This is a genomic window from Pseudomonas sp. GW823-FHT01D03, assembly GCF_058798255.1.
In genome coordinates, this window is the sequence record NZ_JBXAKK010000001.1 from 5637826 (window position 1) to 5694665 (window position 56840).

Here is a 56840-nt window from a genome sequence, read left to right on the forward strand (position 1 = left end):
TTCCTGCCGGACTGGCAGGGCCGACGCCTGAACAAGGTGCTGGCCAACACCCTGACCTGCAACAGCATCTACCTGCGCCAGATCATGCAGCAATACGCCGCCGGCAAGAGCGACGACCTCGCCTATCGCCTGGCCCGACGCAACGCGCACAACGCTGATGCGGCGCTGTCGACCACCTTGGCCAACATGCTGATGGAGCCGGGGCATTTCCGGAAGGAAGCGGATGTCGGGTTCCGCTTCCTGGTGCTGTCGCACACCTTGTTGAGTTATCTGTCAGGGCTTGGCGCACACAGGGAAACCCAATTGCCGGCCGATGTGCGTGAGCATTTGATTGAAGGTGCCGGGGTGAAGCTGGCGACGAGTATCGACGAAATCGCCCAGGGCCTGGCGAACAAGCAGCCGGTGGCGATTCAGAGTGACGAAGAGGAAGCGCTGGCCAATGAGCTGGAGCAGATGCCGGACGAAATCGATGAAGGACAGCGACTGGTGCAGACGCAACTGGCGCTGATCTGCCGGCAGTTGGGGCCGTTGCGCACGTTGGCGGCGCACCTGATCAAGGACACCCGCGAGGTCAGCGGCGGCTGATCAGACGCCATCGCGAGCAGGCTCACTCCTACAAGGGAACGCATTTCAAACTGTAGGAGTGAGCCTGCTCGCGATAGGGCCATCAGCCACTTAACAAATTCCGGATCAGCTTCTACATCCCATGCTGGCGCAGCAACTTGTCATAACTCCCGTCCGCTTTCATCGCCGCAATCGCCTTATCGAACCCGGCCACAATCTGCTCATGCTGCGGATTCTTCAGACTCACCAGAATATGCAGGCTGTTCTCGCTCAACGGCTTGGGCAGAAACTCCACGGAGTTGCGCACTTTCGATGATTCGCGGGCCAGGTAATAGCGCGCGACGTATTCATCTTCCAGGGTCAGCTTGACCCGGTCCGCCGCCAGCATGCGCACGGCCATGGCGAAGTTATGCACAGGGACTTTCTCCAGTGCGGTATCGGCATCGAAGGCCTGCGAGTAGGCATAACCGCGCACCACCGCCACCGGGTAGGTGTGCAGTTGTTCCAGGCTGCCGTACTCCAGCGGCGTGTCCTTGCGCTTGAGAAAGCGGATGCGGTTGAGCAGGTATTCGCCAGAGAACTGGCCGATTTTTTTCCGCTCGTCGTTGTACCAGGCGTTGACCAGTACGTCGTAACGCCCTTCGCCAACGCCCAGCAGCGCCCGCGCCCAAGGTACCTGTTCATAGTCGCTGGCGTAACCGGCCCGCGCCAGCGCGGTGCTGACGATGTCGGTGGCCAGGCCACCGTTGACCAGCGTGTCGTCGGTAAAGGGCGGCCAGATATCAAACACCAGTCGCAACTTCTGCGCTGAGGCGGTTTGGGCCAGCAAGAGCAGTCCGATCAACGCAAAGGCTCGATGCAGTCGCGGCATGCTTGAAAATCCTTAGCGGGCGGGCTGCCCGGCGTGTTTTCAGTCAAAACCCCAAGGCCCCATACCGGCGAAACCCAGGCCCTAACAGTAGCTCATTGAAGCCAGCGCACAGCGCTTTCCAGCAGATTACACAAAGCCGAGACGGTCGCGAGAAAGGAATGATGGCATTTTGACCTTTGTCACAGACTGTTCCGCCATACAGACATCCAGCGCCTGTGCCCTTAGTATCGGGCGACGGAGTTCAAGGAGTCGGAAGATGACAATCGAGTGGATCTGCAAGCATCACAGCGATCTGGACAAAGAAGAGTTGTACGCGCTGCTGAAACTGCGCTCGGACGTATTTGTGGTCGAACAGAAATGCGCCTACCCGGACCTCGATGGCCAGGATCTGGTTGGCGATACTCATCACTTGATGGGCTGGGAAGACGATCAGTTGATCGCTTATCTGCGCCTGCTCGACCCCCAGTCCCAGGGCGGTGACGTGGTGATCGGCCGCGTGATCATTGCGCCGCAGGGCCGTGGTAAAGGGCTGGGGCATGTGATGATGGAACACGCGCTGAAACAGGCCGGGAAGCACTGGCCGCAGGTACCGATCTATCTGTCGGCGCAGGCGCATTTGCAGGGGTACTACGGCAGGTACGGGTTTGTGGTGGCGGGTGAGGAGTATCTGGAGGATGACATTCCGCATATAGGCATGCGTCGTCCTTGAGGGCCCCTTCGCGAGCAAGCCCGCTCCCACATTTGATTGCATTCCATCTGAAAGAACTCGATCGACTGTGGGAGCGGGCTTGCTCGCGAAGGCGTCAGCTCAGGCACTGCAAAACTCAGGGATACTCCAGCACAGCCTTGATCTGCCGCAGATTACGCTCGATCCACCCGCGATCAATCGCCCCCCACTCGCGAATCCGATAGCGCCCGGCATGATTGCGCGCGCCCTCTTCCTGCTCGAATTCACAGACGATATCCAGATCCGCCAGCGCGGCGATCGTGTCCTGCGCCGTGCGCCGGGGCATGCCGGTCACTTCGGTCAGCGCCGGAACGCTTGGGGCCAGGCCACTGTCGATCAGGTAGGCCACGTACAGGCGCCGGTAAAAGCTGCTTTTGGTCTTGCTTACGTCCATCTAAACACTCCCAACGTTAAAAGATCGCAGCCTGCGGCAGCTCCTACATGAGATCGCAGCCCAACTGTAGGAGCTGCCGCAGGCTGCGATCTTTTGATCTTCATTGCATATCGCGCCACGTCAGGTACACCCGCAGATCGAACTCGATCTGGTGATACCCCGGCAGCATGTGTTCACACAATTTATAGAAGGCCTTGTTGTGATCCGACTCCTTGAAGTGCGCCAGTTCATGCACGACGATCATTTTCAGGAACTCGGGCGCCGCCTCCTTGAACAGCGAGGCGATGCGAATCTCTTTCTTGGCCTTGAGCTTGCCGCCCTGCACCCTTGACACCGTGGTGTGCAGGCCCAGCGCGCGGTGCGTCAGGTCGAGGCGGTTGTCGAACAGCACCTTGTCGATGGCCGGTGCGTTGCGCAGGTATTCCTGCTTCAGGTCCAGCGCGTAGCTGTACAGCGCCTTGTCGCTCTGCACATCGTGACGCCCCGGATAGCGTTGGCTCAGGTAGTCACCCAGACGCTGTTCGGCGATCAGTTGGCGCACCTGATCCTGCAATTGCGCGGGATAGGCCTGGAGGTATTTCAACGCAGTCATGGACACGGCAACACGGTTCGAAAAGAGCGCCAGTGTAGCGAATTCAAACCGGCAGCGCGCTCCAGTCAAAGGGCTCGGCGAAGCTCGCGGCAGCTTCGGAGGTCAGCGGGTGCGCCACCAGGAAACCCTGCACATATTCGCAGCCATGCGCTTGCAGCCATTGATACTGCTCGATGGTTTCCACGCCTTCGGCGATCACCAGCAAACCGTACTGTTTACACAGATTGATCACGTTGCTGACCAGCGCCGCGTCGCGCGTCGAATCCGGCAGGCGCGCAATCAGGTGTCGATCAAGCTTGAGCGTGTCCAGCTCCAGATCACGCAGATGCGCCAGCGAACACGGCCCCGAACCAAAATCATCCAAAGCCACCCGCACCCCGAGATTACGCAGCAGGCGCAACTGTTTGCGGGTCTCGTCGGGGTTGTGCATCAGCGCGTCTTCGGTGACTTCGACCTCCAGTTGCCGTGGCTGCAGCGCGTGCCGCTCCAGCACCTGGCGCAACTCGGTGACCAGATTCGGCAGACCGAACTGGGTGTTGCTCAAACTCACGCCGAGCACCAGATCCTCGGCAAACAACGTTTCCCAGGCTTTGCGCTGGCCGGCGCCGCGATGATAGATCCAGCTGCCGAGCCGGCTGATCAACCGTGCCTCTTCCAGCAACGGCAGGAACAGCCCCGGCGGTACATCGCCGACGCTCGGATGCTGCCAGCGCAACAACGCCTCGAAACCGCGGATCTGCCCGCTGTCGATCGCCACCTGCGGCTGATACACCAGATTGAAATCACGGTTCTCGATGGCGTTGCGCACGCTCTCTTCGAGCATCAGCCGCGAGCGCGCGCGGCCGTTCATTTCGTGATCATAAAAGCGATATTGCTGACGCCCGGCGCGCTTGGCTTCATACATGGCAATGTCGGAGGCGCGCAGCAAGCCATCGAGGTTCGAGCCGCAGTCCGGGTAGGTGGCGATGCCGATGCTCGCGCCGAGGGCAATATCCAATCCCTCGATCTGCTGACAGACCGATACCCGTTCGATGAGTTTCTCGGCAATCTTCGCCGCCTGCTCGGGGAACTCCAGATCAAGCAATGCCGTGAACTCGTCACCGCCCATGCGCGCGAGAATATCGAACGGCCTTAAGCACGCCTTCAACTGCTCGGAGACCCAGCGCAGCACCCGGTCGCCGGCATCATGCCCAAGGGAATCATTGACACGTTTGAAACCATCGAGATCCAGATACAGCAGCACCCAACTGCTGTCGCTGCGTTCACCACGCAGCAGCAGGTTTTCCACCGTCTGATAGAAACCTCGGCGATTGAGCAGACCGGTCAACGGATCGGTGACCGCTTGAAATTCCAGCTGCTGATGCAGGTGACGCACCACCGACATGTCCAGCACCGTCACCACCATCGCGTGTTGCTCGGCGGGCAACGGCGCGCAGGACAACGCTACCGGCACCTGTTGCCCCGGTGCCGTGCGCAACAACGCATCGTGCAGACGCAAGGTCTCACCGCGTTTATAGCCGGCCAACAACTCGGAATCGGCCCACAGCGGGATGTGCGGTTTCTGCAGGTAATCGAGAAACTCCTTGCCCGCCAGCTCCTTCACCGGCGCATTCAGCAGCCGCGAAATCGCCGGGTTGGCGAAGCGGATCAAACCGTCCTCGCCGAGCACCAGAATGCCTTCCGCCGCGTTATCCAGCACCGAGGCATTGAAGGCCCGCGCGACCTCCAGATCATGACTCAGACGCTGCAAGGCGCGGCGGTTGCGCTGGTGTTCGAGCAATGCCTGGACTTTCGGCTTGAGGATCTGCGGATCGAATGGCTTGAACAGGTAATCCACCGCGCCACTGGCATAGCCCTTGATCACGGCGTCCTGCGACTGTTCGTTGGCGGTGAGGAAAATGATTGGCGTGAGGCGTGTGCGCTGACTGCCGCGCATCAGCCGCGCGACTTCAAAACCGTCCATGCCTGGCATCTGCACATCCAGCAGCACCAGATCGACGTCGTGTTCAAGCAGCAGATTGAGCGCCTCGAAGCCGGAGGCAGCGGTCATGACGTGCCAATCCTGACGCTGCAGCAACGCGCGCATGCTGATCAGGTTTTCAGGGTAATCATCAACGATCAAAAGGACAGAGCTGCCTTCACCTGGCTGGGGTTGCGCGCATTCCATGCTGCTTCTCTTGTCGGGACATCTCTTGTCGGACTATCGGCCGGTTTCCTGGGAAAACCGTACAGTTACTGAGCCATCACTCTAGTCCCGGATCTGTGAAAGCAGAAGCTGTCACGCCGCCATCATTTAGCCAAAGCTGCGATAAACCGACTAACGGTCACCCCTGCAGCCCCCGAAAACCGGCACAGATGGCATTTCGACAGGATGTTGACGCCAATCATCTGCCAAACGGGCGTTAACAAAAAACTCCTCTACGCTTATAACTGCCGCCCGAAAAGGCGCGGGCTAGAGCTTCTGGCACTCGCGTTCAGGATGAATTGAGTGGAAAACCGACATGATCGATCTCGCAACCTGGAACCTCAGCGTTCCCGTCGGCAGTCCGCCGTACACCGTCGAAACCTCCAAACTGGTGAATGGCTTCAAAGATCAGTACTTCCATTCCGACACCGGCACGCTGTTTTTCTGGTCACCGGTGACCGGGTCAAAAACCGAAAACGCCATCTACCCGCGCACCGAACTGCGCGAAACCTTCAGCAACGGCACCCTGCGCAACTGGTATTACCCGGACGCCGACAACACCTTGCGCGCAACCCTCGCGGTGAACAAGGTGCCCAGCTCGGGCAAGATCGTGATCGGCCAGATCCACGCGTATGAAAGCCAGAAGCCGATGGTGAAACTCGAATACCAGTACAAGACCAAGACCGAAACCGGCAACCTCGTCATCAAAGTGCGCATGCACCCCGATGACGACGAAAGCCGCGTCATCACCCTCGCCACCGGCATCAAACTCGACCGCGAATTCAACTACCTGATCCACCTCAGCCCCGGCGGTGCACTTGGCGTGAGCGCAGCGGGTTATCAGTGGGATTCACAAATCAGCGCGACGTGGCGCAACAAGCCGCTGTACTTCAAGGCTGGGGTGTATGTGCAGGACAACACCGGGTATACCAGTGAGGGTGGGCAGGTGACGTTTACCAAGCTGGATATTGATCACGATAAATAACACTCACATGCACCAACAGGTGATGCAAAACCCGACAAGCCGGCAGACTCCATGAGCCTGCCGGTGCGCGTTGAGTCAGTACCAACTAAGGTTCCTTCTTGTACTCAAATTTGCCCTCTGCCGAAAAGACATTCTCTTCAGAGATATCAAAGGTTCCCTCCGGATATTCGCCACTTCTTGACAATTTGAACTTACCGCTAGCGTACCGATCACCTCTTATGTCATCAATCTCCAAATGCGCGCTGACGGGTGCATCTTCTCCACCTAGCTCATAATCCTTGTCGACATCAAGGCCTGCCTTAAAGGACAATGACAAATAATACTTGTGACCTTCAAACTCTCGGTACTTTGGAAGAAGTTGAAAGGATTTTTCTTCCTTATATAAAAATCCATAATCTTTAAATTCCTTCGGATGCTCACCATACTCTTCATGCTTGTAGGTGATTTCCATAGAACCAAATAAGGAGTCGTCAACGCCAGCGTCACCTTTTATTTCTTTTTCGTTTTTCATTTCTATCTTTCCGAGGGACAAGTGAAACCCGATAGTAGGCGGCTCCATATTTCCGCACACCTGTAATATCTGACAGGTACTTATATCCCTTTGAAATAACAAATCTGCCTTTAACAAAGAAATTACTGGACAACCCGGACGTGCGACATACCAATCACTCACCCATAAGAAACCCGCCTCTCGGCGGGTTTCTTATATGGACAGCTATTGCCCAATCCATCACGATGTAAAAAAGAAGTCACATGTCTGTGGATTCTAAAGCCAGGGGCTTACTCTGGTTGCTTAGGGCGTGTGAAAGGAGCTGGCCCCTTGGAGTTTTTGAGGTCTTCCGTTTTTGGCTCAACTGGCTGGGTAGCCGGGGCCGAGCCTTTGGATTTAACGTCCTTTGTAGTCATTGCTGTGTACTCCATTACGAGGTGGAGTCTTATCTTGTGAGTATCGCTTGAGGCTGCCTACTGTCAGATCTGACAGTCATTGAGATCTATTGGGAATAAGCAAAACTCATTTAGATCAACTTATCATGCACTCCTCATGAACAGTGTCGCTACGCGAAAAAATCACACCCAAAAAAAACCCGCCTCTCGGCGGGTTTTTTATCAGCGCAGCTTAACGTTCAGGCTTAGTTAACCTTGGCGTTCAACTCACCTTTCAGATAACGCTGGAACATCGCTTCCAACGAGATCGGCTTGATCTTCGAAGCATTACCGGCAGTACCGAACGCTTCATAACGAGCGATACACACATCACGCATCGCCGTCACAGTGGCACCGAAGAATTTACGTGGATCGAATTCGCTCGGGTTGGTGGCCATCAGGCGACGCATTGCGCCGGTGGATGCCAGGCGCAGGTCGGTGTCGATGTTGACCTTGCGTACGCCGTATTTGATGCCTTCGACGATTTCTTCAACCGGTACGCCGTAGGTTTCTTTGATGTCGCCGCCGTACTGGTTAATGATCGCCAGCCACTCTTGTGGAACCGACGAGGAACCGTGCATCACCAGGTGGGTGTTCGGGATGCGCTTGTGGATTTCCTTGATGCGGTCGATCGCCAGCACGTCGCCGGTAGGTGGCTTGGTGAACTTGTAGGCGCCGTGGCTGGTGCCGATGGCGATGGCCAAGGCATCGACCTGGGTCTTCTTGACGAAGTCAGCGGCTTCTTCCGGGTCGGTCAGCATCTGGCTGTGATCCAGAACGCCTTCAGCGCCGATGCCGTCTTCTTCACCGGCCATACCGGTTTCCAGCGAACCCAGGCAGCCCAGCTCGCCTTCAACCGAAACGCCGCAGGCGTGAGCCATGGCAACAGTTTGTTGGGTAACGCGGACATTGTATTCGTAGTCGGTCGGAGTCTTACCGTCTTCGCCCAGGGAACCGTCCATCATTACCGAGCTGAAGCCCAGTTGAATGGAGCGCTGGCAGACGTCAGGGCTGGTGCCGTGGTCCTGGTGCATGCACACCGGGATGTGCGGGAATTCTTCGATCGCGGCCAGGATCAGATGACGCAGGAACGGCGCGCCAGCGTATTTGCGAGCGCCGGCCGAAGCCTGGACGATCACCGGGGAGTCAGTCTTGTCAGCGGCTTCCATGATGGCGCGCATCTGCTCAAGGTTGTTGACGTTGAAGGCTGGAACGCCGTAGCCGAACTCGGCTGCGTGGTCCAGCATCTGGCGCATGCTGATAAGTGCCATTGTGTGTGTCTCTCCCGGTTGAGGGTCGTTAATCGTGCCAGCCTGCCGGAGCGGCGGCGGCTATTCAAGTGATTGCAGATCGGGGGTCGAAGCCCGGTCTGGTGATTCGGTGTTACCAAAATCTTGTGAACAACAGAGAACCCCTGTGGGAGCGGGCTTGCTCGCGAATGCGGTTTAACATTCACCATTACGCAAGCTGATCCACCGCTTTCGCGAGCAAGCCCGCTCCCACCTTGGGATCTGTGTGAATCAATTCAATCGTGTTACTGCGCCTTGCAGCCGCGGCCGATCAGGTCATTGGTGGCGACCCAATACACCAGGCCTTCGTCACCCTTGACGTGAAACGCCAGCATGCCGTCGCTGTACAGCACGCCCGAGGCGCCCGGCTCTTCTTTCAGCCGATAGACCTGATCACCGCCGCCCAGTCGAACATCGACTTCCTTCTGGCCGGCATCGGCGTAGCGCCACAGCACTTTGGCCTGGCTGTCGCAAGTCCAGGTGGCCCAACTGTCCGCAGGTGCGGACGACTGAAACAGGTTCAACTGCGCGCAACCGCCCAACAATGCCAACGCCGTAATGGCGATCAAGCCTTTCATCCGTGTTCCTCGACTGACAACCAACGCCGCCAGCCCTGAGTTAAAGAGTCAGACCGGTCAAGGACAACCATGTTCCTTGGCCGGGGTTTGCGTCTCGTATTTGTCCAGACCGTCCGGCCCCGAGCGCTTGTTCAGCACCGGGTTGGTTTCGGCCTGCCAGTCGGCCTGGTAGCAGCCTTTGCGCGCCGCATCCGGCGCAGGCGTTGCCTCGGCCTTCGGGTTACTCCCGCAGGCCGCCAGCGTACCAGTCAGCAACAACAGCGCTAACGACTTGACCATCTGAACACTCCTTTGCCTGGCCAAACGGGCGGCCTCAGGCCTTGGCCCGGCTTTCCAGGACTTCAACGGCCGGCAGCACCTTGCCTTCGACGAATTCGAGGAACGCGCCACCACCGGTGGAAATGTAGGAGATTTGCTCGGCCACGCCATATTTATCGATGGCCGCCAGGGTGTCGCCACCACCGGCAATGGAGAACGCGGCGCTGTCGGCGATGGCCTGGGCCAGCACTTTGGTGCCGTTGCCGAACTGGTCGAATTCGAACACGCCGACCGGGCCGTTCCACAGGATGGTTTTCGACGACTTCAGCAGTTCGGCGAAGTTGGCCGCAGTTTGCGGGCCGATATCCAGGATCATGTCGTCAGCGGCAACGTCAGCGATCAGCTTGACGGTGGCTTCAGCGCTTTCAGCAAATTCCTTGGCAACCACCACGTCCACTGGCAGCGGCACGCTGACCTTGGCGGCGATGGCGCGCGCGGTGTCCAGCAGGTCCGGCTCGTACAGCGACTTGCCGACCGGGTGACCGGCGGCAGCCAGGAAGGTGTTGGCAATACCGCCGCCGACGATCAGTTGATCGCAGATCTGGCTCAGGCTGTTGAGGACGTCGAGTTTGGTCGAGACCTTGGAGCCGGCAACAATCGCAGCCATTGGCTTGGCCGGTGCGCCCAGCGCCTTGCCCAGTGCATCCAGTTCAGCGGCCAGCAACGGGCCAGCAGCCGCGACTTTGGCAAACTTGGCCACGCCGTGGGTCGAACCTTCGGCACGATGCGCGGTGCCGAAAGCGTCCATCACGAACACGTCGCACAGGGCGGCGTATTGCTGGGCCAGTTCGTCGGCGTTCTTTTTTTCGCCCTTGTTGAAGCGCACGTTTTCGAACAGCACGATGTCGCCGGCCTTGACGTCAACACCGCCCAGGTAATCGGCCACCAGGGGCACTTCGCGGCCCAGGGCCTTGCTCAGGTAGTCGGCGACTGGCTTGAGGCTGTTCTCGGCGGAGAACTCGCCTTCGGTCGGACGGCCCAGGTGTGAGCACACCATCACCGCCGCACCTTTTTCCAGGGCCAGCTTGATGGTCGGCAGCGAAGCCAGGATACGCGCATCGCTGGTGACAACACCGTCCTTGACTGGGACGTTGAGGTCTTCGCGGATCAATACGCGCTTACCTTGCAGATCGAGGTCGGACATCTTCAACACGGTCATGGGTCGCACTTCCTGAGTAGCTGTTCTTAGAGAGCAGGTTTTTTTGAAATCGCTGTTTGCAGATAGTGGTCTGCAACGTCCAGCATTCGGTTGGCAAAACCCCATTCGTTGTCGAACCAGGCCAGAATGTTCACCAGTCTGGGGCCGGAAACACGGGTCTGACTGGCATCGACGATGGCCGAATGTGGGTCATGGTTGAAATCACAGCTTGCGTGCGGCAACTCGGTGTAGGCCAGCAGGCCTTTGAGCGGGCCGTTGGTGGCGGCCTCGCGCAGGATCCGGTTGACCTCGTTGGCATCGGTCGCGGTGGCGGTCTGCATCGTGATGTCGAGGCAGGACACGTTGACCGTCGGCACGCGTACGGCTTTGGCCTGAATTCGCCCGGCAAGTTCCGGCAGCAGGCGCTCGATGCCACGCGCCAGACCAGTGGACACCGGGATCACCGACTGGAACGCCGAACGAGTGCGGCGCAGGTCTTCGTGGTGATAGGCGTCGATCACCGGCTGATCGTTCATCGCCGAGTGAATCGTGGTGATCGACACGTAATCCAGGCCGATCGCCTTGTCCAGCAGACGCAACAGCGGCACGCCGCAGTTGGTGGTACAGGACGCGTTGGACACCAGCAGCTCATCGCCAGTCAGGCAATCCTGATTGACGCCGTAGACAATGGTGGCGTCGACATCCGCCTCGCTGGCCATCGGTTGCGAGAACAGCACGCGAGGCGCGCCGGCGTTGAGGAAACGCTGGCCGTCTTCGCGGGTGTGGTAAGCGCCGGAGCATTCAAGCACCAGGTCGACGCCCAGCGCCGCCCAGTCAATACCTTCGGGGGTGGCACTGCGCAGAACCTTCACGCAGTCGCCATTAATATGCAGACAATCGCCGTCTACTCGCACTTCGCCGGGAAAGCGGCCGTGGGTGGAGTCGAAGCGTGTCAGGTATTCGATGCTGGCCATGTCCGCCAGATCGTTGATCGCGACAATTTCAAACCCGACCTTCTCGCCTCGCTCGAACAACGCACGCAAGACGCAACGACCAATCCGGCCGTAGCCGTTGAGTGCAACTTTGTAGGGACGCGGTTGAGGCATGGGGTTCTCGATTACCGTTTGATTCCGTTATTGCAGTGGTGTCTGAACCACCGATTTCGCGAGCAAGCCCGCTCCCACATTGGATCAGGGTTGTGAACACTGCTTGTGTCACACAACAAATCCCCCTGTGGGAGCGGGCTTGCTCGCGAAGGCGTCAGTCCAGACGACGCAACTTCTGGATCAGTCTTCCAGCAGCTCTTCAGCCTGACCCAGGATGTTTTCCAGGGTGAAGCCGAATTCTTCGAACAGCGCCGAAGCCGGAGCCGATTCGCCGTAGGTGGTCATGCCGATCACACGGCCTTCCAGACCGACGTACTTGAACCAGAAGTCGGCGTGAGCCGCTTCGATCGCGATACGTGCGCTGACCTGCAACGGCAGAACCGATTGCTTGTAGCCGGCGTCCTGAGCGTCGAACACGCTGGTGCACGGCATGGAAACCACGCGCACCTTGCGGCCCTGCCCGGTCAGTTTGTCGAAGGCCTGAACGGCCAGACCGACTTCCGAACCGGTCGCAATCAGGATCAGCTCAGGCTCGCCTGCGCAGTCCTTCAATACGTAGCCACCGCGGCTGATGTCGGCGATCTGGCCGGCATCGCGCTCCTGGTGCTGCAGGTTCTGGCGCGAGAAGATCAGCGCCGAAGGGCCGTCTTTACGCTCCAGCGCATTTTTCCAGGCCACCGCCGATTCAACGGCATCGGCTGGACGCCAGGTGTCGAGGTTCGGCGTGGTACGCAGGCTGGTCAGTTGCTCGATCGGCTGGTGCGTCGGGCCGTCTTCGCCCAGACCGATGGAGTCGTGGGTGTAGACGTGGATCACACGCTTCTTCATCAGCGCCGACATGCGTACCGCGTTGCGCGCATATTCCATGAACATCAGGAAGGTCGCGCCGTAAGGCACCAGGCCGCCGTGCAGGGTCACGCCGTTCATGATTGCGGTCATGCCGAACTCGCGCACGCCGTAGTACATGTAGTTGCCGCTGGCATCTTCAGCGCTGACGCCTTTGCAACCTTTCCACAGGGTCAGGTTGGAACCGGCCAGGTCAGCCGAACCGCCGAGCAGTTCCGGCAGCAGCGGGCCGAACGCGTTCAAGGTGTTCTGGCTGGCCTTACGGCTGGCGATGGTTTCGCCTTTGGCCGCCACTTCAGCGATGTAGGCCGAGGCTTTTTCCGCGAAGTCAGCCGGCAGTTCGCCGCTCAGACGACGTATCAGCTCGTTGGCTTCGGTCGGGAACGCGGCGGAGTAAGCAGCGAAACGCTGATCCCACTCGGCTTCGGCAGCGCGACCTTTTTCCTTCGCATCCCACTCGGCATAGATGTCGGCCGGGATCTCGAACGGGCCGTGGTTCCAGTTCAGCGCCTGACGGGTCAGAGCGATTTCCGCGTCACCCAGTGGAGCGCCGTGGCAATCTTCCTTGCCCTGCTTGTTCGGCGAACCGAAACCGATGGTGGTCTTGCAGCAGATCAGGGTCGGCAGCGGGCTCTTGCGCGCGGTTTCGATGGCGGTCTTGATCTCTTCCGGATCGTGACCGTCGACGTTGCGGATCACCTGCCAGTTGTAGGATTCGAAACGCTTCGGGGTGTCATCGGTGAACCAGCCTTCGACTTCGCCGTCGATGGAGATGCCGTTGTCATCGTAGAAGGCGATCAGCTTGCCCAGGCCCAGAGTACCGGCCAGGGAAGCGACTTCGTGGGAAATGCCTTCCATCATGCAGCCATCACCGAGGAACACGTAGGTGTGGTGATCAACGATGTCGTGGCCAGGACGGTTGAACTGCGCGCCCAGGACTTTTTCTGCCAGGGCGAAGCCGACGGCGTTGGCCAGACCCTGACCCAGCGGGCCGGTGGTGGTTTCAACGCCCGGGGTGTAGCCGAATTCCGGGTGACCCGGGGTGCGGCTGTGCAGTTGACGGAACTGCTTGAGGTCGTCGATCGACAGGTCGTAACCGGTCAGGTGCAGCAGCGAGTAGATCAACATCGAGCCGTGGCCGTTGGACAGCACGAAGCGGTCACGGTCGGCGAACGACGGGTTGCTCGGGTTGTGCTTGAGGTAGTCGCGCCAAAGTACTTCGGCGATATCTGCCATACCCATAGGGGCACCGGGATGGCCGCTGTTGGCTTTTTGCACGGCATCCATGCTGAGGGCACGAATGGCGTTGGCACGCTCACGACGGCTAGGCATCGCTGATCTCCTGGGTGTGAATAGATTGAAACGGAAAAAAGGAGGGCATTTTCCCTCACCGGAGCGCCTCGGGGCAATGACAGATAGTCATCCGAAGGCGTTTTTCCCGCGCTGGACGGCGGTTTCGTCTGGTGAAACCTTTCCGCTGTTCGTTTGTAGAGTTAACCAGTCAGTGAGAAGTGCCATCTATCGAGCAATATCAAAACTTTTTGATATTGCCCTTGCGGCGATTTCCCACCGTCACTAGACTGCTGCCCCATGAACTTACGCGTGCCTTCCATTCGCCATGACGATTGCGACGAGCTGGCGGCCCTGTGCAAGGCCGGTGGCGATCCGCTACGCCTGAATGTATTGCGCGCGCTGGCCAACGATTCGTTCGGCGTACTGGAACTGGCGCAGATTTTTGGTATTGGCCAGTCCGGCATGAGCCACCACCTCAAGGTGCTGGCCCAGGCCGATCTGGTAGCAACGCGCCGTGAAGGCAACGCGATTTTCTATCGTCGCGCCCTGCCTCACACCGAATTGCTGGGCGGCAAGTTGCACGCCGCATTGTTAGAAGAAGTCGACAATCTGGCGCTGCCGGACGACGTGCAGGCGCGCATCACTCAAGTCCACGGACAACGTGAAGCGGCCAGCCAGGACTTTTTCGCCAGGGTCGCGGAGAAATTCCGCGCCCAGCAAGACTTGATCGCAGGCCTGCCGCAATACCGCGACAGCGTGCTGGCCCTGCTCGACAAACTGAACTTCAATGGTGCTGCCACGGCCATTGAAGTCGGCCCCGGTGATGGTGCTTTCCTGCCGGAACTGGCCCGCCGCTTCGGCACCGTAACCGCGCTGGACAACAGCCCGGCGATGCTCGAACTGGCGCGTCAGGTATGTGAACGTGAACGGCTGGCTAACGTCAGCCTGCAATTGGCCGATGCATTGAATGGCACCAGCCTTCAGGCCGATTGCGTGGTACTGAACATGGTGCTGCACCATTTCGCCGCGCCGGCCGAAGCGCTCAAGCACATGGCCGGCCTGCTGCAACCGGGCGGTAGTCTGCTCGTGACAGAGTTATGTAGCCACAACCAGAGTTGGGCCAGGGAGGCCTGCGGTGATCTGTGGTTGGGGTTTGAACAGGACGATTTGGCCCGTTGGGCCACCGCTGCGGGACTCGCTCCCGGGGAAAGCCTCTATGTAGGCTTACGTAATGGTTTCCAGATCCAGGTTCGCCACTTTCAGCGACCGGCTGGCGACACTCACCATCGGTAAATTCAGGAAAACATCGAGATGAGCGAATACTCCCTCTTCACCTCCGAGTCCGTGTCTGAAGGACATCCGGACAAAATCGCCGACCAGATTTCCGATGCGGTGCTGGACGCCATTATTGCCCAGGACAAACACGCACGTGTGGCCGTGGAAACTCTGGTCAAGACCGGCGTTGCCATCGTTGCCGGTGAAGTGACCACCAGCGCCTGGGTCGACCTGGAGCAGATCGTTCGTGACGTGATCTGCGACATCGGCTACACCAGCTCCGAAGTCGGCTTCGACGGCGCTACCTGCGGCGTGATGAACATCATCGGCAAGCAATCCCCAGACATCAACCAGGGTGTTGACCGCGCCAAGCCTGAAGATCAGGGTGCTGGCGACCAGGGCCTGATGTTCGGCTACGCCAGCAACGAAACCGACGTGCTGATGCCAGCGCCGATCACCTTCTCGCACCAACTGGTGCAGCGTCAGGCCGAAGCCCGTAAATCGGGTCTTCTGCCTTGGCTGCGTCCGGACGCCAAGTCGCAAGTGACTTGCCGTTACGAAGGCGGCAAGGTTGTCGGTATCGACGCCGTTGTACTGTCGACCCAGCACAACCCTGAAGTGTCTTACAAAGACCTGCGCGAAGGCGTGATGGAGCTGATCGTCAAGCACGTGCTGCCTGCCGAACTGCTGAGCAAAGACACCCAGTTCCACATCAACCCGACCGGCCAGTTCATCATTGGCGGCCCGGTAGGTGACTGCGGCCTGACCGGTCGCAAGATCATCGTCGACAGCTACGGCGGCATGGCCCGTCACGGCGGCGGCGCGTTCTCCGGCAAAGATCCATCGAAGGTTGACCGTTCGGCTGCCTACGCAGGCCGTTACGTTGCCAAGAATATCGTCGCTGCCGGCCTGGCCGAGCGTTGCGAGATCCAGGTGTCCTACGCCATCGGCGTGGCTCAGCCGACTTCGATCTCGCTGAACACCTTCGGTACCGGCAAGATCAGCGATGACAAGATCATCAAGCTGGTGCGTGAAGTGTTCGACCTGCGTCCATACGCAATCACCACCATGCTCGATCTGCTGCACCCGATGTACCAGGAAACTGCAGCCTACGGCCACTTCGGTCGTGCTCCGCAGACCAAGACTGTTGGCGAAGACACCTTCACCACCTTCACCTGGGAAAAAACCGACCGCGCCGACGCTCTGCGTTCCGCTGCTGGTCTGTAAGCCTTCCCCGGCTGCAAAAAGCCCCGCACGGTTCGCGCCGTGCGGGGCTTTTTCATGCCTGAAATACCCTTCCAATATCAATAAAGAACCCTGTGGGAGCGGGCTTGCCCGCGAAGAGGCCGGCCCATGCGCCCCCTGTATGGGCACGGAAACACGATGCAAAACACCCACCCGGTGCCTCTCTGAATCCTCGCCTAGCCTTAAAGCATTCCCCCTGAGCAAGGACGCTCAAAATGCTTGCCACGCTGCGCCTGTTTTCAATTCTTTTGCTGAGTTTCACCCCTCTGATCGCCTATGCAGCCTGCCCCGACTGGTCAACCGACAAGGCGCAAATTGAAGTCTCGGCCCTGCAACAGCAAATCGACCAATGGGACGACGCCTACCACCGCGAAGGTCGCTCGCTGATTGCTGACGAACTCTACGATCAATCGCGCCTGCGGCTCACCGAATGGCGCCAGTGCTTCCAGCAGCCCGCAGCGCCCGAGCCCTTGCGCAGCGCGTCTGGCTCCATCGCGCATCCGATCGCCCACACCGGTCTGGACAAGCTTCACCAAGCGGCTGCCGTTCAAGCATGGTTAAAGGATCGTCAGGATGTCTGGGTGCAACCCAAGGTAGATGGCGTGGCGGTCACGCTGATTTACCGTCGCGGCCTGTTGCAGCAAGCGATCAGTCGCGGCGACGGTATCAGCGGCCAGGACTGGACGGCATCGGCGCAAAGGATCGCCGCCATTCCGCAACAATTGACCCAACCGCGGGACCTGTTGGTGCAGGGCGAACTCTACTGGCGCATGAATCAACATGTGCAGGCCAGCGCCGGCAGCGCCAACGCCCGCGGCACCGTTGCCGGACTGATGAGCCGTAAATCCTTGAGCACAGAACAGGCGTCCGGGATCGGCCTGTTTGCCTGGGACTGGCCGCAGGGGCCGGCGAATCTGCCCGAAAGAACAGCGGCACTGGCGACATTGGGTTTCGCCACGACGGCGCCATTCAGTCAGGCCATCGCCAACCTTGAAGAGGCGCAGCAGTGGCGTGAGCACTGGTATCGATCACCCCTGCCCTTCGCCACTGACGGCATTGTCCTGCGCCAGAGCCAGCGCCCACCGGCTGAGCGTTGGCAGGCGAGCGCGCCCTACTGGGCCGTGGCCTGGAAATACCCGTTTGCCCGGGCGCTGGCCGAGGTGCGCAAAGTGAACTTCAAAGTCGGTCGCAGCGGACGCATCACGCCGGTATTGGAGTTGTCGCCGGTGAGGCTCGATGACCGCGAGATCAAACGGGTCAGCGCCGGCTCCCTCAAGCGCTGGCAGACGCTGGATATCCGCCCCGGTGATCACGTGGCAATCAGCCTGGCCGGGCTGACCATTCCACGACTCGACAGTGTGGTGTTGCGCACCACCGAACGGGCCACCCTCGAGATTCCCGACACGCGCGATTTCCACGCCTTGAGCTGCTGGCAACCGACACCCGGTTGTGAGAGCCAGTTTCTCGCGCGCCTGACCTGGCTCAGTGGCAAGCAAGGGCTGGCGCTGCAGAATGTCGGACGCGGTACCTGGGAGAAACTTCTAGAAACAGGCCGCCTGAACAACCTGCTGGATTGGTTGACCCTCGACGAGCCAGAGCTTGCTAACATTGCCGGCTTCGGCGAGCGCAGCAGCGCACGACTGATCAACAGTTTTCACAGCGCCCGCCAACGGCCGTTCACGCAGTGGCTCAAAGCATTGGGTTTACCGCCAACCGGTCAGGCACAACTGGCCGACTCGTGGCAGGCGCTGGCACAACGCGACACCGAACAATGGCAGGCAGAAGCCGGAATCGGCCCGGGCCGCGCGGCGCAATTGAGCGCATTCTTCCGCGACCCGCAGGTGCTGGCCTTGAGTGACACATTACACGCCGCCGGAATCGACGGTTTCTGATCACGCAGTCCCCCGGCAGCCGGGAACCCAAGGGCCGTCAGACGCTCAAACAGCGCAGTGCCCCCGACCCGACTGCCTTTGCACATGGAGCTTTTATGAAATTTCTTGCACCGCTCGCCTTGCTGACTCTCTGTGGCGTCCTGGCCGCGCCTGCCATGGCCGACGAAGATGCACCGGGCCTGACCGGTTGCGCTGCGAAGAAGCAGGGCATCATCAATCAGCTCGAACAGGCAAAATCCCGCGGCAACACCGATCAGCAGGCCGGTCTGCAAACCGCTCTGGATGAAGTGACCAAGAACTGCACCGATGCCGGTCTGAAGAAAGAACGCGAAAACAAGGTGCTGGAAGCCAAGCACGAAGTCAGCAAGCGCCAGGCTGATCTCGACAAGGCGATGAAGAAAGGTGATCCGGAGAAGATCGACAAGCGCAAGAACAAGCTCGCCGAGTCGCGCAAAGAGCTGCAGGATGCGCTGGACCAGATCGACAAGTAACCAGTGTTGAATGAGATGTCCTGTAGCGAGGGAGCTTGCTCCCGCTGGGCCGCGAAGCGGCCCCAACTCCATTCAATCGCGCTGTACCAGACTCAACTTGGTTGAATGGGTTTACGACGGCTGCGCCGCCGAGCGGGAGCAAGCTCCCTCGCCACAGTCGTCCGGCAGTCTCCGACAATCAATGATCCCGAAACTCTTTATGGCAAGCGCTGCAGGCATCTTCAACTTTCTGCACCGCAGGCCCCAGGTTGCTGGCCTTGTACGGCTGAACCTTGCTGGCGATCACCAGTTCACCGGTGGCCGCCTCAAGGTTGCGGGCCATTCCCTGAAAGCGGGCCTGACGCAGCCAGACATCGTCTTTGGCGCTGGTGTGATCTTCTTCACGCACCTGCGGGAAATGCTTCCACGGTTCATGGGACAACGCATCGAGTTTGACCGCGCCTTCGGCGAATTTCGGCCCGTCGAACGGAATGCGTCCGCGCAACATGCCGCCCAGGTCTTCGCCGGTCTTGAGCATCTGCTTGAAGATCGCCTTGCGTTGCCCCAGCGGAGAATTCGGATCGACGCCGCCACAGGCGGACAAGGCCAGACAGGCCAGCAATACAACAGAAATGCCTTTAAGAGTCATAGTGGCTTCAGGTCACGGAATTCGGCGGCCAGTATCCTCGCGTCGCCGACAAACACCAATAGCCCTATTAAAAATACGGGTTGCCCGAGCGCATGGAGCACTTGGGCAACCGGCACAGGAATCACTCCATGAACAGCCGTTTCAAGGCTTGGCGTCACCCCCTGATCGCAACCCTGCCGTTGCTGGCAATCCTTGCCGGCTGCACGGGCGGCGACACGGCCAAACCGAAAACCCACGCCTTGGCCACTTATTCCAGCGCCACCTGGGAAGCCCTGCCGGCGGTGTCCGACAGCGACCTGGTCGCCGGTTTCGGCTCATGGCGCAGCGCCTGCACCCGACTCAAGGCTGATCCGGTCTGGGGCGGCACCTGCGCGGCAGCCGCCAATGTGCCGCAGAGCGCCAACGAGATTCGCGCATTCCTCAAGCAGAACCTCGATGTGTTCGGTCTGCGGGCCGAGAACGATAACCCCAACGGTTTGATCACCGGTTACTACGAACCGGTCTACCCCGGCAGCCTGACACCCACCGAGGTGGCGAACGTGCCGGTGTACGGCGTGCCGGAAGACATGATCATCGTCTCGCTGGACAGCATTTACCCGGAACTGAAGGGCAAGCGCCTGCGTGGCCGTCTCGAAGGCCGGGTACTGAAGCCTTACGACGACGCGGCGACCATCGAATCCAAAGGCGTCAAAGCGCCGGTGGTGGCGTACCTGACCGATCCGATGAACCTGCAGTTTTTGCAGATTCAGGGTTCCGGGCGGATTCAGACACCGGACGGCAAACAACTGCGCATCGCCTACGCCGACCAGAACGGCCACCCGTACCGGCCGATCGGTCGCTGGCTGGTCGAGCAAGGCGAGCTGAAGAAAGAAGACGTGACCATGAGCGCGATCAGCAACTGGGCAAAGGCTAACCCGTCGCGCATCCCGGAACTGCTGGGCAGCAACCCGAGCTACGTGTTCTTCACCCGCAACCCGGACAGCAACGAAGGCCCACGCGGTTCGCTGAACGTGCCGCTGACTGCGGGTTACAGCGCAGCGGTGGATCGCAAGGTGATTCCGTTGGGCAGCCTGCTGTGGCTGTCAACCACGCGCCCGGATGGCACCGCTTTGGTTCGCCCGGTCGCGGCGCAGGACACCGGTGGCGCGATTGCCGGTGAGGTACGTGCGGATCTGTTCTGGGGTACCGGCGACGCCGCCGGGCAACTGGCTGGCGACATGAAGCAGCAGGGGCAGATCTGGATGCTCTGGCCTAAAGGCGCGGCGTTGCCGCAAGTGCCCCAAGTCGCCGATACGCTGAAGGACAAACCTTAAGCGCCTCGGCGTGTGAGCTATCGCCCTTCGCGAGCAAGCCCGCTCCCACAGGGTTCTTTGGTGTACACAGGATTTGTGCTCGCCATTGATACCTGTGGGAGCGGGCTTGCCCGCGAAGAGGCCGGCAGCAACACCCCAGATTCAGACCGACACAAAGAAGAACGCAGCAATCAGCCCCATCCCGACAAACCACACCAGCGACCGCAGAACCGCCCAGTCCGCCAGGTAGCAGATGATGTACAGCAGGCGGCTGGTGATAAACAGCACCGCCAGCACATTCACCGTCACCAGTTCCGCAGTGCCCACCAGATGCGCAACAATCACTGCGGCAGCAAATGCCGGCATCACCTCGAAGCTGTTCAGCTGCGCCGCATGCGCCCGTCGGGCGACGCCGCCCACGCTATCGAGAAAATCCCGAGGATCATGATTGTCACTGAGCCTGAAACCGCCCGAGACCTTGGCCACGATCGTGCACACATACGGCAGGAAAATCGCGATCAATACACACCACAGAGCCACCGTCATAACGCCGTCCTTTTTTCGAGTGTTGGAAATTGCGAGCGGTCAGAACTTCATCACCAGCATGCCGATCAGCACCAGCCCACAGGCTAAGAGCCGCGGCCTGCCGAAAGGTTCTTTCAGGTAGCGCATGCCGAACAGCACCACCAGAATAACGCTGATCTCACGCAAAGCGGCCGCTTCGGCAATCGAGCCCAATTGCATCGCCCACAGCACCAGAGCGTAGCTGAACAACACGCAGAACCCGACCGCCAGACCCAGCTTCCACTGCTCGCGCCAGAACACCAGAAATGCCGGGCGTTTGGCGACCCATGCCAGCAACGGAAACGGCCAGGCGCTGAGCAACGTGACCCAGACCAGGTAATCCAGTGGATGCGACCAGCGCCGCAAGGCCTGACCATCGATGTAGGTATAACAACCGATGCACAAGCCGATCAGCGCCACCACCGGCAGCATCGACCACGGCAGATGCTTGCCGCCACCGCCCTGCCAGAGCAGGCAGGCCATGCCCAACGGAATCAGCATGATCCCGAAAATCTGCTGCGCAGTGAGCACTTCGCCGGCGAAGATCAGGGTCAGCGCCAGCACCACCAGCGGCGACAAGCCCCGCATCAACGGATAGACCAACCCGAGGTCGCCGACCCGATAGGCTTGAATCAGCAGATAGCGATACAGCAATTCGAACGCCGCGGAAGCCAGAATCCACGGCCAGATGTCCAGCGGCGGCAGACTGATGAAGGGCAACGCCAGCGCCACGAACAGCAGCGCCACCGTGTCCATGCACGCCACCACCAGCAGCCGTTCGGCACTGAACTTGATCAGGGTATTCCACGTCGCATGCAACAGCGCCGCCATTAACACCAGAACTGTCGCCGCCACGTCCCACTCCTTGATTTTTTTGTTGACCCTACACCAATGTCTGCGGCTGACCAACCGAGGGGGCATGATTGTGTCCCCACCCCGAAACAGCCCATCCAACCTTTGCACCGAAGAATCGGGGCGCTGTCTTTCCACCCCCATCCAATGGAGCCCGGATGCTAGAACTTGTCGCCGCTTTTATCTGCCTCACCACCCTCCTCACCTTCGTCAATTACCGCTTCATCGGCCTGCCGCCGACCATCGGCGTGATGGTCACCGCGTTGATGTTTTCCCTGTTGCTGCAAGGCCTGAGCGTGCTCGGCTATCCCGGCCTGGAAGAACGCGTGCAACAACTGATCGGCCAGATCGACTTCGGCGATCTGCTGATGAACTGGATGCTGTCGTTCCTGCTGTTCGCCGGCGCCCTGCACGTCAACCTCAACGACCTGCGCAGCTACCGCTGGCCGATCGGCCTGCTGGCAACGTTCGGTGTGCTGATTGCCACCGCGGTGATCGGCAGCCTCGCCTATTACATTTTTGCCCTGTTCGGCTGGCACGTGAGCTTCCTCTACTGCCTGCTGTTCGGCGCGCTGATTTCGCCAACCGACCCGATCGCAGTGCTCGGCGTACTGCGTACCGCTAATGCCTCCAAACCACTGAAAACCACCATCGTCGGCGAGTCGCTGTTCAACGACGGCACTGCGGTGGTGGTGTTTACCGTGTTGCTGGGCATCGCCCAACTGGGCGAGACGCCGACCATCAGCGCCACGGCCATGCTGTTCGTGCACGAAGCCCTTGGCGGCGTGCTGTTTGGCGGACTGATCGGTTATGGGGTGTACCGGATGATCAAAAGCGTCCAGCAGCATCAGATCACGGTGATGCTGACCCTGGCGCTAGTGATCGGCGGCTCGGCGATGGCCACCGAGCTGCACGTTTCCGCACCGATTGCGATGGTGGTGGCCGGTCTGATCATCGGCAACCTGGGGCGCAACCTGGCGATGAACGACATGACCCGCAAGTACCTCGACGGCTTCTGGGAGCTGCTCGATGACATGCTCAATGCGCTGCTGTTCGCACTGATCGGCATGGAGCTGTTGCTGCTGCCGTTCAACTGGGCGCACGTGGCGGCGGCCAGTTTGCTGGCGCTGGCGATCCTGCTGTCGCGCCTGCTCACCGTGGCCCCGGCCATTGTCCTGCTGCGGCGCTGGCGCACAGTGCCGCGCGGCACCATTCGCATCCTGACCTGGGGCGGTTTGCGCGGCGGCGTCTCGGTGGCACTAGCGCTGGCCCTGCCGCTGGGCCCGGAGCGCGATCTGCTGCTGAGCATCACCTACATCGTGGTGCTGTCGTCGATCCTGTTGCAGGGCCTGACCATCGGCAAACTGGTCAAGCACGCCACCCGTGACGAGCCGACGACCGTGGCTGAACCCGCACACTGATGTATTACCGCAGCGCCGTCGCGAACCTCCTCACGACGCACCGCACAGCAAATCAAGCAGATGCCGCATCGCCAATGGGCGGTGCGGCGTCGAGCCATGCATCACCACCAACTCGCGCGCATGACGCTGCCCGTCCTCGACCGGTAACACGTACATCCCTTCCAGCATCATCCCGGCCCACTGCGGCACCAGCGATACCCCCATCCCCTGCGCGACCAGCATGACGATCGTTTCCAGCGCATCCAGTTCGCACAGCACGTTGGGTTCGATGGCCTGCTCATCGAGGTAGCGCTGAGCAATCTGCCCACCCCACGAGCGTGCGTCGTAACGAATGAACGGATGAACGCGCAACAGCGTTTCCAGCGACTGCCCGGCGTACGCCGCAGGAGCCACCAGAATCAGCGGCTCGACCTTGAGCACGACCAGGGCCAATGCCTTGGGCGGCTGGAACGGTGGCCTGACCAGAATCGCCGCGTCCAACTCCCCTGCAAGCACCTTCTCGTAAAGACTTTTCGAGTCACCCGGGGTGATCTTCAGCTTCAAATCAGGTGCTGTAAGCGCCAATCGTTCGATCAAGGTGGGTAACACGCCGGTCAGCGCTGTGGAAATTGCACCGATTGTCAGTTCACCGGCCACCCCATCGGGATGCAGATCGCTCTGTAGATCCTGTGCCAATTCGATGATCGCCCTGATCTTCGGCAGAATCAGCAGGCACTGGTCCGAGGGTCTGGCTGCGTGCGCGGTACGCAGCAGTAACGTGCAACCCAGCAATCTCTCGAGCGCCTGAACGCGCTGACTGATAGCTGCCGCAGTGCGACTCTCGCGCCGTGCCGCTGCCGCAATCGAACCGGTCTCGACCACGGCCACCAGGCTTTTCAGAAACCGTACATCCATAAGTTTTCCTTTCGCTCAGAACAAGGCGAAGTCGTTATGCCCCGCCGCACGGTCTGTTTACCCTGAGCGCTCCTTCACTTGGGGACATCATATGAACAGACCTTTTCACGCTGCATACCATGTTTACGACCTGCAACAGGCGCGGACTTTTTATCGAGATGTGTTGGGCTGCACCGAAGGCCGCAGTACCGAGACATGGGTCGACTTCGACTTTTTCGGCAATCAGCTCTCGCTTCATGTGGGCACGCCCTTCACCACTACCCGTACCGGCCAGGTTGGCGATCACAAAGTATTGATGCCGCACATTGGCGTCGTCCTGCCGCTGGAGGAGTGGCTGGAGCTGGCTGATCGTTTGAGCCGCCTCGGCACAACGTTTGAAATCCCTCCGGTGATCCGCTTCGCCGGCGAACCCGGCGAACAGCGCACGATGTTCTTTCTCGATCCCAGCGGCAATCCGATCGAGGTCAAGGGTTTCAAGGACTTCGACGGTCTCTTCGCACACTGAGCTTCACCCCAACAAACACAACAACAAAAGGGGCACATCATGACTACCAGGAAACCCACCAGTCTGGTCACCCGCATTATGATCGGGCTGGCAGCCGGAATAATCGTCGGCATCCTTCTCAACCAGTTTCCCGAACACAAGATCTGGTTCATCGACAATCTGCTGCAACCGGCAGGGGACCTGTTCATCAGGCTGATGAAAATGATCGTCGTACCGTTGGTCTTTGCGTGCATGGTCGTCGGCATCGCCGGGGCAGGCAGCACCAAGGCGCTGGGTCGGGTCGGATTAAAGACGCTGGTTTATTTCTTTACCATCACCAGCATCGCCATCGTCTTCGGACTGATCGTCGGCAATGTTTTTCAGCCCGGCGCCGGCGCGGACTTCAGCAGCACCCTGCAATCACCGGCCATTGGTCTGGCGAATACGGGGGACACACAGAACCTGGGCCGAACCCTGGTGAACATCGTGCCGGACAACATCGTCCTGGCCATGTCCCAGGGCAAGCTGCTCTCAGTGCTGTTTTTCGCCATCCTGTTCGGCTGTGCCCTGTCGATGCTGCCCGAGCCGCAGAAGGCGCCATTGATCGCCGTGATACAGGCGGTATCGGACACCATGTTCAAGGTCACGCATCTGGTCATGCACTATTCACCCATCGGCATCTTCGGCCTGATCGGGGTCACCGTGGCCAGCTTCGGCCTCAGTGCGTTGCTGCCACTGGCCAAGCTGATCGGAATCACTTACGTCGCGGTGTTGCTCTTCGCGTTGGGCGTGCTGGGCCTGGTGGCGCGGATGGCCGGCATTCGCTTTTTCCACCTGATTCGGGAAATACGCAGTGAATTGATCCTGGCTTACAGCAGTGCTGCGTCGGCCACGGTGATGCCACAACTGATCGAGAAAATGGAGAAGTATGGCGCTCCGCGCCCGATCACCAGCATGGTCATTCCACTGGGGTACTCGTTCAACCTTGATGGCGCCTCGCTGTTCGCCGGACTGGGCACGCTGTTTATCGCTCAGGCGTATGGCATTGATCTGGGTCTGGCGGATCAGGCCATGCTGGTGCTGATCATGGTGTTGACGTCCAAGGGCGCGGCGGGAGTGCCGGGTTTCATGTTCATCATCCTCACAGCGACCCTGACCACCGCCGGTTTGCCAGTGGAAGGCGTGGCAATCATCGCCGGCGTCTACCGCTTGATGGACATGCCGGTCACCGCGCTCAATGTGTTGGGCAATGCACTGGCACCGCTGGTAATAGCGCGCTGGGAGGGACAGCTCAAGGCACCTGAAAGCGAACCGACGACAGAACCGGTCAGCCCGCCGTTCAAGGCCTGAAACTATCGGGGCTTGCTGTCGGACTCATCTTCGCGGGGTTTGCCGGAGTTCGGTTTATCCGTCTTGGGCGCCCCGCTCTCGCTGCGGATCTGCGCATGGCTGATCAGGGCGAAAATGAAACTGCCGCCGATGATGTTCCCCGCCAGGGTGGGACCTGCAAACACCATCCAGAAATCACTCCACGGCAGCTCGCCGGCAAATACCAGATACGACACTTCCGCCGAACCGACCACGATGTGGGTGAAGTCGCCCAGCGCCATCAGGTAGGTGATGAGGATGATGATCCACATCTTCGCGCTCTCCATGGACGGGATCATCCAGACCATGGTGGCGATCATCCAGCCGGAGACAATGCCCTTGGCGAACATCTGGCTGGCATGGTTTTCCATGACCTTGCGGCCGATTTCGAGGAAGGCGTGATCGGTCCTGGTGTCGAAGATCGGCAACTCGAGCATCACGTACGCCACCAGAATCGTCCCGCACAAATTGCCGAACAGGACCACGCCCCACAGGCGCATCAGCCGGCCGAAATTGGCCAGGGTCGGTTTGGTCATCACCGGCAGAACCGCGGTCAGGGTGTTTTCGGTGAACAGTTGCTGGCGGGCGAGAATCACCGCGAGGAAACCGGCGCAGTAGCCGAAACTGGAGATGACCTTGAACTCATCGCCGTCGGGCAGACGCGAACTGAGCAGGCCCATGCCCATCAGCGACAGGCCCATGGTCAGCCCGGCGGCGAGCGCCGACCACCACAACGCGGCGATGCTGCGCTCTAGTTCCTGATCGCCCTGAGTGCGGATGATTTCATGCAGAACCGCCGCGCGGGGCGGCTGGTTTTTCTCGACTTCATGTTTTTCATCGGTCGAGAGGTTGGGGGTCTTGCCGTCTGTCGGGGTGGTCATGGCGTGGGAACCGTGGGGGGGGGGGTGTTTACCTACGACCCCGGCGGTTCATGGCTGTTCAGTGGCCAGATGATTCTTCGCTGACTGAACAACCGCCTTCGCGAGCAAGCCCGCTCCCACAGGTACAAAGCAATCCATGTGGGAGCGGGCTTGCTCGCGAAGGGCACGCCGCCGGTGTTAGTTGCTGACCAGTTCATCTTCCTTGAACTGGTCTTTGACGTACTTGATCTCGGTGCGCCCGTGCGGCGCCGGCAAACCGTCTTCGCCGAGGTTGACGAAGACCATCTTCTCGACAGTGAGGATGCTCTTGCGGGTGATCTTGTTGCGCACTTCGCAGGTCAGGGTGATCGAGGTACGACCGAACTCGGTAGCGGTGATGCCCAGCTCGATGATGTCGCCCTGGCGCGAGGCGCTGACGAAGTTGATTTCGGAAATGTACTTGGTCACCACGCGCTGATTGCCCAACTGGACGATCGCGTAAATCGCCGCTTCTTCGTCGATCCAGCGCAGCAGGCTGCCGCCGAACAGGGTGCCGTTGGGGTTCAGGTCTTCGGGTTTTACCCATTTGCGGGTGTGGAAATTCATGTTCACTCCTGAGCGTTTGCCGAAAGATGGCGCCATCTTGGCAGACCGGGCGGTCAGGCTCCATGAGCCTTCTACTATGGTCGCTATTAGCGATCTTCATCTGGCCGACAGAAACCCTTTGGAAGATCAGTCTAGACGGCTATAATCGCCCCCGTTTCAAAACGGTAACCTTCACTTGTTACCGTTTTCCCGCCACCTGTCCGAGGGGCGCTGCAGCAGGTTCAACCTGTCAGGCTCGGATGGGGCGTTGACTGGCCACGGCCGGACACTAAACGCACAACGGCGCCCATTCGCATACATTACGAATGGAGGCTCTTCATGAGCGCTGTTATCACGCCTGCAGATTTTAACGATTACAAAGTTGCCGACATGTCCCTGGCTGCCTGGGGCCGTCGCGAAACCATCATCGCCGAGTCGGAAATGCCGGCCCTGATGGGTCTGCGCCGCAAGTACGCCTCCGAGCAGCCGCTCAAGGGCGCGAAAATCCTCGGCTGCATCCACATGACCATTCAGACTGCCGTGCTGATCGAAACCCTGGTTGCCCTGGGTGCCGAAGTACGCTGGTCGTCCTGCAACATCTTCTCGACTCAGGATCAGGCTGCTGCGTCCATCGCCGCTGCCGGCATCCCGGTTTTCGCCTGGAAAGGCGAGACTGAAGAAGAGTACGAGTGGTGCCTGGAGCAGACCATCCTGAAAGATGGCCAGCCATGGGACGCCAACATGATCCTCGACGACGGCGGCGACCTGACTCAGCTGCTGCACGACAAGTACCCACAAGTACTGGATCGCGTTCACGGCGTGACCGAAGAAACCACCACCGGCGTTCACCGTCTGCTGGACATGCTGGCCAAGGGCGAGCTGAAAATCCCTGCGATCAACGTCAACGACTCGGTGACCAAGTCCAAGAACGACAACAAGTACGGCTGCCGTCACAGCCTGAACGATGCAATCAAGCGTGGTACCGACCACCTGCTGTCCGGCAAGCAAGCGCTGGTCATCGGTTACGGTGACGTGGGCAAGGGTTCGGCCCAGTCCCTGCGTCAGGAAGGCATGATCGTCAAGGTCTCCGAAGTTGACCCGATCTGCGCCATGCAGGCCTGCATGGACGGTTTCGAACTGGTTTCGCCGTTCATTGACGGGATCAACGACGGCACCGAAGCGAGCATCGACAAAGCGCTGCTGGGCAAGATCGACCTGATCGTGACCACCACCGGTAACGTCAATGTTTGCGACGCGAACATGCTCAAAGCCCTGAAGAAGCGCGCTGTTGTCTGCAACATCGGCCACTTCGACAACGAAATCGACACCGCTTTCATGCGCAAGAACTGGGCATGGGAAGAAGTGAAGCCACAGGTACACAAGATCCACCGTACCGGCCCGGGCGCTTTCGACGCACAGAACGACGACTACCTGATCCTGCTGGCCGAAGGCCGTCTGGTGAACCTGGGCAACGCCACCGGTCACCCGAGCCGTATCATGGACGGTTCGTTCGCCAACCAGGTACTGGCACAGATCTTCCTGTTCGGCCAGAAGTACGCCGACCTGTCGCCAGCCGAGAAAGCCGAGCGTCTGACCGTTGAAGTACTGCCGAAGAAACTCGACGAAGAAGTGGCCCTGGAAATGGTGCGCGGCTTCGGTGGCGTGGTCACTCAACTGACCAAGCAACAGGCTGACTACATCGGCGTGACCGTCGAAGGCCCGTTCAAGCCGCACGCTTACCGCTACTGATTGACGCGGCGGCCTGCTCTCCCTGTGGGAGCGGGCTTGCTCGCGAAAGCGGTATGTCATTCAGCATTGATGTTGTCTGACCCGGCGCTTTCGCGAGCAAGCCCGCTCCCACATGGGTCGTGCAAGCCTCACAGGCTTCGTGTTTCCAAGGGTATTTCCCATGTCCCAAGACCGTCGCTACAGCTTCGAGTTCTTCCCGACCAAGACCGATGCTGGGCATGAAAAGCTGCTCAACGTTGCCCGCCAGTTGGCAACGTACAATCCCGACTTCTTCTCCTGCACCTATGGCGCTGGTGGTTCGACCCGTGATCGCACCCTCAACACCGTTCTGCAGCTGGAGAGCGAAGTCAAAGTACCGGCCGCACCGCACCTGTCGTGCGTCGGCGACAGCAAGGACGACCTGCGCGGCCTGCTGAATGAGTACAAGGCTGCCGGCATCAAGCGCATCGTTGCCCTGCGTGGTGACTTGCCGTCCGGCATGGGCATGACCAGCGGCGAGCTGCGTCACGCCAACGAACTGGTTGAATTCATTCGTGAAGAAACCGGTGATCATTTCCACATCGAAGTTGCCGCTTACCCGGAGATGCATCCGCAAGCGCGCAATTACGAAGACGATCTCGCCAACTTCGTGCGCAAGGCCCGCGCCGGCGCCGACAGCGCCATCACCCAGTACTTCTTCAACGCCGACAGCTACTTCTACTTCGTCGACCGTTTGCAGGCGCTGGGCGTGGATATTCCGGTGGTGCCGGGGATCATGCCGATCACCAACTACAGCAAGCTGGCGCGTTTCTCCGATGCCTGCGGTGCGGAAATCCCGCGCTGGATCCGCAAGCAACTGGAAGCCTACGGCGATGACAGCCAGAGCATTCAGCGCTTCGGCGAGCAAGTTGTCAGCGAAATGTGCGAACGCCTGCTGCAGGGTGGCGCACCGGGGCTGCACTTCTATTCCATGAACCAGGCTGAACCTAGTCTGGCGATCTGGAATAACCTGAAGTTGCCGCGCTAAGCACTACAAGAAAGATCAAAAGATCGCAGCCTTCGGCAGCTCCTACAGGGGTGTCGTTGCTGCGATCTTTTGCTTTTAAATGCCCGAAACAGAGCTTGTGCAGGCACTTTCTGGCTCTTTCGCGTTTCTCGTCGTAATCTCAAGCCATGCCTTTTTTCGCGCAGTTACTCACCGTGCTGGTTTTTGCTTGCCTGAGCTTTGCCGCTCGGGGCGAGAAACTGCGTATTGTCACCGAGCCGTGGGCGCCTTACGTCTACGAAGAGGGTGGCAAGAACCTCGGGCTGGACTATGAAACCACCGCCATCGTGTTCAAGCGTCTCGGAATCGAAGTCGAGTGGCAGTTCCTGCCGTGGAAACGCTGCCTGTCGATGCTCGAAACCGGCCAGGCTGACGGCGCGCTGGACATCTTTCACAGCGACGAGCGCGATGCCACCCTGCTCTATCCCATCGAACCGCTGTCGGACGTCGAGTTCGTGATGTTCTACGCCAACGACCGCCCCCATCCGTTCCGTCAGCTCGAAGACCTCAAAGGCCTGACCATCGGCACTTCGCCGGGCTATCTGTACAGCCCGGACTTCAGCGAATCGACACTGTTCACCCGCGAGCCGGCACCGACCCACGAGGCCAACTTCGGCAAACTGCTGCGCGGACGCATCGACTTGCTGATCACCGATCGCCGCGTGGGCCAGCACTTGCTCGATCAGCTGAATATTCGCGATCAAATCACCGAAAACCCTGTGGTCATTAGCCGTCAGAGCCAATATCTGGCGGTTCGACGCAATGCCGGCATGGATCTGCTGGTGGCGCGTTTTGGCGCCGAGCTCAAGCGTTTCAAGCGCGAACCGGCCTACGCCGAGCTCAGCGCACGCTACGGCGCAGCCCCGGTCGATGCAGTGCCGCTGGGCAATGCTTCGGCCAGCCGCAAAACCGTTGAGCAGCAGGAAAGCAGCGCGCAGTGATTGCTCTGTTATACTCCGGCGTTCCCGCCAGGCTCACGCCCGGACGCCCGGAACCGTAACAGGCCTCTCGACCCGCTACAGCGCAGCTTTCAGCCCGCGCGAGCGCTCCTGACGTGCCTTCGGAACCGCAGCAGGACCGGACGGGATCGCGTCCTCTTAAACGCGATTCGCGCCAGGCAAGACTCCCATTGGGCCAAGCCCTAACTAAAACAGGATTACTCATGTCCTTTGCTTCCCTCGGTCTCTCCGAGGCTTTAGTCCGTGCCATCGAAGATGCGGGCTATACCGAGCCTACTCCGGTGCAACAGCGGGCCATTCCCGCCGTGTTGCAAGGTCGCGACCTGATGGTTGCGGCACAGACAGGTACCGGTAAAACCGGCGGTTTCGCCCTTCCGATCCTGGAGCGGTTGTTCCCCAACGGTCACCCGGACAAATCCCAGCGTCATGGCCCGCGCCAACCGCGCGTACTGGTCCTGACCCCGACCCGCGAACTCGCGGCCCAGGTACACGAGAGCTTCAAGATCTACGCCCGTGACCTGAAATTCGTCAGCGCCTGCATCTTCGGCGGCGTCGGCATGAATCCGCAGGTTCAGGCCATGTCCCGTGGCGTTGACGTGCTCGTCGCGTGCCCGGGTCGTCTGCTCGACCTCGCAGGCCAGGGCAGCGTCGATCTGTCCCACGTCGAAATCCTCGTGCTCGACGAAGCCGACCGCATGCTCGACATGGGTTTCGTGCACGACGTGAAGAAAGTCCTCGCGCGTCTGCCGGCCAAGCGTCAGAACCTGCTGTTCTCGGCGACCTTCTCCAAAGACATCACCGATCTTGCCGGCAAGCTGCTGCATAACCCCGAACGCATCGAAGTCACGCCGCCGAACACCACGGTCGAGCGCATCGAACAACGTGTGTTCCGTCTGCCGGCCAGCCACAAGCGTGCCCTGCTGGCGCACCTGATCACCGCCGGCGCCTGGGAACAGGTACTGGTGTTCACCCGCACCAAGCACGGCGCCAACCGTCTGGCCGAGTACCTGGACAAACACGGCCTGCCGGCTGTGGCGATCCACGGCAACAAGAGCCAGAACGCCCGCACCAAAGCCCTGGCCGACTTCAAGGCCGGTGAAGTGCGCATTCTGGTAGCGACCGACATCGCTGCTCGCGGTCTGGACATCGACCAGTTGCCACACGTGGTCAACTTCGAGCTGCCAAACGTCGATGAAGACTACGTACACCGTATCGGCCGTACTGGCCGCGCCGGTCGTTCGGGCGAAGCGATCTCGCTGGTGGCCCCGGACGAAGAAAAACTGCTGAAAAGCATCGAACGCATGACCAAGCAGAAAATTGCCGACGGCGACCTGATGGGCTTCGATTCGAGCACTATTGAAGCCGAGAAGCCAGAAGCCCGTGAGCGTCCGGACATGCGCAACCCGCGCAACTCCCGTGGCCCGCGTGGCGACGGTCCGAATGGCGGCGGTGGTGGCGGCGGTCGCAAGGACAAAGGCAAAGACAAGGGCAAGGAAAAACCCGCCGGCGAACGCGGCGAGCGCCCTGCCCGTCAGCAGAAGCCACGTGAAGGCACCCCGGCCCGCGAACAGCGTCCGAGCCAGCCACCACGCGCTGCGGCTGATCGTGCACCGGACGAGTTCCTCGACGACGATATCGATAACTTCGGTAACCGCGTGGATTACGTGCCGAAAGCTGCCCCTGCCGGTGGCCGCGGCCGTCGTCCGGGTGCTCCGGCACAAGGTGCAGGCGCAGGCGCTCCACGCGGCGGTCAGTCGCAAGGTCGCCAGAACGGCCCGCGCAACAGCAACGGTTCGAGCACCGGCACTCCGCCGGGCAAACGCAACGGCCCGCGCAACGGTGCTCCGCGTGATGGCCAGGGCCGTCGTGACGAGTCCTCGCGCAACCGCCGTCCGGCTCGCGACGATCAGCAACGCGCCGAACCGGCCGTGCAGAACCCGCGCAGCACCGGGCCGAAGATCATGCACAAGGAGTCCAAGGCTGACCGCTTCCCGACACCTGAGCAGCTCGATCAACTGCCGACCCGTCCGCGCGGCGAAAAACCAGCCTTGCTGACCCGCAATCGCTGAGTTATCGCGGCAATGAAAAATGCCCCGGTTCGAAAGAGCCGGGGCATTTTTTATGAGCAAGCCAATATCCCTGAATCACCACATCACCTGTGGGAGCGGGCTTGCTCGCGAATGCGGTATGTCTGTAACGGAAGTATCGACTGACCCGCCGCATTCGCGAGCAAGCCCGCTCCCACAATGGCTCTGCAGTGTGGCGGGCAATAAAAAACGCCCCCGGCCTTGCGACCGGGGGCGTTTTTATGTGGCGGACGAAAGTTATTTGACTTTCACACCTTCCAGCGAGATGTCCAGATCCGCAGTTTGCGAGGTCGGACCTGGGCCCTTGATCCCGAAATCGTTCAGATTAAGGGTGGTTTTGGCGTTGAAGCCAGCACGCTCGCCGCCCCATGGATCCTTGCCTTCGCCGTTGAACGTAGCCTTGAAGGTCACTGGCTTGGTCACACCGTGCAGGGTCAGGTCGCCAGTCACGTCAGCGGTCTTTTCACCGGTCGATTTAACGGCGGTGGAGACGAACTTGGCATCAGCAAACTTGCCCACGTCGAGGAAGTCTTTGCTGGCGATGTGCTTGTCACGTTCAGCGTGGTTCGACCACAGGCTGGCGGTTTTCACATCAACCGAGATCTTGCTGGCTTCAGGCTTGGCCGAATCCCACGAGAACGTACCGTCGAAATCCTTGAAAGTACCGTGGATGAAGCTGTAACCCAGGTGGCTGATTTTCCAGTCAACGAAGGCGTGTTGGCCTTCCTTGTCGATTTTGTAATCCGCAGCCATGGCCTGACCAGCCGAGAGCAGTGCAGAACCGATTGCCAGAGCGGCCAGAGTCTTTTTCAACATGCTTTCTTTTCCTTTGAGTCGAGGTTGAATTTCAGGCTTTGCGACCGAGCATTCGAGTTAGGGTCGCATCACGATCGATAAAGTGGTGCTTCAATGCTGCCAACGCATGGAGACCGGAAAAAATTACCAGCGCCCATGCCAGCCAGAGATGAATCACCCCGGCGGTGTCTGCCTGATCCGGTAGCCCGGAAACCAGTGCAGGAACTTCAAACAGGCCAAACACCGGGATCCCGACACCGTCTGCGGTGGAAATCAGGTAACCGGCAAGCATCACAGCGAACAGCCCAAGGTACAGAAACCCATGGCCGAACTTGGCGCCGATGCGGGTCATGCGGCTGTAGCTTTGCAGCGTCGGTGGCGGTGGGCTGATAAAGCGCCACAACACCCGCAACACCATCACACCCAACAACACCAGACCGATGCTCTTGTGCAGATCCGGCGCATCTTTGCGCCAGCTGCTGTAGTAATCCAGCCCCACCATCCACAGACCCAACGCGAACAGCCCGAAGACCGCCAGCGCCACGCCCCAGTGCATGAAGATGCTGACCCAACCATAGCGTGAAGCAGAGTTACGTAGCTGCATTGCCCAAATCCTGTGAGAACTGCGAACCAAGACTAGCGAGTTATCTATCGAATTAAAGCGGAAAATTTTGCTTTGAAATATCGAGAAATACGATCAAGAGTCTTGAGCATGGTAGTTAAGGAAAGATTAACGGGGAAAGTGTGGGGCAGGAGGCTGGGTACAGATCCAGAATGTGTGCTGCCTCAACCGGCCTCTTCGCGAGCAAGCCCGCTCCCACAGGGAGTATGCATTCCAACTGTGGGAGCGGGCTTGCTCGCGAATGCGGTTTGGCGGGCAATAAAAAAAGCGCGGCATGAGAGCCGCGCTTTTTCATTCACCGCAAAGCCTTACTGCGCTTTGGTCTCGGTGCTTGCCGCCGGAGCCGCCGCAGGCTTGGCCGCTGGCTTCTTCGCCGGTTCAGCCTTTTTCGCCGCTGGCTTGGCCGGGGCCTTTTTCGCCTCGGTTTTGGCCGCAGGCTTCTTCGCCGCAGGCTTGGCTGGCGCTTTCTTCGCCGGTTCGGTTTTCACCGGAGCGGCGGGTTTCGGCGCTTCCACCGGAGCTGGCACAGGGGCTGGAGCCGGTGCAGGTGCAGGTGCAGGTGCAGGTGCAGGTGCTGGCGCTGGAGCTGGCTCAGGCGCCTTCACAGGTTCTGGCTTCTTCTCGTCATCCGAACCGCCAAACAAGTTGCTGAAGAAATTGCCCTTCTTCGCCGCCACGGCACCCGCCGCGCCTGCCGCTGCTGCGGCCGGAACCACTTTGACCGGTTCAAACGATTTGCCGGCCGCCAGGTCTTCAACCTGACTGGCCGCACGCTGACCAGTGCGCAGCGCGCCTTCCAGAGTGCCCGGATACAGGGTGTCGGTGTGTTCGCCGGCAAACGCTACGCGTTGCAGTGGGCGCTCCCACATGCGCCAGAACTTGCTGATCTGGCCCGGGCCGTAAGCCAGGTAGGCGCCGCCCATCGACGGGTCGGTGCTGTAGCGACGGATTTCATAACCAGTGAACGAGCCGCGGGCCTGTGGATAAAACGCGTGCAGACGGATCAGCACCTGATCGACCATCTGCTTGTCGCCGAACGCCTGCATCACGCGGGCATTGTCACCGGACAGGTTGATCACCACGTTGGCGCCGCCCTTCAGCGCCGGCTCGATCCAGAGCATGCCGAGGCCGGTGTTGCTGTAGATCTCACCGGACATGCGCGCCTTGCTTTCCCACACCGGCGTCTTGAACTTGAGCATGATCTGGTCGCGCCAGCCGTAGTTGGTGCCCTTGATCGCGGCCAGGTGCTGAGCGTCCAGCGCCGGGGTCAGCGCAATTTTGTTCAGCGCACGCAGCGGCACGGCCAGCACCACGTAGTCAGCCTGGTAGCCAACACTGCCGACTTTGACGGTCACGCCGTCCTTGTCTTGAGTGATCGCGGAAACCGGCGAGTTGGTCTTGATGGTCTTGATCTGTTTGACGAAGGCCTGGGCCAGTACCTGGCTGCCGCCGACCAGACGCGAGGCGCGCAGGTCGCGATCAGAAACGCCGCGATACACGCGGTTCTGCTGGGCGAAATACAGCAGCGACAACCGCGAAGGTTCATCGTAATGAGTGCGGATGTCCTGGTTGATCAACTGACGCGCGGTGGCCGGCAGGTTCTGCTTGTCGAGCCAGCTCGAGACGTTGATCTGGTCCAGCGCATGCAGGGTGTTGGTCGCGGCCGGGTTCTGCGGGTCGTCGATCGAGCGCGCCAGATCGTCGAGGGTTTTCTGGTAGCGCTTCAAGGCGTCGGCGGTAGCTGGCTGCTTGGTCGCCAGATCGGCTGCGGAGAAATACTCGCCGTCGATCAGATAACCCGGAGTACGCACGAATTCAGGGGCTGGCGTGGTGCCCAGCTTGAAGGTCGAGACGTACTTGTTCAGCACCGGCTGGGTCTTGTCGTTGCCGATCCACTCGCTGGTGGCCATGCCCGAGCGACCGCCGAGGCTCGGCTTGGCTTCCAGCAGGGTGACCTGCCAGCCCTTGTTTTGCAGCTCGTAAGCCGCAGTCAGGCCCGACAGGCCGCCGCCGATCACGATTGCGGTTTTATCCTTGGCCAGCGCCGTAACGCTGAACAGCCCCAACATCACCAGCGCACAGGCGCGCAGCCAACCGACAGACATTCAGCGAACTCCGGAAATACACGTAGGAAAAAAGCAGTTTTGCGGGTCAGACGACCCAAAGAACCGCGAAGAATACGTCAGCCATCAAAACGCCGCCAGCGACGTCTATCGGCCCATACAAAGTAGCTCAATCGACGCAATGGGTTGTCCCGGCGCGATGCATTGCATAGGCTTGCGCGATTGTTTGCCCGCGCCTGACGCGAGCCGCCTCGAGGAGACTGTAAATGGGCCTGAATAACCAGTGGATGCAACGCGACCTCGCGGTGCTGTGGCATCCCTGCACCCAGATGAAAGACCACGAACAGCTGCCGCTGATCCCGATCAAGCGCGGTGAAGGCGTCTGGCTCGAAGACTTCGAAGGCAAGCGCTACCTCGATGCCGTCAGCTCCTGGTGGGTCAACGTGTTCGGCCACGCCAACCCGCGCATCAACCAGCGGATCAAGGATCAGGTCGATCAGCTGGAACACGTGATCCTCGCCGGTTTCAGCCATCAACCGGTGATCGAGCTGTCCGAGCGTCTGGTGAAGATGACCCCGGAAGGCCTGAACCGGGTGTTCTACGCCGATAACGGTTCGTCCTGCATCGAAGTCGCGCTGAAAATGAGCTTTCACTACTGGCTCAACCGCGGCCAGCCAAACAAAAAGCGCTTCGTCACCCTGACCAACAGCTACCACGGCGAAACCATGGCAGCGATGGCGGTCGGCGACGTGCCGCTGTTCACCGAGACCTACAAAGCGCTGCTGATGGACACCATCAAGGTGCCGAGCCCGGATTGCTACCTGCGCCCCGAAGGCATGAGCTGGGAAGAACACTCGCGCAACATGTTCGCGGCCATGGAACAGACGTTGGCTGAGCATCATGACAGCGTTGCAGCGGTGATCGTCGAGCCGTTGATTCAGGGCGCCGGCGGCATGCGCATGTATCACCCGGTGTACCTCAAGCTGCTGCGCGAAGCCTGCGACCGCTACGGCGTGCACCTGATCCACGACGAAATCGCCGTCGGCTTCGGCCGCACCGGCACCATGTTCGCCTGTGAGCAGGCCGGCATCCGCCCGGACTTCCTCTGCCTGTCCAAGGCCCTGACCGGCGGCTACCTGCCACTGGCGGCGTGCCTGACCACCGACGAGGTCTATAGCGCGTTCTACGACGACTACCCCACCCTGCGCGCCTTCCTGCATTCGCACAGCTACACCGGCAACCCGCTGGCCTGTGCAGCCGCGTTGGCGACGCTGGATATCTTCGAACAGGACAACGTCATCGAGAACAACCAGACCCTGGCCCGGCGCATGGCCTCGGCCACTGCGCATCTGGTCGATCACCCGAATGTCAGCGAAGTGCGCCAGACCGGCATGGTGCTGGCGATCGAGATGGTCAAGGATAAAGCCACCAAAGAGGCCTACCCTTGGCAGGAACGTCGCGGTTTGAAGGTGTTCCAGCATGCGCTGGAGCGCGGCGCGTTGCTGCGGCCGCTGGGCAGTGTGGTGTATTTCCTGCCGCCGTATGTGATTACCCCGGAGCAGATCGACTTCCTCGCCGAAGTCGCCAGCGAAGGTATCGACATCGCCACCCGGGACAGCGTCAGCGTGGCGGTGCCGAAGGATTTCCACCCCGGTTTCCGTGATCCGGGCTAAGCCTTCGCTCTGCCCCCTGTGGCGAGGGAGCTTGCTCCCGCTGGAGGCCGAAGGACTCCCTATCCCGAGCGATGCGGTATTACAGACATACCGCGCTGACAGGATTTGCGACTGCTGCGCAGTCGAGCGGGAGCAAGCTCCCTCGCCACAAAAGCAAGACATCAGTAAGCCGTCACTCTGAGCCAATTTTTTAGAGACCCGAAATGAGACTGTCCCGCTTCTTTATCGACGCCCCCCTGAGCACCGGCGAACACGAACTGCCGGAAGCCCAGGCGCATTACATCAGCCGCGTACTGCGCATGGCCGAGGGCGATGCGGTGCAGTTGTTCGACGGTTCCGGCCATGAGTTTCGCGGCTCGCTGGTGGAAGTCGGCAAGAAACGCGTCGTCGTGCAGATCGACGAACAGCTCGCCGGCCAGATCGAATCGCCGCTGCAGATCCACCTCGGCCAGGGCCTGTCCCGGGGCGAACGGATGGACTGGGCGATCCAGAAAGCCACCGAGCTGGGCGTGACGGAAATCACCCCGATCTTCAGCGACCGCTGCGAAGTCCGCCTGAAGGACGAACGCGCCGACAAACGCCTGCTGCACTGGCGTCAGGTGGCGATCAGCGCCTGTGAGCAGTGCGGCCGTTCGCGGGTGCCGGTGATTCATCCGCCGGTGTTGTTGGCCGACTGGCTGAAGCAAACCCAGGCTGAGTTGAAACTGGTGCTGCACCCGGTGGCGGAGCCATTGGTGAGCCATGCCAAACCGGCGACGCTGGCGTTTCTGATCGGGCCGGAGGGTGGTTTGTCGGATGCCGAGGTTGAGCAGGCCAAGGGCAACGGCTTCCACGCTGCCCGCCTCGGCCCGCGAGTGTTGCGTACCGAGACCGCGCCAGTGGTTGCACTGGCGGTGGCTCAGCAACTTTGGGGCGACTTCTAAAGCGCTAAAAGATCGCAGCCTCCAGCAGTTCCTACAGATGGATCGCGTTTCAACTGTAGGAGCTGCCGCAGGCTGCGATCTTTTGATCTTGCTTCAGAGGACATAAAACAGAATCGCCACAAAGTGCAGCAGACTCCCGGCGATCACAAACAAATGCCAGATCCCGTGCGCATGCCGCAACCGGTGATCCAGGGCAAAAAAGATGATCCCCACGGTGTACAACACCCCGCCCGACGCCAGCCAGGCGAAACCGGTAGTGCCCAGCGCCGCAATCAACGGCTTGACCGCCACCAGCACGATCCAGCCCATCACCGCATAGATCACGATCGACAGGATCCGCGCCTCCGAGCGTGGTTTGATTTCCTGCAAAATGCCGATCAGCGCCAGCCCCCAGACAATCCCGAACAGTGTCCAGCCCCAGGGCCCGCGCAGCGTCACCAGACAGAATGGTGTGTAGCTGCCGGCGATCAGCAGGTAGATCGAAAAGTGATCGACCTTCTTCATGATCGCTTTCTTGCGCCCGCGCACGCTGTGATACACGGTCGAGGCGCTATAGAGCACCAGCAAGGTAAAGGCGTAGATCGCCACGCTGACAATTTTCCACGGACTGCCGTCGAGGCTGGCAATCACCAGCATCCACACGCCGCCGATAAACGCTGCCACTGCCCCGACCAGATGCGTCCAGGCGTTGAGTTTTTCCCCGTGATACATGTGTCGCTCACCTCGTTATTCGTTACCGCAGCGCGCAAGGCTCGGGCCTTGAGCGTAAAAGCGCAATGTTTCCATTCAACACGATCCCTGCAGGAGCTACCGAAGGCTGCGATCTTGGCTTTCCAAGATCAACAGATCGCAGCCTTCGGCAGCTCCTTGTATCTCGACTATCGCTCCGTCAGGAGCGATAGTTCTCGACTGATCATCGAGGGAGGGACTTGGAAGCCGTGCAGCTCCTTAGGCTTTTTGCCTGTGATGTAGATCGTGCTCCAGCCCTCCACACTCACTCATATAGTTCGAACGGTATCTTGGGCCCGTCTCTGGCGAGAGCTCGCATTCGCAAGGTTGGACAGAGTGCAGTGATGATCGAAAACGGATCAATGGAGAGACAGTCATGTCCAGTTTCGTCGGTGTCGATGTCGCTAAAAATACCTTTGATATCGCCACGCACTTGCCGAACGGCAAGCACAAAACCAAGGCCAAGCTGCCTAATAACTCGAAGGGTTTCAAAGAATTTGAAGCTTGGTTGAACAAGCAGGTCGAGCCTACAGCCTTGATCGTGATGGAAGCCACCAGCATCTATCACCTGGAACTTGCCGAGTTCGTCTACAGCAAGGGTTACCGGGTCTGTGTCGTCAATCCGGCCACGACCCATGCTTACGCCGACAGCGAGTTACGCCGGATCAAAACCGATAAAAGCGACGCCAAACTGATCGCTGATTTTGCTCGGGAAAAGGCTGAAAAGCTTCAGCTTTGGGCACCGGAGCCACTGAAATACCGCCAACTGAAGGCGATGGTGCGTCGGCTGGATGATCTTCAGGAAATGGAACAGATGGAGCTCAATCGTCTGGATGTGTCCGACGAAAAGGTCAAAGACTCGATCAACTCCGTTCTGCGCCACATCGAAAAAGAGATCGCTGAAACGCACAAAGCGATCAAGAAACACATCGACGATGATCCGGACATGCGCCAGATGCGCGACTTGATCGTGACCATCGACGGTATCGGGCAGAAAACCCTTGAGCGGCTGCTGGCCGAACTGGGCGACCTGCGCAAATATGACGACCCTCGCAAACTGGTCGCTGCTGCGGGGTTGAACCCAAAGCTGCAGGACTCGGGAAAGCTCAAAGGCAGAACAGTGATTTCCAGGATCGGATCGGCTCGCGTCCGCGCGGGTCTGTACATGCCAGGCCTGGTAGCGCTGAAGCACAACGAGGCGATCATCGCCATGAAGGAACGCTTGAAGGCCAATGGCAAGGCGCCCAAACAGATCATCTGTGCAGCCATGCGCAAGTTGCTGCACTTCGTTTACGGAGTGCTCAAATCGGGCCAACCATTTGACCCGAAATTGGCACTTGCCCGGTAAGGGGCAAGACGGTATCTACAAAGAGCGGCGCATACCGGGCACAATCGGCCGATACCAAAAAGAGTCCGCGCCATGCTGATCGACGAAGAATTGACCCTGAAAAAACTCGAGGTGTTCCTCGCCTTCATGCGCACCGGCAATCTGGCGCGCGCCGCTGCCGAGTTGCAGACCAGCAATGTCAGCGTGCACCGGGCGATCCATTCGCTGGAAAGCGCCCTGCGCTGCCCGCTGTTCAAGCATGAAGGGCGCAACCTGACGCCACTGGAAAGCGCCTACGTGCTCGAAGAACGCGCGCAGAAGCTGATCCAGGACGTGGTCGAAAGCGTACGTCTGACCCGCGAGGCCGCCGGATTCTCCGCTGAACGCTTCAAGCTCGGCTCGCTGTATTCGCTGACAGTGAAAACCGTACCGCAACTGATCATGGGCCTGAAGATCCGTCGCAGCGAACTCAACATCGACCTGATCCTCGGCTCGAATATCGACCTGCTCTACAAGCTGAAGAACATGGAAGTCGACGCGATTCTGGTGTCGCTGGACGACACGGTCAGCGACCCGGACTGCGAGCAGATCCCGTTGTTCTCCGACGACATTTTCCTCGCCACGCCGGCAGATTCAAGATTCGCCCAGCGTCAGGAAGTCGATCTGGCGGAGGTGCGCGACGAAACCTTCATCACCCTGACCCAGGGCTTCGCCACCCATCAGGATGGCATCCGGGTGTTCAAGCAGGCTGGGTTCGAGCCGAAGGTGGCGATGCAGGTCAACGACATCTTCACCTTGCTGAGCATGGTCAGCTCGGGGGTGGGTTATGCGTTGCTGCCCGGGCGGATTGCGGCGGTGTACGAGAACCGGGTGAAGCTGATTCCATTGCAGGAGAAGTACCGCTTGCAGCAGCACATTGGCGTGGTGTTCCTGAAGGCCAAGGAGCGTGATCCGAATCTGCTGGCGTTGCTGGCGGAGTGTCGGATGTATGCCAATCGCCAGACCTGACACCGCGTCGCGCCCTTCGCGAGCAGGCTCGCTCCCACATTTGGAATGCATTTCCCTGTGGGAGCGAGCCTGCTCGCGAAAGCGTCAGCCCAGACAACTCAAATTCCGGACCTAGCCCACAATCCCGCGAACAATGAAAAACAACAGCGAAGGCCCGAGCAAACAGCCAAGCCCGGTGTGGAACGTCGCCGTCAACGCCCCATAAGGCACCAACCGCCGATCCGTCGCCGCCAGCCCCGCCGTCACCCCACTCACCGTCCCGGCCAGGCCGCCAAACACCATCGCCGAACGCGGGTTATCCAGGCCCATCCAGCGCGCCGCGACCGGCGTGCCGACCATCACCAGAATCGCCTTGATCAACCCGGTGGCAATCGACAGTGCCATCACATCCGAGGTCGCGCCAATCGCCGCACCAGTCACTGGGCCGACGATGTAGGTCACCGCGCCCGCGCCGATGGTGGTCATGCTCACCGCATCGCGATAGCCGAAGGCCCAGGCCATGCACGCGCCGACAATGAACGGCAGGATTGTGCCCAGCAGCAGCGCAATCACACCAATCATCCCGGCCTTCTTCGCCTCGGTCGCCTGCACTTCAAATGCGGTGGCGACGATCGCGAAATCACGCAGCATCGCCCCACCCATCAGACCGATGCCGGAGAACAGCGTCAGATCCGCCAGGCCTTTCTGGCCGCCCGTCAGGGTGCCACCGACCCAGGCCAGCACCAGGCCGATGACGATGGCAATCGCCGAGCCGTGAATGCGCCCGAACGTCAGGCGCTTGGAGAGAACCACCGACACCCACATGATCACACCGACGAAGGCGAATGCGGTGATCAGGCCGTTGTGTTCCAGACCTTTTTCAATGAGATCCCACATATCAGCGACCTCCTACCGGGGTGCCGACCGGGGAGATTTCCGCCGGTTCGTCAGGCAAGGGTTCGCCCTTGTGAGTACGGCTGATCAAGGCAATCGTGCAGCCACAAATCACCACCGAACCAATGGCCGCCAGCACCGCCACCGGGCCGCCGTGCAGGGCGGTGACGACGTTCTGTTGCGCGGCCATCGCCACCACCACCGGAATGTACATTGCGCCCCAGAAGCCGACGCCCATCTCGCAATCCTTGGTCATGCCGCCGCGTTTCTGCATCCACAACCGCGCGCAGATCAACAGGATCATGGCGATGCCGACCCCGCCGACGTTGGATTTGACACCCAGCAACACGCCGAGCATGTCACCCATGATCACCCCTGCCAGCGTACAGATCGCCAACAGCGCCACACCGTAAATAATCATTGTTGTAGTCCTCAAAGTGCATCGTCGAATGTTGTTTTTGTTGTTCGAAGCCTGAGTCGCGGCGGTTTATGGTCGGCGGCCACCCTCCTCTCGCAACAGCGCCTGCAAGGTGTCCAGACGCGCACTGTCAAAGGCAGTGACCGTGCCCGATTCGAACACCCGGCGCGCCAGCCCGGTCAGCACCGCACCGGGCGGCAGTTCGATCTGTAGCCGCACGCCGCGCTCGTAAGCGCTTTGCACGGTGCCGCGCCAGTCCACCACGCGGCACATGTTGAAAGCGAGGTCATCACGCAAGGCATCTGGCTTGACCAGCGGACGCGCGCGACTGCCACTCAGGTAAGCGATTTTCGGAGTCTTCAGTTCAACTTTGGCGAAAGCCTCGGCGAGGGTTTGCGCAGGTTTTTCCAGTAACGGGCAGTGCGACGGCACGCTCACCGCCAGGCGTTTCGCCAGACCGGCGCCACAACTGCGCGCCAGTTCCGCGACCGTTTGCATGGCCTTGTCGCTGCCGGCAATCACCACCTGGTTATCGGCATTGATGTTGGCCAGGTACACCGGCGACTGCGCGCTGTGCACCTGCGCCAGCAGCGTTTCGACGGTGGATAATTGCAGACCGATGATCGCGGTCATGCCATAGCCCTGTGGATAAGCCTGCTGCATCAACTCGCCACGCAGGCTGACCAGATGCAGCGCATCGCTGAAGCTCAAGGCCCCGGCGACCACCGCTGCCGGGTACGCACCGATGGACAGGCCGGCGACGTAATCCACCTCGGATTCACCCTGCAGCAATTGTCGTGAGGCAGCGACGCCGGCGATCAGCAGGCACAGCTGAACCGCCCTTGTCGTGCGCAATGCTTCGCCGCAATCCAGCAGCAAGACATCTTCACCGAGTACGTCGCTGGCCTCGATCAAGGTTTCCCGAGGCAAACGCTGAAGCATGCCCGGTTGCTGCGCGCCCTGGCCGGGGAACACCAACAGGCTGCTCACGCTGCCTGCTCCTGCGGGTTCCATGGGTCAGTGACCAGACACGCTTGATCGGCGTTTTTCAGCAGCACCCGGGCAGAACCGCTGGCCCATTCGCGCAAAGCCACTGCACCGAACGGGGTCTGCAACTGCATGTCGACCCGGCACACAGCTTGATCAAAGAACTCGACCAGTTTGCGTGCCTGATTGCGAGTAATCAGCTGCGGGGTACGCAGAATCAGATCGAGATCACTGGCCGCGTGCATCGCTCTAAAACCACTGGCCAACTCAAACCCGACACTGCCGCTGACACCCCAGACCCAACCGCAATCATCGAGCATCGGCCGCAGTTGTTTGAGTGCCTGCATCACCGGTAAATCACGCTCGCAATCGACATGACACAGCGCCTCAGGACTAACGCGACAGGCAATCGAATCGACCGGCATGAACGCCGCCAGCCGCTGCTCACGCACCGCACCGCGCACGCCCACCGCGACCCAACCTTCAGCGCTCACCGCCCGCCGCACCACCACCGGTTGCCCGGCAGCCAGCGACTCGATCGCCCACTGCGGCGCATCCGCCGGCAACTGCTCCGGGGTCATGCCCCACAGCAGGTCGTGGGCCAGTGGCAGGTTCACCACTGCGCCCTCAGCAGTTCACGCACGCGGCTGGATGCCTCACGGTTTTTCGCGCCGAGACGGTTGCTCAAGTCAGTGCTGGAGATATCGTCGATGGCCTGTTTCAGGCACTCGGTCACCCGCGCCAGATCTTCCACAGTCGGCTGCTCGATCTGCTGCACCGACAGGGTTTCCCAAAGCAATCCGAGGCTGGCATAGCTGTCGATGTCGTAGGCCATCGGCGGCACGCTGGCGGCCAGCGCTTCCAGTTCCTCGACACTGCGTAAGGTCACCCGCGCCGCCGAAGCCTTGCCCATCGCATGCACCATCACCCCGGGATCGCGCAGGGCAATCAGCCGGTTGGCTTGATAACCGTGGGCAAGAAACGCCCCGGACATCGCCTTGCCCACCAGCAGCGCAATCACCGGATGCCCGGCCAAACGCGCACGGGCATAACTGTCCGCCGCACCGGCCAGCGCCTGATGAATGCCGAGGGCTTCTTCGCGACGACCGTAAGCCTGGCTCGGGACATCGACGATGGCGATGATCGGGCGCTTCTGCGCTTTGTCGCGATCAGCCGTGATCGCGTCATCCACAGCCTTGGCCAGCCCCCAGCCTTCGAGCAAACCGACTTCGCCATTGCGAGCCCGTGGGAAACGGTTGTCGGGGTCAGCAACCACAGCAATAAAGCGTCCGAGTTCGCCGTCGGCGACCTTCAACGATGGCGGCAAACCTTCAACCTCTACAGCGCCAGCGCTCAACGCGTTAAACCAGTTCAAACCGCGCACGGAATAGCTACTCATGAGCGCTCTCCTTGATACAGATCGCGAACCACGGAAGGCTCGATTTGCTTGTCAGTGTCGAGGCCGGCCAGACGTTGCAGGAACCACTCGGCACGCTGACTGCGCGGTTGCGTCGGCAATCCTTGCTGCAGTAATTCGCCGACCTGCTGACGAATCTGCGCCACATCATCGGCGACATAACGATCCACCAGATCACTGGCAAACCGCTGCTCGCCACCGGTCAGGCTCCAGATGAAGGGCCGGTCGCGGGAGTCGTATTCCTCGATCCCGGCTTCCTGCTCGATCACCTGCGGCCCGTTCAAACCGAGACGTGCTTCCTGGGTCACCAGCAAATAACTGCACAGCGCAGCGGCAATCGACATGCCGCCGAAACAACCCACGCTGCCCGCCACCACCCCGACCACCGGTTGGTACTGCTGCAAGTCGACAATCGCTGCGTGAATATCCGCAATCGCCGCCAGCCCGAGGTTGGCTTCCTGCAAGCGCACGCCACCGGTTTCCAGCAGCAACACAGTGCGAGTCGGGATGCCCTTGCGATTGTCTTCGGCGGCCAGTTCCAGCGCGCCGGCAATCTTCGCCCCGCCGACTTCGCCGAGGCTCCCGCCCTGAAACGCGCCTTCAATCGCGGCGATCACCACCGGCAAACCCTCGAGGTTGCCCTTGGCTATCACCACGCCATCATCGGCCTGCGGCACCACGCCCTGGCGTTCAAGCCACGGCGACATGACCCGTTGAAACGGGTCGAGCAATTCGCGGAAGGTCCCGGCATCGAGCAAGGCTTTCGCCCGTTGCCGCGCACCGAGTTCGACGAAGCTGTGCTTGTGCAACAGCGCTGCGCTGTCAGTCATGGCCGATCTCCTCGAAACCTTGTTCCAGGCGCAAACGCACCACACCCGGCGTAGCGCCGAAATCGTGGATATCGATGGCCATCGCCGGTGGCGTGGGGCCGTCGAACATCCGCGCAAACAGATGTTGCCAGCGCTGCTGCGCACCGTTGACCGAGGTCTGGACATTGATCGTCAGCTTGCCGGCCAGCCCCGGTTCGATCAGCACTTCCAGATCGCCCGAGCCGACACAACCGACCAGCGCCCGCCCGCGTGGCGGCTGCCCGGCGGGGAATTCAAAGGATAAGGTTTCCATCAAAACGCTCCCTGAAGGATGCCGTCGCGCTCGATTCGGTCGAGCAGCAGCGTGGCGGCGAGCAAGTCGGCGGCGCCACCGGGCGAGGCATTCAATGCGATGAGTTGTTGATCCAGTTCGTGCAGGCGCCGACGTCCGCTGAGGCTGGCGCTGCCGCCGGCATCGAGCACCGCTTGCGCGCCGTGTTGCATGGCGTGCAGTCCCTGTTCACCGGCGCGGTAGAGCACGCAGGTGTCGGCCAGATCGGTCATGATCGCCAGCAGCGCATCGAGCCGGGCGTTCTGTTCGCCGTGGCCGCTGGCGCGGCTGCGTTTGAGTTGCGGCAGACCACGTTGCAGCACTGACGGGAAGCCGAGTTGCGCTTCCTCACGGGCACCACGTGCGCCGTAACGCAGGGCGACTTGTGCGCCGTGGCTCAGCGGTTTTGGTGCGTAGCGATCATCCAGCAAGGCCAGACGTGCGGCGCGAAGAGAGACTGCGTTGGCGCTTGAGGATTTCGGTTCCAGCGCAGCGGCGGTCACCAGTAATCCCAATGCCCAAATTGCCCCGCGATGGGTATTCACCCCGTTGGTGGTCGCGAGCATCGCTTGCTCGCCTTCGCGACCGATGTGGCCAATCGCTTCGCGCAACGTTGAATCGACTGCGCCGATTTCAACTGCTGCTTCAGCCATTTCCTTGAACGCCGGCCACAACGACAACGCCGAGGCGTGCATCAAGCCCAGGTGCAGATCGGTGTGCGCGCCATTGCCACGCCGATCCACCAGCGCCGGTTTCGGCGACAGATCGGCTTCGTCGATCAGCGCATCCACCGCCAGATCGGCCAGGTGTTCGCTCAGACTGAGGGGTTTCGCTTGCAGGTTAAGTGCGTGCATTACCAGCTCCTGAACTTGGCGGGCGGGTTGTAAAGGCCGCCGGACCACTCGACCAGATCGGCCACGCTTTTCGCCGCCAGCAGTTCGCGGGTGGCGTCGGTGCGGCGGATGCCGAGGTCTTCGGGCAAGGCGATCAGGCCTTCGCGGCGCATGCGTTCGGTATCTTTCGGGTTATGGCGCAGACCGATGGCGGTGACGCCGGCCACCGCGGCGATCATCGCCTGACGCTCTTCCAGCGAGCGCGCCTTGTACAGGTAGGCGATGCCTTCCTCGGTGAGCAGGTGGGTGACGTCGTCGCCGTAAATCATGATCGGCGCCAGCGGCATGCCGCTTTTCTTCGCCACCTCCACCGCGTCGAGAGTTTCGACGAAGGTCGGTTTGCCGCCCTCCTGGAACGTCTCGACCATTTGCACGACGAGTTTCTTGCCGCGTTCGAGCATCGGTTGCTGCGCGTCGTCGTGGCGCATGTCGAGCCACGCCGGGGTGCCGTGACGCCGACCGCGCGGGTCGTGGCCCATGTTCGGCGCACCGCCGAAACCGGCGAGACGACCACGGGTCACGGTCGAGGAATGCCCGTCGCCATCGACCTGCAACGTCGCGCCGATAAACAGATCCACCGCGTACTGCCCCGCCAGTTGGCAGAACATCCGGTTGGAACGCAGCGAGCCGTCGCGGCCGGTGAAGAACACATCCGGGCGCGCGGCGATGTAGTTTTCCATGCCCAGTTCGGTGCCGAAGCAGTGCACGCTTTCTACCCAGCCGCTTTCGATCGCCGGGATCAGCGTCGGGTGCGGGTTGAGCGTCCAGTTGCGGCAGATCTTGCCTTTGAGGCCGAGGGATTCGCCGTAAGTCGGCAGGATCAGCTCGATGGCGGCGGTGTTGAAACCGATGCCGTGGTTGAGCGACTGCACGTTGTGTTTTTCGTAGATCCCGCGAATCGCCATCATCGCCATCAACACGTGCACCGGTTTGATGTGCCGTGGGTCGCGGGTAAACAGCGGTTCGATGTAGAACGGCTTGTCGGCCACCACCACGAAATCGACCCATGAGGCGGGGATATCCACGCGGGGCAGTTCGCTGACGTCATCTACCAGTTGGTTGACCTGGACGATGACGATGCCGTCGCTGAACGCCGCCGGTTCAATCAGTGCCGGGGTGTCTTCGGTGCTCGGGCCGGTGTAGATGTTACCGGCGCGGTCGGCCATGAACCCGGCCGAAAGCACGACGTTGGGGATCAGGTCCACCACCAGCCGCGCGTAGAGTTCGATGTAGGTGTGGATCGCGCCGATTTCCAGCAGGCCGTCTTCGAGCAACTGGCTGATGCGCAGGCTCTGGGTGCCGGCGAAGGAGAAATCGAGCTTGCGGGCGATGCCGCGTTCGAACAGATCGAGGTGCTCGGAGCGACCGACGCTGGGCATGATCATGTGCAGATCATGCAGCTTGGCCGGGTCAGCCTTGGCCAGCGAACGGGAAAGGAAATCCGCCTGCTTCTGGTTGTTGCCCTCCAGCACCACACGGTCGCCGGGATGAATCAACGCTTCGAGCGCGGCGACGATCTTGTCGCTGGGCAACACCACACCGTCGGCCAGCCCGCGCACCTTGTCGAGACGCCGCTGCTTCTCGTCACGCCGCCGCGTCCAGCGCGAGTCGGGGGAAATTGTTGTTGTCATGCTCACTCCACGGGGTTCGCTGTCGTGGAGCTACGTTAGGCGTGTGGGTTGGGGGCATCAATCAAGCGCAGAGGTGAATCATTACGCTGAGCGTAACGTTCGCCGACGCCTTCGCGAGCAAGCCCGCTCCCACAGGGGATTTGTGTCGTACACAAAATCCGCATCCACTGGAGATCCCCCTGTGGGAGCGGGCTTGCTCGCGAAGGGGCCAGAGCATTCAGCGCATGACTCAGCCAGTCGGCACCAATTTGTCCAACACCCGATTCACCGCCATCTCCGCCACCATCACCACCTGAGCAATGCCCTGCAGCGTCTTGCGGTGCGTGCCTTGCACCAGCGCCGCATGGTTGTTGAGCATGACCGTGGCCGAGCCGAGGGATTCGGAGGCGTCGGCCAACAGGGATTCGCTGTCGGCGTCGGGGTTGGCCATGTACAGCGTGTTGGGGGTGTAAGGCGTGGCCATGAGGTCGGGTTTTGGCGGGCCGAGGTAATGGTCGAGGGCGCGCTCGGCGGCTTCGTGAAATTTCTTTGATTCGGGGGCTTCGTAAGGGGATGCCGTGTCGGTGACCGGTGGGTTTGGCGTTACTTTGAACATGGGGATAAACCTCTATTAGGCCGCACCATCCCGCTGCTAAACGATAGGGTGGCGGCTATGCGCAAGTTAGCAGACCGGTCAATCCCCAACCCGGCGCACCCGAAGGTGCCATGCGCACAGCCACCATCAAGCGCAGGCGAATGCCTGACTGGATGAATCTCGTGCACCGGGGAAAGGACAAAGCCGGGCTGCTAAACCCGATCACTGGGAATCAGTGACGCAATCAAGTTACGCAGCCTGCCGAGGGCGCACAAGCCGGCGGATTCTGGTGCATGCGTAGGCAGCGGCGCAAGGATTTGTAGGCGGATTAGGCGTAACACTGAGTGTCTTTAAACAGCGATGCTGAATAGTGTTTATTGCACTGAAGGGATTGAGATTTGTCTGTCGGATTTTGGGTGATTCCGCAGGCGCTATCGCGAGCAGGCTCACTCCTACAGGGGAAACGCATTCCAATTGTAGGAGTGAGCCTGCTCGCGATGAGGCCAGTCAGGCCACCGAAGATTCCGGATCAGTGAGCCAACCCAGCCTCCACCAACAACTGCTCCAACCCCAACAAATCCGGGACCTTGGCTACCTGCTCCCCGACCTGCACCGCCGCCTGCTCCAGCGCACATAACGGAACATCGACATAACTCAACTGGCTGTCGAGCTTGTACGAACGCGGAATCCCCTGCACCAGCAGCGCAATGAATTTCAGCTGCGGCAAGCCGCCGAGGGCGTTGAGGATGACGATCCGCGCGCGTTCGCCGATGATAATTTTCTGCCCGCAGGCCGACTCGAAACTCAGCAGCGGAATCTGCCGCTCACGCCAGCTCACCCGCCCCAGGTACCACGGTGGTGTGTCGAGGTCGAAGGCGCTGGCCTGATAGTCGATCAGCTCGGCGACGGCGACGTTGGGCAGGATCAGGTTGCGATCGGCCAGTGGCAGCAACAGACCGGTGAGTTGGCTGGTGCGCGCGTTGTGGCGGCGCTCATGCATGTTTCTTGCTCCAGTGGGCAATGCTTTCGAGCAGCACCGATTCCTGATACGGCTTGCCGAGGTAGTCGTTGACGCCGATGGCCATCGCGCGGTCGCGGTGCTTCTGCCCGGTGCGCGAGGTGATCATGATGATAGGCAGGTGTTGCAGGCGCTCGTCATTGCGTACCTGGGTGGCGACTTCGAAGCCATCCATGCGCGGCATTTCGATGTCGAGCAGCATCAGGTCGGGCATGTGCTCTTCAAGCAGCAACATCGCGTCGACACCGTCCTTGGCGGTCAGCACGTTCATGCCGTGACGTTCGAGCAAGCGGCTGGTGACCTTGCGCACGGTCACCGAGTCATCGACCACCAGCACCAGCAACGGCTTCTGCGGTTCGCTGTCGATTTCCGCCTGCGCCGGACGCTGCGCAACCCGCGCCTGCATCGCGCGAATCGGCGCGAGCAAATCAAGAATCAGCACCACCCGGCCATCGCCGAGAATCGTCGCCCCGGACACGCCCTGCACCGCCGCAAACTGCGGGCCGAGGCTCTTGACCACGATCTCGCGAGTGCCGGCCATCGCATCGACCTGCACCGCGATGTGCCGGTCATTGCACTGCACCAGCAGCACCGGCAACGGCAGGCTCTGGCCGAGCAGTTTCGGCCGTGGCGCGGTTTTCAGCAGCTCGCCCAGATAGCACAGTTCGTAGCGCTGACCGGCGTAGTGGTAGCTCGGCGGATCGTTGCGGTAGTACGCTTCCAGATCATTCGGCAACACGCGGACGATACCTTCGATGGTGTTCAGCGGAATCGCGTATTGATCCTCGCCGCACTGCACCATCAGCGCGCGGTTGACCGACACGGTGAACGGCAAGCGAATGCGGAAATGCACACCCTGCCCCGGCACCGAGTCGATGCTCATGGTGCCGCCGAGCTGACGGACTTCTTCGTGAACCACGTCCATGCCGACGCCGCGCCCGGAAATCTGGGTGATCTTTTCCGCCGTGGAGAATCCCGGCTGCAGGATGAACTGCAGCACGTCGCGGTCGCTGATCTCGGCGTCCGGTGCAAGCAGGCCGCGCTTGATCGCCTTGCGCCGCACCGCTTCCAGCGGCACCCCGGCGCCGTCGTCGCGAATATCGAAAACGATGTCGCCGCCCTCGCGGGTCAGGTCCAGGGTGATCGTGCCCTGCGCCGGTTTGCCCGCCGCCAGCCGCACTTCGGCCGACTCCAGACCATGGTCGACGGCGTTGCGCAGCATGTGCTCCAGCGGCGCGGCCATGCGCTCCAGCACGTTGCGATCCATCTCGCCTTCGGCGTTGCCGATGATGAACGCGACGTCCTTGTTCAGCTCTTCGGCGACCTGCCGCACGATGCGTTTCAGGCGTGGCAGCATCCGTTCGAACGGCACCATGCGCGTGCGCATCAGGCCTTCCTGTAATTCAGTGTTTATCCGTCCCTGCTGCTGCAACAGGTTCTCAGCGTCGTGGTTGCGGCGCTCAAGGGTTTCCTTGAGGTCGAGCAGGTCGGAGGCGGACTCGAACAGCGCCCTCGACAGTTGCTGCAACTGCGAATGGCGGTCCATTTCCAGCGGATCGAATTCTTCGTAACCGAGGCGTTCGGCATCAACTTGCTGACGGCTGAGAATCTGTCCCTGGGTTTCAGTGTCGAGCCGGCGCAACTGATCGCGCATGCGCTCGATGGTGGTTTCCATCTCGTTCAGCGCGGTTTGCGCATCGCTGACTTGCTGTTCGATACGCCCACGGAAAATCGAGGTTTCGCCGGCCAGATTGACCAAGTCATCGAGCAGTTCGGCGGAGACCTTGACCATGTCCGCGCCGGCATCGGCGGCGGGTGTGGCAGGTTCGGTCTTGGCCGGAATCGGCAACGGCGGCGGTGTGTCATGAGTCGCCGGGTGGCTGAAATTCTGGATCGCATTGATCAGCCGATCCGCCGGCGGGCATGGCTGCCCGGCGCGCACGCCGTCGAGCATCTGCGCCAGCCGGTCATGCCCGCGCTGCACCAGCGCGAACAGTTCGGCGGACGGTTGCAGCACGCCGGTGGCGAGACTTTCGTAAAGGTATTCCAACTCATGGGCGAGGTCGCCGATCGGGCCGATCTCGACCATCCGCGCACCGCCCTTGAGGGTGTGCAGATCGCGCAGCAGGGTTTCCACTTCCTGGCGATTGCCCGGCTCCGCCTGCCAGCGCAGCAGCGCCGCGCCGGAGCTTTCGATGATGTCGAAACCTTCTTCGAGGAAGATTTCCAGCAGCTCCGGATCATGCGCTGCGCTGTCGGGTACAGCCGTCGGCTGCACCGGTTCGGCACTGCCGGGCTGGCCCTGACGGAACTGGCGGATCGACTCGATCAGGTCTAGCGCCGGGGTCAGTGGCTGATGGTTGTGCAACTGTTCGAGCAACTGGGCCAAGCGGTCGTGGCTCTTGTGCAGCAAGCGTCCGAGCAGCTCGCTGTAACTGTGGCGACGATCCACCAGACCTTCGTAGAGACTTTCCAGCTCATGGGCCAGATCGCCGATGGCATCGACCTCGGCCATCCGTGCGCCACCCTTGAGGGTGTGCAAATCGCGTTGCAACGACGACAGCGGCGCAGCGTTGTCCGGGTCGCTCAACCAGCGCTGCAGGGCTTGCCCGGCACTGTCGAGAATATCCACCGCTTCTTCGAGGAAGATCTCGACGATCTCGTCGTCCGGTGCGGTCTCGGCATTGGCGTGGGCGAGTTCGGCGGTCGCGGCGCCCAGTTCGCTGATGCTCAAGGTGCGGCTGCCGTCGCTGCGAATCAGCCCCATCGCTGCCGGGTCGAGGCTTTCATCGAGCAGTTCGTGCAGGGCGCGAATGCGCTGCGGCTGTGGGGTGATTTCCTGGCCGGCGGCCAGTTCGTCGAGCATGTTGATCAGCGCTTCATGGGCGTTCTGCGCTTCGTGGAAGAACCTGTCGCTGACCGCCAGGCTGCTTTCTTCGACGGCGCCATAGAGGTCGAGCAAGGCTTCGCAGAGCACGTCCACCGGCAGCAGATCGGCGAGGTGTGCGCCTTCGCCGAGGGTGGTCAGTTCATCGAGCAGCGCGCTGAGTTCCTGGCGCTCGCCGGGGTGTTGCTGCCAGCGTTGCAACAGGCTTTCGGCGTCGAGCAGGATGTCCATGCCTTGAGCGAGGAAGTTGTTGATCAGTTGCGGATCGCGCTTGATCCGCAGGCCGGTGTTCGGCGCGTTGAGGATCGCCTCCAGGCGTTCGGCCAGCAGCGTTTCGGTGCGTTTGATCAGCGACTGCGCACCGACAATCGGCGCCAGCGGATCATGCTTGAGCTGGCGCAGACCGACGCGGAACAGGCCTTCGGCTTCAAGGAGCAATTCCACTTCATCCAGATCCAGCGGCAACTGATGCGCCTTGAACTCGCGCGCCAGTTTATCCAGCGGCGCGGCCAGTTCGGCAATCGGCAACACGCCGGCCATCGAGGCACTGCCCTTGAGCGTGTGCAAGGCGCGCTGCAATTCGTCGCTGGCCGGCAGCGGCACATGCTCGGCAGCCTGATCGAGGAAGCGGTTGAGGCTGGCGAGGTGGGTCTCGGCTTCGTTGCGAAAGATCTCCAGCAACAGCGGATCGAGGGCCGCCACGTCGTCGACGTCTTCGGCTGCCAGCGGCTCGACACCTTTGGCCAGCGCGTGCGCACGGGCCGCCAGTTGATCGACATCGCTGCGCTGACGCTGGCGCTGAGTGGCGAATTCGCTGATCAGTTCCGGCAGCAGCAACACCGTGTCGGTGAGCAACTGCTGCACCTGCGCGCCGGGTTCGACGCTGTGTTCCAGCACGCGGTTGAGCAGGTTTTCCACCGCCCAGGCCAGCTCGCCAAGGATCAGCGCACGAACCATGCGCCCGCTGCCCTTCAAGGTGTGAAAGGCGCGGCGCAGTTCGGTCAGGGCGGCGCGGTCATGAGTGTCGGCCGACCAGCGCGGCAGGTATTCGTGCAGGACTTCGAGGACTTCGTCGGTCTCTTCGAGGAACACTTCGCGCAGTTCATCGTCCACCGGCTCTTCATCGGCCGGTGGTGGCATCAGGCTGCCGGGCGTGATCAAGGCCGGCGGGTTGACCGCCGACACCGGGCTGGCCAGCACGTCGGCCAGCGACTGCACGGTCTCGGGGTCATCCAGTGCCTGCAGATCCTGCATCACCAGCGCTTCGCTGGGGCTGAGCACATCGTCGAGCAGCGGTACGTGCGGTTCATGTGGAAAGAACCCCAGGCTGGCGAGGCTTTTCTGTGCAACATCCAGCAGTTGCTCATTCGGCGCTTGCGGGTCGTCGCTCAGGCGCTCGAGGTAATACTCGAGGCTGGTGATGACGTCGGCCAGATTATCCAGTTGCTGCCAGCCTGGCTGGTGCGGATCGAGCAGCAGGTGTTCGCGGATGAAGCTGTTACAGGCCTCAACCAGACTCGCCGCCCGGCTCAGCGGAATCATCGCCAGCGCGCCGCGCACCTGGGTCAGCAGTTCCGGTAGCGGCTGCAGTTGCTGGCGATCCCAATCGGCGTCGATGTAATCGACGATCATGTCCTTGGCTTGTTGCAGGCAGATGCGTGCTTCCTTGATCACGATCTGATGGATCTGCGTCAGGTCGGTGGTCGGCAGGCGCGCGTCTTCGGGACTTTCCGGCTCTACGGTGCCGACCATCCCGGCGAGGTTGGCTTCGACGTAAAGCAGCGCGCCGGCAACGTCCATCAGGGTCGCGTCATTCGGTTCGCGCTGGCCCTGAGCGAGGCTGAGCACCACCGCCAGTTGATCGATGATGACTTTGCGCGGCTGGCCGAAACCGAGCACCGCGAGGGTGTCGGCGATCTGCCGCAACGGCGCCAGCAGGCTCTCTAGATCAGAGGTGTGCTGACGGTCGCTGCGCACGAACAGGTCGAGGCGCTCCTTGACCCGCACCAACTCTTCGCACAGCGCCGCCAGCACCGAGCGCATCGCATCGCGGTCGGGACCGGCCAGGCGCGCGCGTTCTTCGTCGACCATCGCGCTGTCGGGCAACGCGTCGTCCAGGGAGTAGCGATCTTTCATGGTCAGCATCTGCCCGGTGGGATGTTCGGCTTTGGCAATATAGAACAGCAGGCTTTTCAGCAACTCCGGCGGGGGCGGCTGATTGAGGCCGCGCGGGCCTTGTTCGAGCAGGCGTTTGAGTTCCTTGTCGGCGTCCTTGAACAGGCTGCGCAACGCCGGGCTGTTGGCGATGGTGCCTTCGCGCATGCCTTCGACCAGCGCGGAAGCGACCTGCCACAGCGGGCTCAGGGGCGCATCGGCGCTGAG

The 56840-nt window shown here is 60.7% G+C and carries 52 protein-coding genes and 1 riboswitch (2 of these 53 only partly in view); of the genes, 19 read left to right on the forward strand and 33 right to left on the reverse strand.

Annotated elements, in window-relative coordinates; genetic code table 11:
- Positions 1 to 585: the 3' portion of a YccS family putative transporter gene (yccS, locus tag AC1RBR_RS25010; RefSeq protein WP_481395964.1), read on the forward strand. The gene continues 1608 nt to the left of window position 1, outside the view; the window shows 585 of its 2193 coding nt (coding positions 1609-2193); its start codon lies beyond the left edge, outside the window; the stop codon is at positions 583 to 585.
- Positions 586 to 697: 112 nt separating this feature from the next.
- On the opposite strand, the gene AC1RBR_RS25015 is transcribed toward yccS, so the two are convergent.
- Positions 698 to 1435, reverse strand: a complete 738-nt coding sequence (locus AC1RBR_RS25015; protein WP_492567007.1) for a substrate-binding periplasmic protein — start codon at positions 1433 to 1435, stop codon at positions 698 to 700.
- A 256-nt stretch (positions 1436 to 1691) separates the two neighbouring features.
- Here AC1RBR_RS25015 and AC1RBR_RS25020 point away from each other — a divergent pair, with 256 nt between their 5' ends.
- The gene (locus tag AC1RBR_RS25020; protein WP_492567009.1) at positions 1692 to 2144 is read left to right on the forward strand and encodes a GNAT family N-acetyltransferase; all 453 of its coding nucleotides are present in this window, start codon (positions 1692 to 1694) and stop codon (positions 2142 to 2144) included.
- Between the two features lie 115 nt (positions 2145 to 2259).
- On the opposite strand, the gene AC1RBR_RS25025 is transcribed toward AC1RBR_RS25020, so the two are convergent.
- The 3 genes from AC1RBR_RS25025 to AC1RBR_RS25035 all read right to left on the reverse strand — a co-directional run bounded on the left by AC1RBR_RS25025 (position 2260) and on the right by AC1RBR_RS25035 (position 5315).
- Positions 2260 to 2556: a winged helix-turn-helix domain-containing protein gene (locus AC1RBR_RS25025; protein WP_003229005.1), complete on the reverse strand. Its 297-nt coding sequence runs from the start codon at positions 2554 to 2556 to the stop codon at positions 2260 to 2262.
- A 100-nt stretch (positions 2557 to 2656) separates the two neighbouring features.
- The gene (locus AC1RBR_RS25030; protein WP_481395966.1) at positions 2657 to 3148 is read right to left on the reverse strand and encodes a M48 metallopeptidase family protein; all 492 of its coding nucleotides are present in this window, start codon (positions 3146 to 3148) and stop codon (positions 2657 to 2659) included.
- A gap of 43 nt (positions 3149 to 3191) precedes the next feature.
- Positions 3192 to 5315 (reverse strand): EAL domain-containing protein, encoded by a 2124-nt coding sequence (locus AC1RBR_RS25035; RefSeq protein ID WP_115985982.1) that lies wholly within the window; start codon positions 5313 to 5315, stop codon positions 3192 to 3194.
- Between the two features lie 334 nt (positions 5316 to 5649).
- On the opposite strand from AC1RBR_RS25035, the gene AC1RBR_RS25040 reads away from it, so the two are divergent.
- Complete coding sequence (locus AC1RBR_RS25040) at positions 5650 to 6318, forward strand: polysaccharide lyase family 7 protein (RefSeq protein WP_096795728.1); 669 nt, start codon at positions 5650 to 5652, stop codon at positions 6316 to 6318.
- A gap of 85 nt (positions 6319 to 6403) precedes the next feature.
- On the opposite strand, the gene AC1RBR_RS25045 is transcribed toward AC1RBR_RS25040, so the two are convergent.
- The 7 genes from AC1RBR_RS25045 to tkt form a co-directional block, all read right to left on the reverse strand.
- Positions 6404 to 6829, reverse strand: a complete 426-nt coding sequence (locus AC1RBR_RS25045) for a hypothetical protein (protein ID WP_492567011.1) — start codon at positions 6827 to 6829, stop codon at positions 6404 to 6406.
- 619 nt (positions 6830 to 7448) lie between these two features.
- The gene (gene fba, locus AC1RBR_RS25050; RefSeq protein WP_003229012.1) at positions 7449 to 8513 is read right to left on the reverse strand and encodes a class II fructose-bisphosphate aldolase; all 1065 of its coding nucleotides are present in this window, start codon (positions 8511 to 8513) and stop codon (positions 7449 to 7451) included.
- Positions 8514 to 8776: 263 nt separating this feature from the next.
- Complete coding sequence (locus tag AC1RBR_RS25055; RefSeq protein WP_492567013.1) at positions 8777 to 9109, reverse strand: MliC family protein; 333 nt, start codon at positions 9107 to 9109, stop codon at positions 8777 to 8779.
- 57 nt (positions 9110 to 9166) lie between these two features.
- Positions 9167 to 9388 carry a hypothetical protein gene (locus AC1RBR_RS25060; RefSeq protein WP_095137496.1) on the reverse strand — a complete coding sequence of 74 codons (222 nt, stop codon included), beginning with the start codon at positions 9386 to 9388 and terminating at the stop codon, positions 9167 to 9169.
- A gap of 34 nt (positions 9389 to 9422) precedes the next feature.
- Positions 9423 to 10586 carry a phosphoglycerate kinase gene (locus AC1RBR_RS25065; protein ID WP_007961877.1) on the reverse strand — a complete coding sequence of 388 codons (1164 nt, stop codon included), beginning with the start codon at positions 10584 to 10586 and terminating at the stop codon, positions 9423 to 9425.
- A 26-nt stretch (positions 10587 to 10612) separates the two neighbouring features.
- Positions 10613 to 11671, reverse strand: coding sequence for an erythrose-4-phosphate dehydrogenase (gene epd, locus AC1RBR_RS25070; protein WP_492567015.1), 1059 nt, complete (start codon positions 11669 to 11671; stop codon positions 10613 to 10615).
- Positions 11672 to 11851: 180 nt separating this feature from the next.
- Positions 11852 to 13849: a transketolase gene (gene tkt / locus AC1RBR_RS25075; protein ID WP_492567017.1), complete on the reverse strand. Its 1998-nt coding sequence runs from the start codon at positions 13847 to 13849 to the stop codon at positions 11852 to 11854.
- A gap of 258 nt (positions 13850 to 14107) precedes the next feature.
- Between tkt and AC1RBR_RS25080 the strand changes: the two genes are divergently transcribed.
- The 4 genes from AC1RBR_RS25080 (at position 14108) to AC1RBR_RS25095 (ending at position 18713) form a co-directional block, all read left to right on the forward strand.
- Positions 14108 to 15103, forward strand: coding sequence for an ArsR/SmtB family transcription factor (locus AC1RBR_RS25080; protein WP_095137499.1), 996 nt, complete (start codon positions 14108 to 14110; stop codon positions 15101 to 15103).
- A gap of 18 nt (positions 15104 to 15121) precedes the next feature.
- Positions 15122 to 16312 carry a methionine adenosyltransferase gene (metK, locus tag AC1RBR_RS25085; protein ID WP_003229025.1) on the forward strand — a complete coding sequence of 397 codons (1191 nt, stop codon included), beginning with the start codon at positions 15122 to 15124 and terminating at the stop codon, positions 16310 to 16312.
- A 233-nt stretch (positions 16313 to 16545) separates the two neighbouring features.
- Positions 16546 to 18222, forward strand: coding sequence for an NAD-dependent DNA ligase LigB (ligB, locus tag AC1RBR_RS25090; protein ID WP_492567019.1), 1677 nt, complete (start codon positions 16546 to 16548; stop codon positions 18220 to 18222).
- Positions 18223 to 18317: 95 nt separating this feature from the next.
- A complete protein-coding gene (locus AC1RBR_RS25095; RefSeq protein WP_108184057.1) occupies positions 18318 to 18713 on the forward strand; it encodes a DUF1090 domain-containing protein in 396 nt (131 codons plus the stop codon).
- A gap of 178 nt (positions 18714 to 18891) precedes the next feature.
- On the opposite strand, the gene AC1RBR_RS25100 is transcribed toward AC1RBR_RS25095, so the two are convergent.
- Entirely contained in the window at positions 18892 to 19341 is a 450-nt protein-coding gene (locus tag AC1RBR_RS25100) for a c-type cytochrome (protein WP_492567021.1), read from the reverse strand.
- 128 nt (positions 19342 to 19469) lie between these two features.
- Between AC1RBR_RS25100 and mltA the strand changes: the two genes are divergently transcribed.
- Positions 19470 to 20654 (forward strand): murein transglycosylase A, encoded by a 1185-nt coding sequence (mltA, locus tag AC1RBR_RS25105; protein ID WP_481395974.1) that lies wholly within the window; start codon positions 19470 to 19472, stop codon positions 20652 to 20654.
- 141 nt (positions 20655 to 20795) lie between these two features.
- On the opposite strand, the gene AC1RBR_RS25110 is transcribed toward mltA, so the two are convergent.
- Together AC1RBR_RS25110 and AC1RBR_RS25115 are read right to left on the reverse strand one after the other, a co-directional pair.
- Positions 20796 to 21179 carry an MAPEG family protein gene (locus AC1RBR_RS25110; RefSeq protein ID WP_095137504.1) on the reverse strand — a complete coding sequence of 128 codons (384 nt, stop codon included), beginning with the start codon at positions 21177 to 21179 and terminating at the stop codon, positions 20796 to 20798.
- 39 nt (positions 21180 to 21218) lie between these two features.
- Entirely contained in the window at positions 21219 to 22052 is an 834-nt protein-coding gene (locus tag AC1RBR_RS25115; RefSeq protein WP_480404130.1) for an EamA family transporter, read from the reverse strand.
- Between the two features lie 155 nt (positions 22053 to 22207).
- On the opposite strand from AC1RBR_RS25115, the gene AC1RBR_RS25120 reads away from it, so the two are divergent.
- Complete coding sequence (locus AC1RBR_RS25120; RefSeq protein WP_166495345.1) at positions 22208 to 23470, forward strand: cation:proton antiporter; 1263 nt, start codon at positions 22208 to 22210, stop codon at positions 23468 to 23470.
- A gap of 30 nt (positions 23471 to 23500) precedes the next feature.
- Here AC1RBR_RS25120 and AC1RBR_RS25125 read toward each other — a convergent pair whose 3' ends face one another.
- Positions 23501 to 24364 (reverse strand): LysR family transcriptional regulator, encoded by an 864-nt coding sequence (locus AC1RBR_RS25125; protein ID WP_253150683.1) that lies wholly within the window; start codon positions 24362 to 24364, stop codon positions 23501 to 23503.
- Positions 24365 to 24455: 91 nt separating this feature from the next.
- Here AC1RBR_RS25125 and AC1RBR_RS25130 point away from each other — a divergent pair, with 91 nt between their 5' ends.
- Together AC1RBR_RS25130 and AC1RBR_RS25135 are read left to right on the forward strand one after the other, a co-directional pair.
- A complete protein-coding gene (locus tag AC1RBR_RS25130) occupies positions 24456 to 24869 on the forward strand; it encodes a VOC family protein (protein ID WP_253150685.1) in 414 nt (137 codons plus the stop codon).
- A 39-nt stretch (positions 24870 to 24908) separates the two neighbouring features.
- Positions 24909 to 26198, forward strand: a complete 1290-nt coding sequence (locus AC1RBR_RS25135) for a cation:dicarboxylate symporter family transporter (protein WP_492567025.1) — start codon at positions 24909 to 24911, stop codon at positions 26196 to 26198.
- A gap of 2 nt (positions 26199 to 26200) precedes the next feature.
- Here AC1RBR_RS25135 and AC1RBR_RS25140 read toward each other — a convergent pair whose 3' ends face one another.
- Positions 26201 to 27097 (reverse strand): formate/nitrite transporter family protein, encoded by an 897-nt coding sequence (locus AC1RBR_RS25140; protein WP_492567027.1) that lies wholly within the window; start codon positions 27095 to 27097, stop codon positions 26201 to 26203.
- A gap of 177 nt (positions 27098 to 27274) precedes the next feature.
- Positions 27275 to 27682: an acyl-CoA thioesterase gene (locus AC1RBR_RS25145; RefSeq protein WP_095137509.1), complete on the reverse strand. Its 408-nt coding sequence runs from the start codon at positions 27680 to 27682 to the stop codon at positions 27275 to 27277.
- Positions 27683 to 27878: 196 nt separating this feature from the next.
- A riboswitch (S-adenosyl-L-homocysteine riboswitch) is annotated at positions 27879 to 27977 on the forward strand.
- Between the two features lie 23 nt (positions 27978 to 28000).
- Between AC1RBR_RS25145 and ahcY the strand changes: the two genes are divergently transcribed.
- The 4 genes from ahcY to rhlE2 all read left to right on the forward strand — a co-directional run bounded on the left by ahcY (position 28001) and on the right by rhlE2 (position 33462).
- Positions 28001 to 29410 carry an adenosylhomocysteinase gene (gene ahcY, locus AC1RBR_RS25150; RefSeq protein ID WP_096795737.1) on the forward strand — a complete coding sequence of 470 codons (1410 nt, stop codon included), beginning with the start codon at positions 28001 to 28003 and terminating at the stop codon, positions 29408 to 29410.
- 160 nt (positions 29411 to 29570) lie between these two features.
- Positions 29571 to 30416: a methylenetetrahydrofolate reductase [NAD(P)H] gene (metF, locus tag AC1RBR_RS25155; protein ID WP_003229047.1), complete on the forward strand. Its 846-nt coding sequence runs from the start codon at positions 29571 to 29573 to the stop codon at positions 30414 to 30416.
- A gap of 146 nt (positions 30417 to 30562) precedes the next feature.
- Complete coding sequence (locus AC1RBR_RS25160) at positions 30563 to 31375, forward strand: substrate-binding periplasmic protein (RefSeq protein ID WP_492567029.1); 813 nt, start codon at positions 30563 to 30565, stop codon at positions 31373 to 31375.
- Positions 31376 to 31596: 221 nt separating this feature from the next.
- Positions 31597 to 33462: an RNA helicase RhlE2 gene (rhlE2, locus tag AC1RBR_RS25165; RefSeq protein ID WP_095137511.1), complete on the forward strand. Its 1866-nt coding sequence runs from the start codon at positions 31597 to 31599 to the stop codon at positions 33460 to 33462.
- A gap of 255 nt (positions 33463 to 33717) precedes the next feature.
- On the opposite strand, the gene AC1RBR_RS25170 is transcribed toward rhlE2, so the two are convergent.
- From AC1RBR_RS25170 to AC1RBR_RS25180, 3 genes are all read right to left on the reverse strand, one after another.
- Positions 33718 to 34296: a YceI family protein gene (locus AC1RBR_RS25170; RefSeq protein WP_038358767.1), complete on the reverse strand. Its 579-nt coding sequence runs from the start codon at positions 34294 to 34296 to the stop codon at positions 33718 to 33720.
- A 31-nt stretch (positions 34297 to 34327) separates the two neighbouring features.
- A complete protein-coding gene (locus AC1RBR_RS25175; RefSeq protein ID WP_096795741.1) occupies positions 34328 to 34879 on the reverse strand; it encodes a cytochrome b in 552 nt (183 codons plus the stop codon).
- A gap of 326 nt (positions 34880 to 35205) precedes the next feature.
- The gene (locus AC1RBR_RS25180) at positions 35206 to 37002 is read right to left on the reverse strand and encodes a flavin monoamine oxidase family protein (protein ID WP_492567032.1); all 1797 of its coding nucleotides are present in this window, start codon (positions 37000 to 37002) and stop codon (positions 35206 to 35208) included.
- 224 nt (positions 37003 to 37226) lie between these two features.
- Between AC1RBR_RS25180 and AC1RBR_RS25185 the strand changes: the two genes are divergently transcribed.
- Both AC1RBR_RS25185 and AC1RBR_RS25190 read left to right on the forward strand, forming a co-directional pair.
- Complete coding sequence (locus AC1RBR_RS25185; RefSeq protein WP_492567033.1) at positions 37227 to 38633, forward strand: adenosylmethionine--8-amino-7-oxononanoate transaminase; 1407 nt, start codon at positions 37227 to 37229, stop codon at positions 38631 to 38633.
- A 203-nt stretch (positions 38634 to 38836) separates the two neighbouring features.
- Complete coding sequence (locus AC1RBR_RS25190) at positions 38837 to 39556, forward strand: 16S rRNA (uracil(1498)-N(3))-methyltransferase (RefSeq protein ID WP_096795744.1); 720 nt, start codon at positions 38837 to 38839, stop codon at positions 39554 to 39556.
- A 93-nt stretch (positions 39557 to 39649) separates the two neighbouring features.
- Here AC1RBR_RS25190 and trhA read toward each other — a convergent pair whose 3' ends face one another.
- The gene (gene trhA, locus AC1RBR_RS25195) at positions 39650 to 40267 is read right to left on the reverse strand and encodes a PAQR family membrane homeostasis protein TrhA (RefSeq protein ID WP_047596560.1); all 618 of its coding nucleotides are present in this window, start codon (positions 40265 to 40267) and stop codon (positions 39650 to 39652) included.
- A gap of 394 nt (positions 40268 to 40661) precedes the next feature.
- On the opposite strand from trhA, the gene AC1RBR_RS25200 reads away from it, so the two are divergent.
- Together AC1RBR_RS25200 and AC1RBR_RS25205 are read left to right on the forward strand one after the other, a co-directional pair.
- Positions 40662 to 41633, forward strand: a complete 972-nt coding sequence (locus tag AC1RBR_RS25200; protein WP_492563214.1) for an IS110 family RNA-guided transposase — start codon at positions 40662 to 40664, stop codon at positions 41631 to 41633.
- A gap of 72 nt (positions 41634 to 41705) precedes the next feature.
- Positions 41706 to 42620 (forward strand): LysR family transcriptional regulator, encoded by a 915-nt coding sequence (locus AC1RBR_RS25205; protein ID WP_226500916.1) that lies wholly within the window; start codon positions 41706 to 41708, stop codon positions 42618 to 42620.
- Between the two features lie 111 nt (positions 42621 to 42731).
- Here AC1RBR_RS25205 and madM read toward each other — a convergent pair whose 3' ends face one another.
- The 12 genes from madM to AC1RBR_RS25265 all read right to left on the reverse strand — a co-directional run.
- Positions 42732 to 43496, reverse strand: coding sequence for a malonate transporter subunit MadM (madM, locus tag AC1RBR_RS25210; protein ID WP_492567035.1), 765 nt, complete (start codon positions 43494 to 43496; stop codon positions 42732 to 42734).
- Between the two features lies 1 nt (position 43497).
- The gene (madL, locus tag AC1RBR_RS25215) at positions 43498 to 43914 is read right to left on the reverse strand and encodes a malonate transporter subunit MadL (RefSeq protein ID WP_095137518.1); all 417 of its coding nucleotides are present in this window, start codon (positions 43912 to 43914) and stop codon (positions 43498 to 43500) included.
- A gap of 66 nt (positions 43915 to 43980) precedes the next feature.
- Positions 43981 to 44901: a malonate decarboxylase subunit epsilon gene (gene mdcH, locus AC1RBR_RS25220; RefSeq protein WP_492567037.1), complete on the reverse strand. Its 921-nt coding sequence runs from the start codon at positions 44899 to 44901 to the stop codon at positions 43981 to 43983.
- A complete protein-coding gene (locus AC1RBR_RS25225) occupies positions 44898 to 45518 on the reverse strand; it encodes a malonate decarboxylase holo-ACP synthase (protein WP_492567039.1) in 621 nt (206 codons plus the stop codon). The genes mdcH and AC1RBR_RS25225 overlap by 4 nt, the downstream gene beginning before the upstream one ends.
- Complete coding sequence (gene mdcE, locus AC1RBR_RS25230) at positions 45512 to 46297, reverse strand: biotin-independent malonate decarboxylase subunit gamma (RefSeq protein WP_456018130.1); 786 nt, start codon at positions 46295 to 46297, stop codon at positions 45512 to 45514. Before mdcE ends, AC1RBR_RS25225 begins: the two co-directional genes overlap by 7 nt.
- A complete protein-coding gene (locus AC1RBR_RS25235; RefSeq protein WP_492567041.1) occupies positions 46294 to 47145 on the reverse strand; it encodes a biotin-independent malonate decarboxylase subunit beta in 852 nt (283 codons plus the stop codon). The genes mdcE and AC1RBR_RS25235 overlap by 4 nt, the downstream gene beginning before the upstream one ends.
- Complete coding sequence (locus tag AC1RBR_RS25240; protein WP_492567043.1) at positions 47138 to 47437, reverse strand: malonate decarboxylase subunit delta; 300 nt, start codon at positions 47435 to 47437, stop codon at positions 47138 to 47140. Before AC1RBR_RS25240 ends, AC1RBR_RS25235 begins: the two co-directional genes overlap by 8 nt.
- On the reverse strand, positions 47437 to 48309 hold the full coding sequence (locus AC1RBR_RS25245; protein WP_492567044.1) for a triphosphoribosyl-dephospho-CoA synthase: 873 nt from the start codon (positions 48307 to 48309) through the stop codon (positions 47437 to 47439). Before AC1RBR_RS25245 ends, AC1RBR_RS25240 begins: the two co-directional genes overlap by 1 nt.
- Positions 48309 to 49979, reverse strand: a complete 1671-nt coding sequence (gene mdcA / locus AC1RBR_RS25250; protein ID WP_400497374.1) for a malonate decarboxylase subunit alpha — start codon at positions 49977 to 49979, stop codon at positions 48309 to 48311. The genes AC1RBR_RS25245 and mdcA overlap by 1 nt, the downstream gene beginning before the upstream one ends.
- Before the next feature lie 229 nt (positions 49980 to 50208).
- Positions 50209 to 50574, reverse strand: coding sequence for a DUF6124 family protein (locus tag AC1RBR_RS25255; protein ID WP_253150921.1), 366 nt, complete (start codon positions 50572 to 50574; stop codon positions 50209 to 50211).
- A 508-nt stretch (positions 50575 to 51082) separates the two neighbouring features.
- The gene (locus AC1RBR_RS25260; RefSeq protein WP_492567045.1) at positions 51083 to 51553 is read right to left on the reverse strand and encodes a chemotaxis protein CheW; all 471 of its coding nucleotides are present in this window, start codon (positions 51551 to 51553) and stop codon (positions 51083 to 51085) included.
- A protein-coding gene (locus tag AC1RBR_RS25265) for an Hpt domain-containing protein (RefSeq protein ID WP_492567272.1) crosses the window boundary here: on the reverse strand, positions 51546 to 56840 show its 3' portion. Its footprint extends 606 nt past the window's final position; 5295 of the gene's 5901 nt are visible here — the last part of the coding sequence; the start codon falls outside the window, past its right edge; it ends in the stop codon at positions 51546 to 51548. Before AC1RBR_RS25265 ends, AC1RBR_RS25260 begins: the two co-directional genes overlap by 8 nt.

Bases quoted from the DNA above. Each gene is read 5' to 3' on its own strand.
- AC1RBR_RS25015 (WP_492567007.1), bottom strand. From the start codon at position 1,435: ATGCCGCGACTGCATCGAGCCTTTGCGTTGATCGGACTGCTCTTGCTG.
- AC1RBR_RS25020 (WP_492567009.1), top strand. From the start codon at position 1,692: ATGACAATCGAGTGGATCTGCAAGCATCACAGCGATCTGGACAAAGAA.
- AC1RBR_RS25025 (WP_003229005.1), bottom strand. From the start codon at position 2,556: ATGGACGTAAGCAAGACCAAAAGCAGCTTTTACCGGCGCCTGTACGTG.
- AC1RBR_RS25030 (WP_481395966.1), bottom strand. From the start codon at position 3,148: ATGACTGCGTTGAAATACCTCCAGGCCTATCCCGCGCAATTGCAGGAT.
- AC1RBR_RS25035 (WP_115985982.1), bottom strand. From the start codon at position 5,315: ATGGAATGCGCGCAACCCCAGCCAGGTGAAGGCAGCTCTGTCCTTTTG.
- AC1RBR_RS25040 (WP_096795728.1), top strand. From the start codon at position 5,650: ATGATCGATCTCGCAACCTGGAACCTCAGCGTTCCCGTCGGCAGTCCG.
- AC1RBR_RS25045 (WP_492567011.1), bottom strand. From the start codon at position 6,829: ATGAAAAACGAAAAAGAAATAAAAGGTGACGCTGGCGTTGACGACTCC.
- fba (WP_003229012.1), bottom strand. From the start codon at position 8,513: ATGGCACTTATCAGCATGCGCCAGATGCTGGACCACGCAGCCGAGTTC.
- AC1RBR_RS25055 (WP_492567013.1), bottom strand. From the start codon at position 9,109: ATGAAAGGCTTGATCGCCATTACGGCGTTGGCATTGTTGGGCGGTTGC.
- AC1RBR_RS25060 (WP_095137496.1), bottom strand. From the start codon at position 9,388: ATGGTCAAGTCGTTAGCGCTGTTGTTGCTGACTGGTACGCTGGCGGCC.
- AC1RBR_RS25065 (WP_007961877.1), bottom strand. From the start codon at position 10,586: ATGACCGTGTTGAAGATGTCCGACCTCGATCTGCAAGGTAAGCGCGTA.
- epd (WP_492567015.1), bottom strand. From the start codon at position 11,671: ATGCCTCAACCGCGTCCCTACAAAGTTGCACTCAACGGCTACGGCCGG.
- tkt (WP_492567017.1), bottom strand. From the start codon at position 13,849: ATGCCTAGCCGTCGTGAGCGTGCCAACGCCATTCGTGCCCTCAGCATG.
- AC1RBR_RS25080 (WP_095137499.1), top strand. From the start codon at position 14,108: ATGAACTTACGCGTGCCTTCCATTCGCCATGACGATTGCGACGAGCTG.
- metK (WP_003229025.1), top strand. From the start codon at position 15,122: ATGAGCGAATACTCCCTCTTCACCTCCGAGTCCGTGTCTGAAGGACAT.
- ligB (WP_492567019.1), top strand. From the start codon at position 16,546: ATGCTTGCCACGCTGCGCCTGTTTTCAATTCTTTTGCTGAGTTTCACC.
- AC1RBR_RS25095 (WP_108184057.1), top strand. From the start codon at position 18,318: ATGAAATTTCTTGCACCGCTCGCCTTGCTGACTCTCTGTGGCGTCCTG.
- AC1RBR_RS25100 (WP_492567021.1), bottom strand. From the start codon at position 19,341: ATGACTCTTAAAGGCATTTCTGTTGTATTGCTGGCCTGTCTGGCCTTG.
- mltA (WP_481395974.1), top strand. From the start codon at position 19,470: ATGAACAGCCGTTTCAAGGCTTGGCGTCACCCCCTGATCGCAACCCTG.
- AC1RBR_RS25110 (WP_095137504.1), bottom strand. From the start codon at position 21,179: ATGACGGTGGCTCTGTGGTGTGTATTGATCGCGATTTTCCTGCCGTAT.
- AC1RBR_RS25120 (WP_166495345.1), top strand. From the start codon at position 22,208: ATGCTAGAACTTGTCGCCGCTTTTATCTGCCTCACCACCCTCCTCACC.
- AC1RBR_RS25125 (WP_253150683.1), bottom strand. From the start codon at position 24,364: ATGGATGTACGGTTTCTGAAAAGCCTGGTGGCCGTGGTCGAGACCGGT.
- AC1RBR_RS25130 (WP_253150685.1), top strand. From the start codon at position 24,456: ATGAACAGACCTTTTCACGCTGCATACCATGTTTACGACCTGCAACAG.
- AC1RBR_RS25135 (WP_492567025.1), top strand. From the start codon at position 24,909: ATGACTACCAGGAAACCCACCAGTCTGGTCACCCGCATTATGATCGGG.
- AC1RBR_RS25140 (WP_492567027.1), bottom strand. From the start codon at position 27,097: ATGACCACCCCGACAGACGGCAAGACCCCCAACCTCTCGACCGATGAA.
- AC1RBR_RS25145 (WP_095137509.1), bottom strand. From the start codon at position 27,682: ATGAATTTCCACACCCGCAAATGGGTAAAACCCGAAGACCTGAACCCC.
- ahcY (WP_096795737.1), top strand. From the start codon at position 28,001: ATGAGCGCTGTTATCACGCCTGCAGATTTTAACGATTACAAAGTTGCC.
- metF (WP_003229047.1), top strand. From the start codon at position 29,571: ATGTCCCAAGACCGTCGCTACAGCTTCGAGTTCTTCCCGACCAAGACC.
- AC1RBR_RS25160 (WP_492567029.1), top strand. From the start codon at position 30,563: ATGCCTTTTTTCGCGCAGTTACTCACCGTGCTGGTTTTTGCTTGCCTG.
- rhlE2 (WP_095137511.1), top strand. From the start codon at position 31,597: ATGTCCTTTGCTTCCCTCGGTCTCTCCGAGGCTTTAGTCCGTGCCATC.
- AC1RBR_RS25170 (WP_038358767.1), bottom strand. From the start codon at position 34,296: ATGTTGAAAAAGACTCTGGCCGCTCTGGCAATCGGTTCTGCACTGCTC.
- AC1RBR_RS25175 (WP_096795741.1), bottom strand. From the start codon at position 34,879: ATGCAGCTACGTAACTCTGCTTCACGCTATGGTTGGGTCAGCATCTTC.
- AC1RBR_RS25180 (WP_492567032.1), bottom strand. From the start codon at position 37,002: ATGTCTGTCGGTTGGCTGCGCGCCTGTGCGCTGGTGATGTTGGGGCTG.
- AC1RBR_RS25185 (WP_492567033.1), top strand. From the start codon at position 37,227: ATGGGCCTGAATAACCAGTGGATGCAACGCGACCTCGCGGTGCTGTGG.
- AC1RBR_RS25190 (WP_096795744.1), top strand. From the start codon at position 38,837: ATGAGACTGTCCCGCTTCTTTATCGACGCCCCCCTGAGCACCGGCGAA.
- trhA (WP_047596560.1), bottom strand. From the start codon at position 40,267: ATGTATCACGGGGAAAAACTCAACGCCTGGACGCATCTGGTCGGGGCA.
- AC1RBR_RS25200 (WP_492563214.1), top strand. From the start codon at position 40,662: ATGTCCAGTTTCGTCGGTGTCGATGTCGCTAAAAATACCTTTGATATC.
- AC1RBR_RS25205 (WP_226500916.1), top strand. From the start codon at position 41,706: ATGCTGATCGACGAAGAATTGACCCTGAAAAAACTCGAGGTGTTCCTC.
- madM (WP_492567035.1), bottom strand. From the start codon at position 43,496: ATGTGGGATCTCATTGAAAAAGGTCTGGAACACAACGGCCTGATCACC.
- madL (WP_095137518.1), bottom strand. From the start codon at position 43,914: ATGATTATTTACGGTGTGGCGCTGTTGGCGATCTGTACGCTGGCAGGG.
- mdcE (WP_456018130.1), bottom strand. From the start codon at position 46,297: ATGAGTAGCTATTCCGTGCGCGGTTTGAACTGGTTTAACGCGTTGAGC.
- AC1RBR_RS25235 (WP_492567041.1), bottom strand. From the start codon at position 47,145: ATGACTGACAGCGCAGCGCTGTTGCACAAGCACAGCTTCGTCGAACTC.
- AC1RBR_RS25240 (WP_492567043.1), bottom strand. From the start codon at position 47,437: ATGGAAACCTTATCCTTTGAATTCCCCGCCGGGCAGCCGCCACGCGGG.
- AC1RBR_RS25245 (WP_492567044.1), bottom strand. From the start codon at position 48,309: ATGCACGCACTTAACCTGCAAGCGAAACCCCTCAGTCTGAGCGAACAC.
- mdcA (WP_400497374.1), bottom strand. From the start codon at position 49,979: ATGACAACAACAATTTCCCCCGACTCGCGCTGGACGCGGCGGCGTGAC.
- AC1RBR_RS25255 (WP_253150921.1), bottom strand. From the start codon at position 50,574: ATGTTCAAAGTAACGCCAAACCCACCGGTCACCGACACGGCATCCCCT.
- AC1RBR_RS25260 (WP_492567045.1), bottom strand. From the start codon at position 51,553: ATGCATGAGCGCCGCCACAACGCGCGCACCAGCCAACTCACCGGTCTG.